Annotated in this window: 47 protein-coding genes (2 of these 47 cut by a window edge); 17 read left to right on the forward strand and 30 right to left on the reverse strand. The window is 36.1% G+C overall.

Annotation, left to right across the window (positions count from 1 at the left end; all coding sequences use genetic code 11):
• From acdA to ACYFX0_RS17290, 5 genes are all read right to left on the reverse strand, one after another.
• Positions 1–473: the start of an acyl-CoA dehydrogenase AcdA gene (gene acdA, locus ACYFX0_RS17270; RefSeq protein WP_000545543.1), read on the reverse strand. It extends 667 nt beyond the left edge of the window; 473 of the gene's 1,140 nt are visible here — the first part of the coding sequence; its start codon is at positions 471–473; its stop codon lies beyond the left edge, outside the window.
• Between the two features lie 21 nt (positions 474–494).
• Positions 495–1,625 carry an acyl-CoA dehydrogenase gene (locus tag ACYFX0_RS17275; protein ID WP_001011191.1) on the reverse strand — a complete coding sequence of 377 codons (1,131 nt, stop codon included), beginning with the start codon at positions 1,623–1,625 and terminating at the stop codon, positions 495–497.
• Positions 1,626–1,698: 73 nt separating this feature from the next.
• Positions 1,699–2,550, reverse strand: a complete 852-nt coding sequence (locus ACYFX0_RS17280) for a 3-hydroxybutyryl-CoA dehydrogenase (protein WP_000538874.1) — start codon at positions 2,548–2,550, stop codon at positions 1,699–1,701.
• A gap of 49 nt (positions 2,551–2,599) precedes the next feature.
• Complete coding sequence (locus ACYFX0_RS17285) at positions 2,600–3,883, reverse strand: acetyl-CoA C-acetyltransferase (protein ID WP_002083553.1); 1,284 nt, start codon at positions 3,881–3,883, stop codon at positions 2,600–2,602.
• 9 nt (positions 3,884–3,892) lie between these two features.
• On the reverse strand, positions 3,893–6,004 hold the full coding sequence (locus ACYFX0_RS17290; protein WP_460271034.1) for a (Fe-S)-binding protein: 2,112 nt from the start codon (positions 6,002–6,004) through the stop codon (positions 3,893–3,895).
• 597 nt (positions 6,005–6,601) lie between these two features.
• Between ACYFX0_RS17290 and cls the strand changes: the two genes are divergently transcribed.
• The 3 genes from cls (at position 6,602) to ACYFX0_RS17305 (ending at position 11,583) form a co-directional block, all read left to right on the forward strand.
• Positions 6,602–7,795, forward strand: coding sequence for a cardiolipin synthase (cls, locus tag ACYFX0_RS17295; protein ID WP_000966425.1), 1,194 nt, complete (start codon positions 6,602–6,604; stop codon positions 7,793–7,795).
• 32 nt (positions 7,796–7,827) lie between these two features.
• The gene (gene uvsE, locus ACYFX0_RS17300; RefSeq protein ID WP_460271037.1) at positions 7,828–8,781 is read left to right on the forward strand and encodes a UV DNA damage repair endonuclease UvsE; all 954 of its coding nucleotides are present in this window, start codon (positions 7,828–7,830) and stop codon (positions 8,779–8,781) included.
• A gap of 123 nt (positions 8,782–8,904) precedes the next feature.
• Positions 8,905–11,583 (forward strand): DUF4084 domain-containing protein, encoded by a 2,679-nt coding sequence (locus tag ACYFX0_RS17305; RefSeq protein WP_460271039.1) that lies wholly within the window; start codon positions 8,905–8,907, stop codon positions 11,581–11,583.
• A 16-nt stretch (positions 11,584–11,599) separates the two neighbouring features.
• Here ACYFX0_RS17305 and ACYFX0_RS17310 read toward each other — a convergent pair whose 3' ends face one another.
• Positions 11,600–11,746 carry a quorum-sensing peptide PapR gene (locus ACYFX0_RS17310; RefSeq protein WP_000734733.1) on the reverse strand — a complete coding sequence of 49 codons (147 nt, stop codon included), beginning with the start codon at positions 11,744–11,746 and terminating at the stop codon, positions 11,600–11,602.
• A gap of 88 nt (positions 11,747–11,834) precedes the next feature.
• Positions 11,835–12,692, reverse strand: coding sequence for a helix-turn-helix domain-containing protein (locus tag ACYFX0_RS17315; RefSeq protein WP_001147494.1), 858 nt, complete (start codon positions 12,690–12,692; stop codon positions 11,835–11,837).
• A 168-nt stretch (positions 12,693–12,860) separates the two neighbouring features.
• Between ACYFX0_RS17315 and ACYFX0_RS17320 the strand changes: the two genes are divergently transcribed.
• Positions 12,861–14,612 (forward strand): M4 family metallopeptidase, encoded by a 1,752-nt coding sequence (locus ACYFX0_RS17320; RefSeq protein WP_016099330.1) that lies wholly within the window; start codon positions 12,861–12,863, stop codon positions 14,610–14,612.
• 37 nt (positions 14,613–14,649) lie between these two features.
• Here the strand turns inward: ACYFX0_RS17320 and ACYFX0_RS17325 are convergent, their stop codons facing one another.
• From ACYFX0_RS17325 to ACYFX0_RS17340, 4 genes are read right to left on the reverse strand one after another with little or no spacing between them, the layout of a single operon-like run.
• On the reverse strand, positions 14,650–15,252 hold the full coding sequence (locus tag ACYFX0_RS17325; RefSeq protein WP_000619243.1) for a response regulator transcription factor: 603 nt from the start codon (positions 15,250–15,252) through the stop codon (positions 14,650–14,652).
• Complete coding sequence (locus ACYFX0_RS17330; RefSeq protein ID WP_098829193.1) at positions 15,249–16,379, reverse strand: sensor histidine kinase; 1,131 nt, start codon at positions 16,377–16,379, stop codon at positions 15,249–15,251. The genes ACYFX0_RS17325 and ACYFX0_RS17330 overlap by 4 nt, the downstream gene beginning before the upstream one ends.
• Positions 16,380–17,114, reverse strand: coding sequence for an ABC transporter permease (locus tag ACYFX0_RS17335; protein ID WP_001202431.1), 735 nt, complete (start codon positions 17,112–17,114; stop codon positions 16,380–16,382).
• The gene (locus tag ACYFX0_RS17340; protein WP_000411122.1) at positions 17,111–18,013 is read right to left on the reverse strand and encodes an ABC transporter ATP-binding protein; all 903 of its coding nucleotides are present in this window, start codon (positions 18,011–18,013) and stop codon (positions 17,111–17,113) included. Before ACYFX0_RS17340 ends, ACYFX0_RS17335 begins: the two co-directional genes overlap by 4 nt.
• A gap of 157 nt (positions 18,014–18,170) precedes the next feature.
• Between ACYFX0_RS17340 and map the strand changes: the two genes are divergently transcribed.
• The 4 genes from map (at position 18,171) to ACYFX0_RS17360 (ending at position 31,767) form a co-directional block, all read left to right on the forward strand.
• The gene (map, locus tag ACYFX0_RS17345; RefSeq protein WP_002083543.1) at positions 18,171–18,965 is read left to right on the forward strand and encodes a type I methionyl aminopeptidase; all 795 of its coding nucleotides are present in this window, start codon (positions 18,171–18,173) and stop codon (positions 18,963–18,965) included.
• A gap of 779 nt (positions 18,966–19,744) precedes the next feature.
• Positions 19,745–29,356, forward strand: a complete 9,612-nt coding sequence (locus tag ACYFX0_RS17350; RefSeq protein WP_460271044.1) for a SpaA isopeptide-forming pilin-related protein — start codon at positions 19,745–19,747, stop codon at positions 29,354–29,356.
• Between the two features lie 489 nt (positions 29,357–29,845).
• Positions 29,846–31,246 carry a M28 family metallopeptidase gene (locus ACYFX0_RS17355; RefSeq protein WP_460271046.1) on the forward strand — a complete coding sequence of 467 codons (1,401 nt, stop codon included), beginning with the start codon at positions 29,846–29,848 and terminating at the stop codon, positions 31,244–31,246.
• A gap of 146 nt (positions 31,247–31,392) precedes the next feature.
• Positions 31,393–31,767: a hypothetical protein gene (locus ACYFX0_RS17360; protein ID WP_000738257.1), complete on the forward strand. Its 375-nt coding sequence runs from the start codon at positions 31,393–31,395 to the stop codon at positions 31,765–31,767.
• A 26-nt stretch (positions 31,768–31,793) separates the two neighbouring features.
• Here ACYFX0_RS17360 and ACYFX0_RS17365 read toward each other — a convergent pair whose 3' ends face one another.
• From ACYFX0_RS17365 to ACYFX0_RS17385, 5 genes are all read right to left on the reverse strand, one after another.
• On the reverse strand, positions 31,794–32,465 hold the full coding sequence (locus ACYFX0_RS17365; protein ID WP_460271048.1) for an ABA4-like family protein: 672 nt from the start codon (positions 32,463–32,465) through the stop codon (positions 31,794–31,796).
• Positions 32,449–32,763, reverse strand: coding sequence for an anti-sigma factor (locus tag ACYFX0_RS17370; protein ID WP_460271050.1), 315 nt, complete (start codon positions 32,761–32,763; stop codon positions 32,449–32,451). Before ACYFX0_RS17370 ends, ACYFX0_RS17365 begins: the two co-directional genes overlap by 17 nt.
• Positions 32,750–33,277, reverse strand: coding sequence for an RNA polymerase sigma factor (locus tag ACYFX0_RS17375; RefSeq protein WP_000391648.1), 528 nt, complete (start codon positions 33,275–33,277; stop codon positions 32,750–32,752). Before ACYFX0_RS17375 ends, ACYFX0_RS17370 begins: the two co-directional genes overlap by 14 nt.
• Positions 33,278–33,497: 220 nt before the next feature.
• Positions 33,498–35,168 (reverse strand): arginine--tRNA ligase, encoded by a 1,671-nt coding sequence (gene argS, locus ACYFX0_RS17380; protein WP_001086463.1) that lies wholly within the window; start codon positions 35,166–35,168, stop codon positions 33,498–33,500.
• Complete coding sequence (locus tag ACYFX0_RS17385; RefSeq protein WP_000744343.1) at positions 35,168–35,605, reverse strand: YwiB family protein; 438 nt, start codon at positions 35,603–35,605, stop codon at positions 35,168–35,170. Before ACYFX0_RS17385 ends, argS begins: the two co-directional genes overlap by 1 nt.
• 202 nt (positions 35,606–35,807) lie before the next feature.
• Between ACYFX0_RS17385 and ACYFX0_RS17390 the strand changes: the two genes are divergently transcribed.
• Positions 35,808–36,794, forward strand: coding sequence for a S66 family peptidase (locus tag ACYFX0_RS17390; protein WP_000613237.1), 987 nt, complete (start codon positions 35,808–35,810; stop codon positions 36,792–36,794).
• Between the two features lie 25 nt (positions 36,795–36,819).
• Here ACYFX0_RS17390 and ACYFX0_RS17395 read toward each other — a convergent pair whose 3' ends face one another.
• Positions 36,820–37,182: a YxeA family protein gene (locus ACYFX0_RS17395; RefSeq protein ID WP_000779933.1), complete on the reverse strand. Its 363-nt coding sequence runs from the start codon at positions 37,180–37,182 to the stop codon at positions 36,820–36,822.
• A gap of 234 nt (positions 37,183–37,416) precedes the next feature.
• Here ACYFX0_RS17395 and ACYFX0_RS17400 point away from each other — a divergent pair, with 234 nt between their 5' ends.
• Entirely contained in the window at positions 37,417–38,454 is a 1,038-nt protein-coding gene (locus tag ACYFX0_RS17400) for a PTS sugar transporter subunit IIC (RefSeq protein ID WP_000996325.1), read from the forward strand.
• A gap of 251 nt (positions 38,455–38,705) precedes the next feature.
• Here the strand turns inward: ACYFX0_RS17400 and speB are convergent, their stop codons facing one another.
• The 4 genes from speB to ACYFX0_RS17420 form a co-directional block, all read right to left on the reverse strand.
• Positions 38,706–39,578: an agmatinase gene (gene speB, locus ACYFX0_RS17405; protein ID WP_001209831.1), complete on the reverse strand. Its 873-nt coding sequence runs from the start codon at positions 39,576–39,578 to the stop codon at positions 38,706–38,708.
• 219 nt (positions 39,579–39,797) lie between these two features.
• Positions 39,798–40,625, reverse strand: coding sequence for a polyamine aminopropyltransferase (speE, locus tag ACYFX0_RS17410; RefSeq protein WP_000424696.1), 828 nt, complete (start codon positions 40,623–40,625; stop codon positions 39,798–39,800).
• Positions 40,626–40,789: 164 nt separating this feature from the next.
• Positions 40,790–41,953 (reverse strand): MFS transporter, encoded by a 1,164-nt coding sequence (locus ACYFX0_RS17415; protein WP_000444236.1) that lies wholly within the window; start codon positions 41,951–41,953, stop codon positions 40,790–40,792.
• A 5-nt stretch (positions 41,954–41,958) separates the two neighbouring features.
• Complete coding sequence (locus ACYFX0_RS17420; RefSeq protein WP_000276560.1) at positions 41,959–42,366, reverse strand: MerR family transcriptional regulator; 408 nt, start codon at positions 42,364–42,366, stop codon at positions 41,959–41,961.
• 152 nt (positions 42,367–42,518) lie between these two features.
• Between ACYFX0_RS17420 and ACYFX0_RS17425 the strand changes: the two genes are divergently transcribed.
• Both ACYFX0_RS17425 and ACYFX0_RS17430 read left to right on the forward strand, forming a co-directional pair.
• A complete protein-coding gene (locus ACYFX0_RS17425) occupies positions 42,519–43,244 on the forward strand; it encodes a glycerophosphodiester phosphodiesterase (protein ID WP_000042780.1) in 726 nt (241 codons plus the stop codon).
• 101 nt (positions 43,245–43,345) lie between these two features.
• A complete protein-coding gene (locus tag ACYFX0_RS17430; protein WP_079246218.1) occupies positions 43,346–45,397 on the forward strand; it encodes a transglycosylase domain-containing protein in 2,052 nt (683 codons plus the stop codon).
• A 34-nt stretch (positions 45,398–45,431) separates the two neighbouring features.
• Here ACYFX0_RS17430 and ACYFX0_RS17435 read toward each other — a convergent pair whose 3' ends face one another.
• A complete protein-coding gene (locus tag ACYFX0_RS17435) occupies positions 45,432–45,941 on the reverse strand; it encodes a YwhD family protein (protein WP_000136681.1) in 510 nt (169 codons plus the stop codon).
• A gap of 25 nt (positions 45,942–45,966) precedes the next feature.
• Positions 45,967–46,641, reverse strand: coding sequence for a site-2 protease family protein (locus ACYFX0_RS17440; protein ID WP_000372445.1), 675 nt, complete (start codon positions 46,639–46,641; stop codon positions 45,967–45,969).
• A gap of 112 nt (positions 46,642–46,753) precedes the next feature.
• Here ACYFX0_RS17440 and ACYFX0_RS17445 point away from each other — a divergent pair, with 112 nt between their 5' ends.
• Entirely contained in the window at positions 46,754–46,939 is a 186-nt protein-coding gene (locus tag ACYFX0_RS17445) for a 2-hydroxymuconate tautomerase (RefSeq protein WP_001147171.1), read from the forward strand.
• A 39-nt stretch (positions 46,940–46,978) separates the two neighbouring features.
• Here ACYFX0_RS17445 and ACYFX0_RS17450 read toward each other — a convergent pair whose 3' ends face one another.
• The 6 genes from ACYFX0_RS17450 to ACYFX0_RS17475 all read right to left on the reverse strand — a co-directional run bounded on the left by ACYFX0_RS17450 (position 46,979) and on the right by ACYFX0_RS17475 (position 52,986).
• Positions 46,979–48,283, reverse strand: coding sequence for an HD domain-containing protein (locus ACYFX0_RS17450; RefSeq protein ID WP_000262742.1), 1,305 nt, complete (start codon positions 48,281–48,283; stop codon positions 46,979–46,981).
• A 145-nt stretch (positions 48,284–48,428) separates the two neighbouring features.
• Positions 48,429–49,364 carry an ABC transporter substrate-binding protein gene (locus ACYFX0_RS17455; protein ID WP_106081701.1) on the reverse strand — a complete coding sequence of 312 codons (936 nt, stop codon included), beginning with the start codon at positions 49,362–49,364 and terminating at the stop codon, positions 48,429–48,431.
• Between the two features lie 189 nt (positions 49,365–49,553).
• Complete coding sequence (locus ACYFX0_RS17460; RefSeq protein WP_000212066.1) at positions 49,554–50,366, reverse strand: ABC transporter ATP-binding protein; 813 nt, start codon at positions 50,364–50,366, stop codon at positions 49,554–49,556.
• 15 nt (positions 50,367–50,381) lie between these two features.
• Positions 50,382–51,398 (reverse strand): FecCD family ABC transporter permease, encoded by a 1,017-nt coding sequence (locus ACYFX0_RS17465; RefSeq protein ID WP_106081702.1) that lies wholly within the window; start codon positions 51,396–51,398, stop codon positions 50,382–50,384.
• Positions 51,395–52,450: a FecCD family ABC transporter permease gene (locus ACYFX0_RS17470; protein ID WP_106081703.1), complete on the reverse strand. Its 1,056-nt coding sequence runs from the start codon at positions 52,448–52,450 to the stop codon at positions 51,395–51,397. The genes ACYFX0_RS17465 and ACYFX0_RS17470 overlap by 4 nt, the downstream gene beginning before the upstream one ends.
• Positions 52,451–52,761: 311 nt before the next feature.
• The gene (locus ACYFX0_RS17475) at positions 52,762–52,986 is read right to left on the reverse strand and encodes a YuzB family protein (RefSeq protein ID WP_000526079.1); all 225 of its coding nucleotides are present in this window, start codon (positions 52,984–52,986) and stop codon (positions 52,762–52,764) included.
• 284 nt (positions 52,987–53,270) lie between these two features.
• On the opposite strand from ACYFX0_RS17475, the gene ACYFX0_RS17480 reads away from it, so the two are divergent.
• Complete coding sequence (locus tag ACYFX0_RS17480) at positions 53,271–53,963, forward strand: RsfA family transcriptional regulator (RefSeq protein WP_000868355.1); 693 nt, start codon at positions 53,271–53,273, stop codon at positions 53,961–53,963.
• Positions 53,964–54,092: 129 nt separating this feature from the next.
• Positions 54,093–54,938, forward strand: coding sequence for a lipoate--protein ligase family protein (locus tag ACYFX0_RS17485; protein ID WP_460271059.1), 846 nt, complete (start codon positions 54,093–54,095; stop codon positions 54,936–54,938).
• 48 nt (positions 54,939–54,986) lie between these two features.
• Here the strand turns inward: ACYFX0_RS17485 and pta are convergent, their stop codons facing one another.
• Positions 54,987–55,958 carry a phosphate acetyltransferase gene (gene pta / locus ACYFX0_RS17490; RefSeq protein WP_000067215.1) on the reverse strand — a complete coding sequence of 324 codons (972 nt, stop codon included), beginning with the start codon at positions 55,956–55,958 and terminating at the stop codon, positions 54,987–54,989.
• 279 nt (positions 55,959–56,237) lie between these two features.
• Here pta and hemQ point away from each other — a divergent pair, with 279 nt between their 5' ends.
• Together hemQ and ACYFX0_RS17500 are read left to right on the forward strand one after the other, a co-directional pair.
• Positions 56,238–56,981 (forward strand): hydrogen peroxide-dependent heme synthase, encoded by a 744-nt coding sequence (hemQ, locus tag ACYFX0_RS17495; RefSeq protein ID WP_001287602.1) that lies wholly within the window; start codon positions 56,238–56,240, stop codon positions 56,979–56,981.
• 203 nt (positions 56,982–57,184) lie between these two features.
• Positions 57,185–57,671, forward strand: partial view of a serine hydrolase gene (locus ACYFX0_RS17500; protein WP_106081704.1) — the beginning only. It continues 785 nt past the right edge of the window; 487 of the gene's 1,272 nt are visible here — the first part of the coding sequence; its start codon is at positions 57,185–57,187; its stop codon lies off the right edge, out of view.

Here is a 57,671-nt window from a genome sequence, read left to right on the forward strand (position 1 = left end):
GTAATGAAAATTTTTGATCCATTTAAAATATAATGGTCGCCATCTCTCTTTGCGATTGTCTTCATTCCACCAGCATCCGATCCAGATCCTGGCTCCGTTAAGCCGTATGCACCAATTTTCTTCCCTTCAGCCATCGGTCGTAAAAACTTTTGCTTTTGTTCTTCTGTCCCAAATTTAAAAATTGGCCATCCCGCAAGTGAAGTATGTGCAGATAGTGTTACACCTGTTGAAGCACAAACTCGAGATAATTCTTCAATAGCAATTACGTACGCTAAGTAATCGCTTCCAATTCCGCCGTATTCTTCAGGCCACGGAATACCGGTTAAACCAAGCTCTGCCATTTGATCAAATAACTCTCGATCAAATCTCTCTTCCTCATCACGCTCAGCTGCTGTTGGTGCTACTTCATTTTTAGCAAAATCTCGAACCATTTTTCTTATCATTTCATGTTCTTCTGATAGTTTAAAATGCATCTCCGTCTCCCCCTCGCCCTTTTATAAAGCACGGCTAATAACAAGTTTCTGTATTTCACTTGTTCCTTCATATATTTGCGTGATTTTCGCATCACGGAAAAATCGTTCTACTGGATAGTCTTTCGTATAACCGTAACCACCAAATACTTGCACCGCTTCAATCGCGACTTCAACCGCTGTCTTAGAAGCAAATAATTTCGCAATAGATGCTTCTTTACCGCATGGTAATCCTTGCGCCCTAAGAGACGCCGCTCTATATACGAGTAACCTTGCTGCTTCGACACTTGTTGCCATATCTGCAAGCTTGAAGCCAATCCCTTGCTGCGCCGCAATTGGTTTCCCAAATTGCTCTCGTTCTTTTGCATAATCAATCGCACATGCAAGCGCCGCTTCAGCAATTCCTAACGCCTGTGCACCGATTCCAATTCGCCCAACATCTAAATTCGCCATTGCCACCTTGAATCCTTGTCCTTCTTCCCCAAGTAAATTCTCAGCTGGCACTTTCATATCTTCAAAAGTAAGTTGTACCGTACGAGAACCGAGAAGCCCCATCTTATGTTCATCTTTTCCGATGATTAAACCAGGTGTATCTTTCTCTACTATAAATGCAGAAATACCACTTTTTCCTGCATCTGGATTTGTAGAAGCGAATACAATGTACGTACTTGCTTCACCACCATTTGTAATAAACACTTTCGATCCATTAATAATATAATGATCGCCTTTTTTTACAGCTCTTGATTTCAAACTCCCTGCATCCGATCCTGCATTTGGCTCTGTTAAAGCAAATGCGCCTAAATATTCCCCGGTTGCAAGTTTAGAAACATATTTTTTCTTCTGTTCTTCTGTTCCGAAATATAAAATCGGATTCATTCCAACTGACGTATGTACAGCTAAAATTACACCAACTGTTGCACTTACCTTTGAGATTTCCTCAATTGCTAGAATGTAAGAAATAAAATCCATTTCTGCCCCGCCGTATTTTGCAGGCGCTGGAATCCCCATTAATCCAAGATTACCCATCTTTTGTAAAACCTCTTTTGGGAACACCCCTTGTTCCATACTAGGAACAAAGGGAGCTATTTCCTTCTGTGCAAAATCCCGAACCATTTTCCTCATCATTTGCTGCTCTTCATTAAAACGAAAGTTCATATACTCCGCCTCCATTTGCTATATATCCTTTTAACAATTTGGTAAGACCACTATTTTGTAACAAAGGGGGAATTTATTCGTAAACGTAGAATCCACGACCTGTTTTACGACCTAACCATCCTGCATTCACATACTTACGTAATAACGGACATGGGCGATATTTACTATCTCCTAATCCTTCATGCAACACTTCCATAATGTATAAACACGTATCTAAACCGATAAAATCAGCGAGCGTCAAAGGCCCCATCGGATGGTTCATACCCAGCTTCATTACTTCATCAATTGCTTCTTTCGTCGCTACACCTTCATATAACGTATAAATTGCTTCGTTAATCATCGGTAACAAAATGCGGTTTGATACAAAACCTGGGAAATCATTTACTTCAACTGGTACTTTCCCAATTTTTTTCGTAATATCTTCAATTGCTTCATATACCGCATCATCTGTAGCCAAACCACGAATAATCTCAACAAGCTTCATAACTGGAACTGGATTCATAAAGTGCATACCGATTACTTTTTCCGGACGCTTCGTTACCGCTGCAATTTCTGTAATTGGCAGAGATGACGTATTCGTCGCTAAAATTGCGTGTTCTGGAGCAATTTCATCTAGATTCGCAAAGATTTTCTTTTTAATATCCATTTTCTCAACAGCTGCTTCAATAATAAGATCCGCTTCTTTCACACAATCTAAATCAAGCGTTACTGTAAGACGATTTAATGTCGCTTCCTTCTCTTCTTCCTTCATGCGTCCTTTTTCTACTTGGCGCGCTAAGTTTTTCGTAATGATAGCCAAACCTCTATCTAATTGCTCTTGTTTTAAATCTTGTACCTTCACGTCATATCCTGCCATTGCACATACTTGTGCAATTCCTGATCCCATTTGCCCTGCACCAATTACAACAATGTTTTGTACACCCATTTTTTCTTCCCCCTTAATTGTTAATAAATTTTATACCCTCGAACTTTAATTAGTGAACTTCAATCATCACTGCGTCCCCTTGACCGCCACCGCTACAAATCGAAGCAATTCCAATTCCGCCGCCGCGCTGCTTAAGCGCATGGATTAGTGTAACGATAATGCGCGCTCCGCTTGCTCCAATTGGATGTCCCATCGCTACTGCGCCGCCATTTACATTCAATTTTTCTGGATCAATTCCTGCGATTTCTGTACTTGCAATTGCTACCGCTGCAAATGCTTCATTAATCTCGAATAAATCGATATCTTCAATTGTCTTGCCTGTTTTTTCAAGCAATGCGTTAATTGCATAACCTGGCGTTCTTGGGAAATCTTTAGATTCCACTGCAATTGCTGTATGCGCCAAAATTGTCGCTAATGGCTTTCTTCCTTCTTGCTTCGCTCTGTCTTCGCTCATTAATACAAGTGCGGCACCACCATCGTTCAAGCCTGGCGCATTACCAGCTGTCACCGCCGCTGTCTTATCAAATACAGGTTTTAACTTTGCTAACTTTTCAATCGTTGTATCTTCACGTGGCGCCTCATCCTTTGCAACGACAATAGAATCGCCTTTTCTTTGCGGGATCGTTACTGGAACGATCTCCTCTTCAAAACGTCCTTCTTTATGCGCTGAAACCGCACGCTGATGGCTACGATATGCCCATTCATCTTGCGCTTCGCGAGAAATTCCATCTTCCTTCGCAACTTCTCCGCCATAAACACCCATGTGTGTACCTGAAAATGCGCATGTTAAACCGTCAGCAACGTTTAAATCAATAACTTCGTTGTTGCCCATTCTGTATCCCCATCTTGCTCCGCGTAAAATGTAAGGACTGTTACTCATCGACTCCATACCACCAGCTACAATCAGTGATTGATCGCCAGTACGAATAATCTGATCCGCTAACGTAACCGCACGAAGGCCTGATGCACAAACTTTATTGACTGTTTCCGTCTGCACTTCCCAAGGGATTCCTGCAGCCCTTGCAGCTTGGCGCGATGGAATTTGTCCCTGTCCACCTTGAATAACCGTTCCAAATATAACTTCTTCAACATCACTAGCTGCAACATTTGCTCTTTCAAGCGCTGCTTTAATTGCAATTCCTCCAAGTTCCGTCGCTTTTACATCTTTTAAAGATCCTCCGAATTTTCCAACTGGTGTTCTTGCAGCACTTAAAATAACTGTTTTACTCATGTTTCTTTCCCCCATTTCATTTTTTAACACTGAGCGCTCGCTCGGTATCCCTACGTTGAGAAGAGGTGCAATCATTGCACCTCTTTCTAAAGTTGTATACATTCTTATAAACTACATCGCTTCTTTTTTCTGTCCGATAACAGATCGTTCTAAAATCTCTGTCACATCAAGAGTTTGAACTTTTTCTTCTACCTCTTTCGCTTTCGTGCCATCACTGATCATCGTTAAGCAATATGGACAACCTGTACCGATAATGGATGGCTGTACAGCTAATGCTTGTTCTGTACGAGCAACGTTAATACGAGAGCCTGTTGTTTCTTCCATCCACATTAAGCCACCACCTGCGCCACAACACATTCCAGTCTCACGGTTACGTGCCATTTCTACAAGATTCATTCCAGGAATCGCTTTCAAAATGTCACGTGGCGCTTCGTACACTTCGTTGTATCTTCCTAAATAACAGGAATCATGGTACGTAACTGTTTCTTCAATAGCATGAACAGGCTTTAAGCGCCCTTCTTTCACCCACTGGGCTAACAATTCTGTATGATGATAGACTTCTGCTTGCAAGCCAAAGTCCGGATACTCATTTTTAAATGTGTTATAAGCATGAGGATCAATCGTAACGATTTTCTTCACTCCTGCCTTTTCAAATTCTTCGATATTCTTTGTCGCCATCTCTTGGAATACAAATTCATTTCCGAGGCGACGTGGTGTATCTCCAGAATTCTTTTCTTTATTACCGAGAATTGCGAATGAAATGCCTGCTTCGTTCATTAACTTCGCAAATGATATTGCAATCTTCTGACTACGGTTGTCGTATGATCCCATTGAACCAACCCAGAATAAATACTCGAATTCCTCACCAGCTTTTGATTTTTCTTTTACAGTTGGAACTGTTACTTCGTCATCACCTTGGCGCCATGTTTCACGCTCTTTACGGTTCAGACCCCACGGATTTCCTTGACGCTCGATGTTTGTCATCGCGCGTTGTGCTTCCGCGTCCATTTTTCCTTCTGTTAAAACGAGATATCGACGTAAATCAATAATTTTGTCAACATGCTCATTCATAACTGGACATTGATCTTCACAGTTACGACACGTTGTACATGCCCAAATCTCTTCTTCTGTAATAACATCTCCGATTAAACTCGGATCGTAAGCGAGCGTTGTAGCCGCTGATTCTTGTTGTCCTTTTCCAGCTGCCATCATCGCTAACTGATTTCCTTGTGTATTATTGAAGGCAACTACTGGAACCCACGGTGCTTTTGATGTTACCGCAGCCCCTTTATCAGTTAAATGATCGCGAAGTTTTAATATTAAGTCCATCGGCGATAACATTTTTCCTGTGCCTGTTGCTGGACACATATTTGTACAACGGCCACACTCTACACAAGCGTATAAGTCAATAAGTTGATTTTGTCTAAAGTCTTCAATTTTACCAACACCAAATGTTTCTTGTGTTTCATCTTCAAAATCAATCTTTTCAAGCTTCCCTGGATTTGAAATACGACCGAAAAATACATTAGCTGGTCCCGCAATTAAATGCGCATGTTTTGATTGTGGAACATACACTAAAAACGTTAACAAAATTAGTAAATGCACCCACCAAGAGAAATAGAACACTGAAATGGCTACGGTTTCATTTATCCCGCTAAAAACGTAAGCGATTGCAGAAGCAATTGGTTCACTCCATGAAAGCTCCTCGCCATGCCATATAAGTCCCATACCGTTACCAAGTAGCACAGAGATCATTAAACCACCGATAAAGATAAGAACAAGACCTGATTTGAAGTTACGTTTTAAACGAACAAGCTTTTCTACATAACGTCTATGAAAAGCCCAAAATACTGCAATTAAAATAACAAGTGTGACAATTTCCTGGAAGAATGTAAATGCAGGGTATAGTGGTCCAAGTGGAAGATGTGATCCTGGTGCGAGTCCTTTCCAAACGAAGTCAATTGCTCCAAATTGGACAAGAATAAATCCGTAAAAGAACATAACGTGAATGATGCCGCTTTTCTTATCTTTCAGCAGCTTTTTCTGACCGAAAACATTGACCTTAAGGAGATCCCAACGCTCTTTAAAACGACGGTCAAATTCAATTTTTTTTCCTAATTGTATGTAGGCTATTCTCGTCCGTATAAGATATACAAACAAATATCCTGCATAAGCAATAACAGCAATGGCAGCCAGCCAATTAATGATCAGTAAGCTATTCATTTTTATGCTACCCCTCTCTTTGTAAGCCCTCTTTCTTTTTAGAATCTTCAAAAATATATAATTTTCTGAATTATATCCCCTACCCCCATTATATAATGAGTGAGCATTCAGTCAACAGTTTTTTGTTATAGAACAACACATTTTTTCATAAAGCTGTTTATTTCGGTGAAACTATAAAGTGAAACTTTAATCAATAGGGGTGGTTCATCCCCCAATGATTATTAGTTGAACCAATCGGGCTTTTACGGGCAGTTGATTTCCAAACTAATTTCTACTTATTCATCAATTTTTGAAGTAGGAAGCTTACTGCCCGTTAAAGCGGGATAAAGTGAAACTTTAATCTGTAGGGGTGGTTCATCCCCCAATGATTATTAGTTGAACCAATCGGGCTTTTACGGGCAGTTGATTTCCAAACTAACTTCTACTTATTCATCAATTTTTGAAGTAGGAAGCTTACTGCCAGTTAAAGCGGGATAAAGTGAAACTTTAATCAGTGCAACATACTATCCTCTGATGAAATTTATAATAACAACCGTGCTACCCGTATCATTTGTAACACACTGAAGGTGAAAAGAATGCGAAGGAGGGAATTCACTGATGCTCTACTTATCTCTTTTGTTAATATCCGTTGCTCTTTGGATTACAATTGACCTTTCATACGGGAGACTTCTTCATTTAAAGCGGGTAAGCTCTCGCACTTTCCCTTTACGTCAAAGTGATTTTCACCTTTATACATACGGGAAAGATTTGTATGACGCCTTATTTACTGATATAAAACAAGCACAGCACCACATTCATATTTTATTCTTCATTGTAAAAAACGATAAAATCAGTCGTGAATTTTTAAAGTTGCTGATTGATAAGGCTCAGGAAGGAATTGAAGTACGACTTTTACTTGATCGATTTGGCAGCCATTATTTATCAAACGAAGCTATTCGCTCCCTGCGAAAACATGGTGTATCTTTTTCATTTTGTCATAAGATAAAATTTCCTCTGCTTTTCTTTTCTGCCAATCAAAGAAATCATAGAAAAATTACAGTGATTGATGGGAAAACTGGCTATATCGGGGGCTTTAATATCGGCGAAGAGTATCTAGGGCATAATGAATATTTAGGATTATGGCGAGACTATCATTTACGTCTTACAGGAGAAGGGGTTCAAGATTTACAAAAGCAATTTTTGCATGACTGGTTTGATGATACGAAACAGAATTTATTGGATGTTTCTCTTTATTTTCCAAAACAAAACCCAGGTACCATAATGCATCAATTTATTCCGACTGATGGTGCTTATTTACAGCATACTTTTTTACATTTAATTAACGGAGCAAAAAAAGAAATCTGTATTGGTACACCATATTTCATTCCTGGAAAAAAAATTATGAATGCCTTATTAAAAGCAAGAGAGAGAGGGGTTCAAATCACAATTCTCGTTCCAGAAAAAGCTGATCACCCTCTCGTTCGAGAAGCAAAATTCCCGTACTGCCGAAAATTAATACAGGCTGGTTGCAATATTTACGCATTTCAACAAGGTTTTTTTCATGCCAAAATTATTATAGTGGATGATGATATTTGTGATATTGGAACAGCAAACTTTGATATGAGAAGTTTATATATTAACCATGAAATAAACTGCCTGTTATATAATAAACATTTCATTCGAACAGTAAAAAATAAATTCCATGAAGATTTAGAGAATGCATCCGTACTTTCCTATAGCGATGTAAACCCACCTTCTCTTATCGATAGAGGAAAAGAATGGATTGGAACAATGCTTGCTTTCTTTTTATAGGAAAGACAATGAATAAAAGAGGTGTATCTCATATGATTATGCGGTTTGGATATGTCTCACATGCAATGGCACTCTGGGACTGTTCTCCTGCCAAAACAATGACGTTTACAAGCTTTAAGAAACTCAGCAAACAAGAGCGAGAAGACAAATTGTACCATGTTATAAGGCAAAATTTAGAGCACACAATACGTATCCTTCATTACAATATAGCGCATGAAATCCCGCTATATCGCCTATCGTCTTCCATCGCCCCACTTGCAACACATCCCGAAGTCGAGTTTGACTATATTGGGGTATTCACACCACTTTGGCGTAAAATAGGGGCTTTAATTAAAGAACACAATTTACGAATAAGTTTTCATCCAAATCAATTTACTTTATTTACAAGTGACAAGCCACATATTACTACTAACGCTATTACGGATATGACTTATCATTATAAAATATTGGATGCTATAGGCATTGCAGATTCTTCTTACATTAATATTCATGTAGGTGGAGCCTATGGAAATAAAGAAAAGGCAATTGAGCGCTTCCATGAAAACATAAAAAAACTTCCTGCACATATAAAAAAACAAATGACCCTTGAAAACGATGATAAAACGTATACAACTTCTGAAACTTTATCAATTTGCCAAAAAGAAAATATCCCATTTGTATTTGATTATCATCATCATATGGCCAATCTTTGCGAGGAACCATTAGAAGAGTTGCTTCCTGCAATTTTTGAAACTTGGTCACATACAAATATCTCTCCTAAAGTTCACATTTCCTCCCCAAGATCAGAAAAAGAATTTAGGGCTCATGCTGAATATATCGATTTAGAGTTTATTAAGCCCTTCTTACACGTTGCAAAAAAAAACAATCATAATTTCGATATTATGATTGAAAGTAAACAAAAAGACTTAGCACTATTCCGATTAATAGATGAACTTTCTGCTATAAGAGGCATTAAAAGAATAAGTGGTGCAATGTTACAGTGGTAAATTGTAACTTTGCACCATTTTTTCAAAAAAGTAATTTTTATAGTAAAAAACATCCTATTTTATATGCTATTATTTAAATTAGCATTCCCCCGAGATTCAACTTTATTGAAACGGAGTCATAATATGATTAATCAAAAAAAGTATGTACAATTTGTCATAATATACATATCTATATTTGCTCTTTGGATACTCTTTATTCCAAATGAGTCGCATATAAAGGAAATTGGGATTCTTTTCTTATTCTGTTTTGCTGCACTTTTTTCTTGCCACTGTTTATATAAAGCTATTAAAAAAATGAAACGCAGTGATAAACTATTTTGGATTTTATTACTATGCACTTGCCTATGTGGATTAGTTATGGAGATAACCCTATTTCTTAGTTCGATTTCCATGCATAATCAATCTATATTTTCATATAAAGCATTACCTTTTTTTATCATACAATATATTTTGCTCTTTGTTGGATTTGCTATAAAGTTTATAAAAAATTACTCTATTAAGGGACTTTCTCAATTCTCATTCGATAGCATCTTTATTATTATTATGAACATTTATTTCACCTTAACTTTTATCTTAGATATTTCAAGCTTCCGCATGTTAACAAAGGACACTTGGATTTTAATTGGGTATTTTATTGCACAATCATTAGTAATTTACGCCGTTATTAGCCTATATAGAAGAGAACAATATTCTTCTAGTAGAATCGCATTAATTATCGGTTTCACTATTATACTCGTATACGGTTATATTCATCTGTTTCAATTGAATTTTGGGATGAAAACTTCCGCTGAAATTAATTATTTAATACACACTGCTTCTATTTTATTAATTGGACTTTCTTCCATACTATATATTTTGGATAAACCAATGCAGCATGAAACGAAAGCAAAATATTATCGATTCGATTATATACGTTTTATACTACCTTATTTTAGTATAATTATTACTTTTTCTTTTATTATCATTCAACCTTGGGATGATAAATTCATGTTAATCGGCCTCGTGTTATCACTTATTTTGTTATTCTTGCGGCAACTTTACATGTGGAAAGATAATCAAGCACTAATCCATACATATGAACAGTTGACTACACAACTAGAGGGCGAAGTTGAAGAAGGTGCATTTGCATTATCAAAAAGTGAACAACGCTATAAATCTTTATTCGAAGATCATCCCGATGCCGTTTTCTCTTTAAATATGAATGGCATTTTTCAACAATCTAATAAGGCATGCGAAAGCTTATTTACTGCCTATTATTGCGAAGTGGCAAGCTATTCTCTGGTACACTTCATTGATTCAAAAGACCACGAACTACTTAAGAAGGCTTTACAAATTACAAAGGAAGGTAAGCCACAAACGTTAGAAGTTCGTACAAAAGAACAAGAAGGCTATTATTATTATCTCCATATTACACTTATCCCTACTTTTATAAACAAAGAAGTGGTCGGAATGTTTGGGATAGCGCGTGATATTACCACTTTATATGAAAAACAAAAACAAGTAGAACATTTAGCCTTTCACGATGCACTTACTGGATTACCAAATCGCCGAAAGTTCGAAAAAGATTTAAAAGCCATTTTGAATACAGCCCAAACTAACGCAAATGATGTCGCCGTCATGTTCCTTGATTTAGATCGATTTAAAAAAATTAACGATAGACTTGGTCATGACATCGGAGATTTATTATTAATTGAAGTAGCAAACAGACTACGCGGTTGCTTGCGTTCAAAAGATGTCGTCGCTCGCCAAGGTGGAGATGAGTTTACCATTCTATTACCAGAAATGTACTCAGAAAAAAGTGCAATTTTTATAGCTGAACAGATTTTAACTATTTTAAACAAACCATTCTTCATTCAAGGCGAAGAACTCTCTATTACACCGAGTATCGGAATTGCGATGTATCCTGATTATGGAACTGATGTAAATGAGTTAATGAAAAATGCTGATATGGCTATGTACCGTGCGAAGGCAAATGGAAAAAACAGATTTGTTTTCTTCTCAAAAGAAATGAGTATCGCTCAAAATGAAATTCAATTCTTAGAAGGTGAACTTTCAAAAGCATTACAACAAAATGAATTTTTCCTTGAATACCAACCACAAGTAAGCACAAAAACAAAAGAAATTATCGGTTTTGAAGCATTAATACGTTGGAAGCATCCAAAACTCGGTATCGTATCTCCTGCCCAATTTATTCCTCTAGCAGAGGAAACTGGTTTTATTATTGAACTTGGTAATTGGATTTTACATACTGCCTGTTTAGAGGCAAAAAGATGGCATAATCAAGGTTTTTCTCACTTAAAAGTTGGTGTGAATTTATCTGTTGTTCAATTTAACCATGCTGATTTAATCCCAACTATTTCAAAGGTGTTAGAAGAAACAGAACTGAAACCAGAAGCACTAGATATTGAAATTACGGAAAGCATCGCAATTAATCAAAATCAATCTGTAGTTGCAAAACTAGAACAGCTTCAAAATCTCGGCATTCAAATTTCAATCGATGACTTTGGAACTGGTTATAGTTCTTTAGCTTATTTAACAAAATATCCAATCAACACATTAAAAATTGCTCGAGAGTTTATTTGTGGAATTACAAATAGTCCTTTAGAAGAAGCAATTGTCTCTTCCATTATTACACTATCAAAAGAACTAAATTTAGAAGTGATTGCAGAAGGTGTAGAAACGGAAGAAGAATGGGAATTTTTACATAGACAAAATTGTGATCACATTCAAGGATTCTTTATTAGCAAACCTGTTTCTAGTAAAGACGTTTGGATGTTACTCCATAAAAAAACAACCGTCTAAATAAGGCGGTTGTTTTTTAAAACTCAAAAGGTAAATCTGCAGCTACTTGTACCTCTTGATCATTATGAGAAATTATTTGACTTTTCTCTAATGTTGTATCACCTAATGAAATACCCCATGCCATTGCTAACGTTAATAAACTACCAATAAGTAATTTTTTCATATTCCATCACCCACATTTTTTACTTTTAATATATCATGAAAATTTATTCACATTGTATGCAATTATGCATATCCACTTTTTAGGTTGTTTATCTGCTGATTTTATTTACGAGCGCTTCTTTATATGCATGCATTTCTAATATATCAAAAAAGAAACTTGCCTTCTTATATGCATCTTCAATCTCTGCCTCTTCATACTCCAACTTCCTTAGGCATTCACCTCTTTGATAATATAGCTGTCCAATTAATGCCATACTATTAATTCGGCATGATATTTCAATCGCTTTATTTACTTGATAAAGTGATTCTTCATATCGACTATCTAAGTATAATGCTTTTGCATGATTATACCTTACCTTCACGTCAAATTCTTCATTATCATGCAATGCCTCTAATTGTTTTAATATTTGTTCAAATAAATCAATACCCTTCTTCAAATAGCCATTTTCAGCATAAATGTTTGCAATTGCGTTTTCAATATAAAGATTCTGATATACATCAATTCCTGTCAATTGTTGATTGAGCAATTTCTTTAATTCTAAAATACAATATTCGTAATCGACTTTTTTCAACACGTAAGCAGCTACATAATATTGCCATTGAAGAAATTGCTGGAATTCAGGATGATATTCTTCCTTTTTCAGCTCATTCCATACTTTATTATAAATTTCTTTATATCTTTTTTGCTTACAAAGCATAATGACTTGATCTTTAAACTGTTTTTTTCTTTCAATATCCGAATAAATGAGTACCTCATAAAAATGAATAATGGGAATTTGTAATTTCGCTGCAATACCTTGCAATATATCCATACTTGGGTATACTGCACCCGATTCAATTCTGCTTACTTCCGATTGATGACATATGTTCTCGGATAACTGTTTTTGTGTTAGTCCTCTTAACACTCTAATTTTCTTAATTTCACTTCCTAATTTCTCTGCTTGCATACTTACTCACCATCCCATTATAACAATCTAATTTTTTAAGTTGTCATACCACTACAATAATGTGCATTCGACAATTTTTGATATGAAATAATGCATAATATATATAAAATTCGGCAAATTTTTCATACAATTCATCTCACATACAATAATAGATTAGGAGTGTTATAGATGAATTATAGAAAACTTGCCAGTGCTTTCGTTACATTCGGTCTTCTTTACCCTTTATCAACAGAAGCTATTCATGCTCAAGAATTAGACAAAAGTGCAGTCAAAGTTGAAATTGCTCAGCCTGGTTTAACAATCGGGAAATTAACACAACCTCAAAATGATACGAAAGAAAATATTGCTAAAAAGTATTTAAAAGGTGAGGTAGATGGGGCTAAAGCTCAACAAGAACAAGTCACTACTGAAAAAAATGTAGATTTCCAACCTACAAATAAAGAAACCAAAGAAAATCAAACCGAAGTTCGCCTTGCACAAACATATAAAAACTATAAAGTATATGGCCAAGATCTCATTGTAAAAGTAGATAAAAATGGAGTGATCACAACTGTTAGTGGTAAAGTTGTTCAAAATTTAAATCAACAACCTAATCTTACTATAACAAATTTTTTGTCGAAAAATGAAGTGAAATCTAAATTACGCGATATAGTTCAAATTCCAAGTGATGCGGTTGAGACAGAATTCTCTAGCGAAACCGTTGTTTATAAGAAAAAAGATGGCTATTATACATTCGCAACTGTTATTACATTTACTTATGAAAACAATGAACAAATTATAAATGGCAATGCTATCGTTGATCTAAAAACTGGCGAAGTACTTTTCCAAGAAAAATTCATTAAAAACAAAGAGAATAAGACTATAAATCAAGTAACATCACCTAGATTATCCACTGCAAGTGAGCAAGGAACTGGGAAAAATGCACTTCAAGAAAACATCTCTTTCAATATTGCCAAAGGAACTGATGGGAAATTTTATTTAGCGGATTTATCACGCGGAAATGGTATTTATATTTATAATGCAAACTACGCCGATTCCCTCGGGGGATATAGTCAAGCTGGTTATCCAGGGACACTAATTTCAAGTAGCACTCCTAATTTTGCAGATAAAGAAGCCGCGGGCGCTATGAAGAACATGAGTGATATTTATGATTACTTTAAGAAAGAACATAATCTAAAAAGTTACGATAATAAAGATTCAAAAGTTGTTGCTAGTGTACACGGTTTTGATTCTACTGAAGTTAGTGATGGTATAAAAGAAGACTATGTAAATGCATTTTGGCATCCCGCTTGGAACCAAATGGTATTTGGTGATGGTTTAGACGGCAAACTAACATCAGCTCTTGATGTAACAGCTCATGAATTTGGACATGCTGTATTCAGTGGCACGACGAAAAATAAAGTCGTGAGATATCCAAGCGCTGAAACATCTGCACTAAACGAGGGATTAGCGGATTTCTGGGGTACACAAATCGAATATTACGTAAAGAAAGATAAAGGAAACTGGATTATGGGCGATACATTAGGTGGCCTAACAATTCGTGATATCCCAAGGGAAATTGGTGACGGCGGTCATAAATTATATACAAATTTACAAGATTTCTATAATGATGGTAATAATCAAGAATCTCACGTGAATTCTGGTATTATCAGTCACGTATTATATCAATTAGCTGAAGGTAAAACATATAACGGTGTTGCTGTTCAAAAACAAGGCAATGAAAAAGTAAGCAAAGTTGTTATGCGTGCATTGCAAAATTATGCAACTTCCGCTGAAGACTTTGAATCACTTCAATCTCACATCGTACAAGCTGCAAAAGATTTATATGGCACTGCCGTATCAAATGAATTTGCAAAGGCATTTGAAGCACATGGTTACAAGTCGTTACAAAAAGTAAATAAGGTAATAGAAGTACAATAACAAAGAAGAAGTTTACTCCTCTTAGGTAAACTTCTTCTTATATCCAACCCTTTTCTTCCGCAATTGTAATTGCCTCAATTCTATTTTTCGCATCGAGCTTCGTTAATACTTCAGAAATATAATTACGTACTGTACCCGGTGAAAGATAAAGTGCCTTCGCAATTTCGTTTGCCGTCTTTCCTTCTTTCGCAAGCAACAATACTTCCTTTTCGCGATCTGACAACGGATTTTGCTCCTGCCATAGACCGAACATTAACTCTTGGGAGACCTCTCGTTTCCCCTTCATTACATTACGAATTGCTGCTGCTAAATCTTCACTTGGGCTATCTTTTAATAAATAGCCGTGCACGCCAGCTTTCATTGCTCTTTCAAAATATCCTGGCCGTGCAAATGTTGTTAAAATCATAACTTTACATGGTGATTTTTCTTTCTTTAACGCTTCAGCAACATCTAATCCACTTTGAATTGGCATTTCAATATCCATAATACTGATATCCGGTTTTAACGATTCAATTAATTTTAGCGCCTCTTCCCCGTTTGCCGCTTGCCCAATTACTTCGATATCATCTTCTAGATCAAGTAAGGCACCTAATGCACCACGAAGCATCCGTTGATCTTCTGCAATAATAATTCGAATCATGCCCTCACCTCATCTTTTCCTGTTCTAATAACAACTGGAACTTTTACTGTTAACAACGTCCCTGGATTGATTGTACCTAGTTCAACAAATCCATCAATAAGAGCAATTCGTTCTTTCATGCCGCGGATACCATTTCCATCATGATTTTGATCTGTTAAACCAATTCCGTTATCTTCTACTTTCAAAATCATCTCACCTTGCGATTCTAATACAGAAACTGCGCACCGCGTTGCCTTACTATGTTTTACAACATTTGTAACGGCCTCACGTAAACACATCCCGACAATATTTTGTTCAATTGGTGATAACGAGCTCGAGCTTGCTTCTTGCCTCACTTCTAATTCAATATTAGCTGCTTGTAAGATTGCCTTTATTTGCTCTAGCTCTTCTTCTACCGTAATCATACGCATATCAGAAATTAATTCTCTCAGCTGCTTTAAGGCTGTACGAGACGTTTGTGTAATTTCCTTCGCTTCCACACTTGCACGCTCTGGATTTTTCACAATTAACTTCTCTACAAGCTGGCTTTTCAAAGTAATAAGAGATAACGTATGCCCTAATGTGTCATGAAGATCTCTCGCAATCCGCTGCCGTTCTTCACGTTTTACTAAGTCTTTAATTTGCTCGTTTGCTTCATTCAGTTGGTTCTTTAACATCTTTTTCTGATTAAAATTGCGCATACCAAATGGCGTAAGAAGCATTAAAATAAACATCGGAACGATATTTACTAAACTTGTAGTTGTTAGTTGATTCATATTTACAAATAAAAATGCTCCAAGCATTATGACTAACGAACATAACAGCACTCGAAATACTTTCTTATTTGGCGCAAATCCCATCGCACTTGCTGTGAAAAAGCCAAAAAATATCATAAAAGGATTATAAAATAAAGCAAATAAAAAGATGAGTACCATTTGAATACAAGCCCAAAAAACAAACGTTCTCTGAACAAAATAAAGCTGACGGTATGTGACGATAAAAATTATCAACATACCGCTTCCTATTACAAGCTTCCATCCTGATGCCTGCGCTAAGTGATAAATTGGAAATAATAGATAAACAAACCACATATACGGAAAGAACCCCATATGTTTCGGAAAAACCTCAATCCTCTTTTTCTCTATCATTTATACTGCTTCCTGTCTTTTTCTTATATATATTGATACTACAACAAATATAAGGAAATAACCTCCTAATACCGCGATATTTTCCCATCCAATTGATTTTCCAGCTACAATATCCCACGCACCACTTCCGAAATGGTATGTCGGTGTCCACTCACCAATCGTTCTTAATATTTTGGGGAATACTTCAATCGGCATCCATAACCCGCCAACTATAGCTAAACTCATATTTAAAATATTTGCTAAGCCAGCAGCTGCGTCCGCCTTCTTAATGGAACCTATTACTGTTCCTAATGCTAAAAATGGTGTTACCCCTAACAATAACCATAGCCCCGCACCAATCCATTGCCCTACCGTTAACTCAACATGATTAATTAGTATCCCTGCAATAAAGATAACTAATATTGAAAAAGCATTTACTACTGTTTGAGCGATAATTTTTGCTGTTAAATATGCTCCCTCTGGAAGCGGTGTAATTTTTAGAAGATGTGTCCACCCTTGCCCTCTTTCCTGAGAAAGTCTCACACCGAAACTAAAGAGTGCAGTCCCTACAATGCTGAAAGTTGCCATCGAAATTAAATAGTGTGCCTTCCACGCATCTCCGTTTTGTGGTACTTGAACAACATTTGTAAAAATGTAGTAAAACATAACAGGCATTAATAATGAGAAAAAAATAAATAATTTATTGCGGAATGTACGTAAAATTTCTATTTTGCATTGCATCCATAACGCTCTCATGCGATTTCCCCCTTCTGATTTGCGACAAACTGTTCAAATGCCTCATCAAGGCTTCCACGTTCAACTGAAACATCTGTTACAGGTAAACTCCTTTGATAAATGGCTTTTAAAGTTGCATCCGTATCCTCCGTTGTTAAAATGAAGCGTCCTTCGTTTGACTTTACTTCTGTTACATTTGGTAATTCCTTTAGTAATTTTGTAGGAATGCTTTCCTTCGAATAAAACGTGATTGTTTTTCTCGAAATCGTTGCTTTCATTTCGTCTGGTGTACCATCTGCGATAATCTTTCCGTTCGCAAATAATAAGATACGATTTGCTAAAGCATCTGCTTCTTCTAAATAATGCGTCGTTAAAATAATCGTTTTCCCTTCACTTGCTAACTTTCGAATCGTTTCCCAAAACGTTCTTCGAGACGTAATATCCATTCCGACTGTCGGCTCATCTAAAAATAACAAATCCGGATTTCCCGCAAGTGCAAGCGCAAAGTTTAACCTTCTTTTTTGCCCACCTGATAATTTCTCACATCTTTGCTTTCGCTCTGATTCTAAATTTGATAACTGCAGTAACGTTTCTTTCGCTACAGGATTCTTATAATAACTGCGGAATAGCTCTATTGCCTCTTCCACTGTAATGCTATCAATCACACTTACTTCTTGTAACATTGCCCCAAGATTATTACGAACGCCTCTCTGCTTTGGACTCTTTCCAAATATAGAAACCGTACCTTCTGTAGGATCTTTTAATCCAAGCATCATCGAAATTATCGTCGTCTTCCCCGCACCATTTGGTCCAAGTAATGCTACTATTTCTCCTTTATCCACGTGAAATGAAACATTATTTACTGCGTTTTTATGTTTAAATGTTTTAGAAACACCATTTACTTCAATAATCTTTTCCATCTCTCCACCCCCACTGTTTCTTATATTTACATTGTATTACCTGGAAAACTTAGGAAACAGTATGATACGTCATGACATCGATATGACAATTGTCATATATTCCTTGTGAGAGGAATCAGCCCGCATACCGCAAGCAAGTAGCAGGACGAAAATAAACATGATACAATCGGATAAGATATATATTCGAGGAAGGACAGTGGTTTTCATGATTATTCGTAATGAACAAGATTTAGAAGGCTTACGAAAAATCGGCCGCATCGTTGCGCTTGCACGTGAAGAAATGAAAAAACAAGCGAAGCCAGGTATGACAACGAAAGAGCTTGATTTGATCGGTAAAAAAGTATTAGATGAGCATGGTGCTATTTCTGCACCTGAAAAAGAATATGATTTTCCAGGTGTAACTTGCATTAGTGTAAATGAAGAAGTTGCTCATGGTATTCCAGGAGATCGTGTATTAAAAGAAGGCGATTTAGTAAACGTCGATGTATCTGCTGCACTTGATGGCTATTATGCTGATACAGGTATTTCATTTGTACTTGGAGAAGACGAGGCAAAAGAAAAGCTTTGCCAAGCAGCGGTTGATGCATTTTGGGCAGCAATGAAAAAGGTTAAAGCTGGCTCAAAACAAAATCAAATTGGTCGTGCTGTTTCAAACTTCGCACATAAAAGTGGATACAATGTTATTCAAAACTTAACTGGTCACGGCATTGGTCTTAGCTTACATGAAGCACCAAATCACATTTTAAGCTACTATGATCCAATGGATAACACGCTTCTAAAAGACGGTCTTGTTATCGCTGTAGAACCGTTCATATCTATGAAAGCTGATCATATTATTGAGCGTGGTGACGACGGTTGGACATTCATTACACCTGATAAAAGTCTTGTTGCACAATGTGAACATACCGTTGTCGTAACACGCGGCGAACCAATAATCTTAACAGAAATCTAATATAAAAAAACGGCTGTTTTGTAGATTTATTCCACATAAAACAGCCGTTTTTTAATTTTGGGAAAATATGTGAACTATTGTTGAACTCTTTATCATTTAAGTATATAATCTTTAGCGGAGGTTACTTAAGCTTATCTTTACTAAAAAGATATTGTAGCTAAGGAGGAAAACACCTTCTTTTTTATTGTTTAAACAGTCTCAAAAATGACCGTAGTAACGGGTTAGTCGAATATTCTGTAATCCTTATATCCCTCTAACAATGTAAGAAACTATCGTCTTTCAACTTCGGTCCACTAATCGTACAACTCTCTTTAGACAAAATAGATGGCTATTTTCAAAGTACATATTGTCTTCATTCTGACCAAAAACAACCCTATCTAGATTTTTATTTCCACATAACTTTAAGGCAAAAATAAGCCTTCACAAGGGGATACACTACCTTGGTTAGTATGTATCGTAAAACTTACCTTTATAACCATTCTTTTTTACTAGATATACATGAAAACTATCTCACATATAAAGGTCTGATATCATTCTTTATATCAGTATTTTTTTCGACATTTTTTGTCGAATTGTGTATATTTCCAAATAACTGTGTAAATATACATTTTGTTTTACGTTAAATAATATTACTTTGAACATAATCCAGTTTGTCTGAGAACGCGTATAGAAACGGAGGGATAGCAAAAACAAATAGCTTATAACAAATACTTTTAATATTCCATTTGTTCATGTGGAATAAGTCCCCAATGGACAAATGAATGTTCAGAGGAGGAAAAATGAAAAAACTTTTCAATGTATGTTTAATTGTATTCGTACTATTTTCGCAGCTTGCTAGTTTTCCATACAATCAAGTAAAAGCGGAAACGTTAACAGGAGATTCCTTATTTGACACTGTTGAAATGAAAGATGCAACGAATCATATTATTGACGAAGCAAAAAATCCTAACAACTTAATAAAGATAGGATCAACCATTCAAGTAGAATACGCTTGGTCAATAAAGGATCAACAAGTTGCACATGCAAATGATACAGCAGTAGTTCAAATACCACTTGCATTAAAAGTATCTAAAGATTTGCAAGGGGATTTAGTAACAGATCAAAAAAATATTGGTCAATATTTTATAACAGCTAAAGATAATAAATTAAAATTAATATTTAATGATCAAGTAGAAAATTTGAAAGACGCTAAAGGAAAAATTAAAGTTGATACCGTGTTTAACTCAACTTTAAAAACTGGAGAAAAATCAGTTCAAATCGCTTTTCCTTTAGGAACAATCGTTCAACCTATATCAGTTCCTGTTCAGGTAGAAGACTCTAAAGAAGATGGCACCAAACAGGATACTAATAAACAAGTGCAAGATCCAGCAACTAAACCTGTTACTGACAATCCGGAGCAAGATCCAGCAACTAAACCTGTTACTGATAATCCGGAACAAAACCCAGCAACTAAACCTGTTACCGATAATCCGGAACAGAACCCAGCAACTAAACCTGTTACCGATAATCTGGAACAAAACCCAGCAACTAAACCTGTTACCGATAATCCGGAACAAAACCCAGCAGCTAAAATTGCTACTGGCAATCCAGAACATAAGCTAGCAAGCAGCCCTGTTGAGAATACAAATTCAGGTCCAAAGCAAATAACAACAAACATTTTAACCGGTGTAAAGTTGACGGATAAAGACGGAAAACCATTTACAGAGGATAACCGTCCAAGCACAGATTCCCCTGCCAATATTGAGTTTACATGGGAGCTTTTAAAATCAATGAATGTGAAAAGCGGAGATTACTATATTTTTGATCTTCCTAAACATTTTAAGATTTACAATACAATTAACAGTCCTTTATATGATAGTGAAAACAATCAAATTGGTAATTTTACTGTTACAAAAGACGGAAAAGTCACGATGACATTCAACGATTATGTTGAAGAGCATCCAGATGTTGCTGGTAACCTACAATTAAAGACAGAATTTAATAAAGCTGAAATTAAAGGTACAACAACACAAGAAATTCCTTTCCCAATTAAAGATAAGGATGTTTCTATTACAGTTGACTTTAAGCCTAATGTACAAACAGCTACGAATAAAAAAGGGGTACCTGATAGACCAATTAATACAAATGAAATTAATTGGAAAGTAGAGATGAACAAAACGAAAGAAACCCTTAAAAATGCTGTTTTTAAAGATAACATCCCACAGGGTACAAGCTTAAATAAAGATTCTATTAAAGTTTATTATTTAGAAGTTGATGTTAATGGAAATGTAATGCGTGGTGCAGAAGCTGAGCCAACAGATTACAATATTATTTCATCAGATGGCTCAAAATTGGAGATTGCTTTTAAAGATTCTATCAATAAAGCATATCAAATCGAATATGCCACAAAAATTACTGATGAAAATATTAAAAGTTTTCGAAATAACGTTACGATAACGAGTGATAATCAAAAGCAACAAAACGCAAGCTCTACTGTAACGGTTTCTCGTGGTACACACTTAAATAAAACAAGTAAATATGATCCAAAGACGCAAACAATTGAGTGGACAATTACTTACAATGGTGATCAAAGAGAGATCAAAAAAGCAGACGCGATTTTAAAAGATATTTTTGACGATACACACGAACTAGATGCAAATTCTATTGTTGTGAAAAACGCTTCATATAATGAAAAGGGAACGCTTGTAACAGGTGACACTGTGAATAATTACACTGTAAATAACAAGAAGAATGGATTCGATTTACAGTTTAACGATGATATTAATAGTGCTTATGTGATTACCTATAAAACCAAGCCAACTAATAAAGTTATAGAAGATGGAAAAGTAAAAAATAAAGTTACAGCTGATAATGATTCAAGTAAAGAAAATGAAGCTAGCTTCAAGCAGCAAAATATTATTAAATCTAATAATAAAGCTGAAACAAATTATAAAGACAAAACAACAACTTGGACAATTATAGTAAATAATAACAACTACCCATTAAACAACGCGATCATTACGGACACCTTTGATCATGGTGGATTACAATTAAAAGATAAAAAACTAGAAATTAAAGATGGAAATTATACCCTTCAAGCTGGGACTGACTATGTTTTAGATGCAACAGATAAAGGCTTCAAAATTACTCTTATAGGTACATATCAGTCTAATATGACAAAGACATTAGTTGTAAAATATACGACAGACTTTGATTATACAAAGCTAGAAAGTGGTAAAACTTCATTTAAAAATACAGGTAACCTATCTTGGATAGATACGGATTCTAAGCCACAATCAAATAAAGTTGAAGCTAATTTCGATCCTGATACTTTCACAAAGGCAAATGGTTATAAGTACGGTTCTTATAACGCCCAAACGAAGGAAATTACTTGGATAATAGGCTTTAACTATAATAATGTTGAGATTAAAGATCCTTCTGTTATAGACGTAATACAAGATAAACAAAAATTAGTTCCTGGATCCATTGAAGTACGCGATATGATTTTAAATGGAAATCCTGATAATGCACAACCTGGTAATGCTGTACCAACTGAGAAATATGAACTTGAAGAACCTACAGAGAAAAATAAAAACACCCTAAAGGTTCATTTCAAACAATCAATTAATTCACCTTACTATATTATCTTTAAAACAAGCCTTGATGGTGAACTTATCCAAGGCACTTACAAAAACGAGGCAGATTTAAAAGATGGCTCTAAAATTGTTAACACCCTTACAGGTGACACTCAAGTAAATAAAGGTGGCAGCTTCGTTACTAAAAAAGCTGTGCAAGACGACAACTATATTAATTGGAGTATCGCAATTAACGAAAGCCAATCAACCATTGCAGATGCGGTTGTAACAGATGACCCAACCGAAAATCAGGTAATTGTGGAAGATTCATTCCACTTATATCCTACAACTGTTGATCCATATGGAAATTTAACAAAAGATACAGTAAACGAATTAAAAGAAGGAACAGACTATAAACTCAAAATAACAACAGACAATAATACCGGAAAGCAACATTTCGAAATTGCCTTCTTGAAAAAAATTGATCGAGCTTATATTTTAGAATATCGCTCACTTATTAATGCAGACGATAAAGAAAAAGTAAGTAATAAAGCGAAAATCACAGGCAACAAGTTGACAGTTAAAAACACAGAAACTACTGAAACAATTGAAGTGAGAATGTCTTCTGGTTCAGGCGGAGGATCTGCTACCAAAGGTCGTGGAAACCTTGAAATTATAAAGGTAGATAACGACAATAAGAACATACTATTAGCTGGGGCAGAATTTACTTTATACGATCGTACAGGTAAAACTGTTATCCGTAAAATTACAACAGACAAAGACGGTATCGCTAAATTTAATAATTTAAAACGCGATAAATATTTATTAAAAGAAACAAAGGCTCCTGAAGGCTATGTAATTAGCTGGGATTTAAAACAAGGGAAAATTGTTGAACTTGGTACACAAGAGACTACAACATATAAACTTGCAAATAAGAAATTTGTCGGGAAAGTAGTTTTAACAAAATCTGATGACCTGAACAAAAATGCAACACTACAAGGCGCTATTTTCACACTACTGGATAAAGATAAAAAAGTAATTCCAGAACACAAAGAATTAACAACAAATAATAACGGACAAATTATTATAGATAAACTAAAACCAGGAACTTACTACTTACAAGAAACGAAGGCTCCTGAGCATTATCAATTAGATAGCAAACTTATTCCGTTTACTATCTCTATAGATCAAACAACAGTAGTAAATCTAACTGCGACAAATAGTTTAACTAAAGGATCTGCTCTTTTAACAAAAGTGGATAATTATAATAAAACTTTAGCAGGGGCAGAGTTTACTGTTCAAGATCGCAACGGAAAAAATATTCCTGGATATGAGAAATTAACAACAAATGAACATGGACAAATAGAAGCAAAAGATTTACGTCCGGGTAAATACCAATTTGTCGAAACAAAAGCTCCTGAGCATTATGAATTAGACAAAACGCCTATTCTATTTGAAATAGAAAAAAGCCAAACTACAGTCGCTTCTGTTACAGCAAAAAACGCTTTAATTAAAGGTGGCATTACGTTAACAAAAGTGGATGATACTGATGGCACTACCCTTGAAGGTGCGGTATTCAAAATTGTTAACGACAAAAATGAAGATGTCTGTACAAACTTAAAAACAGAAAAAGATGGAACTTTGACCGTTAAAGATTTAGATCCTGGTGATTATCAATTTATTGAGACAACACCACCTAAATACTATGACTTAAATAAAGAACCAATTCCGTTTACAATCGAGAAAAGTCAAACAAGCATTATCTCAATTACTGCAAAAAACAGTTTAACTACAGGTGCTGTTGAGCTATTAAAAGTCGACGAATTTGATAAAAAGACTCCTCTTGCTGGAGCTATGTTCAAAATCGTGAATGATAAGAACGAAGACGTTCGTACAGAATTAACTACCGATACAAACGGAACTGTTAAAGCTTCTGACTTACGTCCAGGCAAATACAAATTTATTGAAACAAAAGCTCCTGAACATTATGAACTGCGATCAACACCAATTGAATTTACAATTGAGAAAGGTCAAAAAACACCGATTGTTATTACAGCTGAAAATGGTCTACTACCAGGCGATGTTGAACTAACAAAACTCGATGATACTGATGGCACTGCACTTATAGGTGCCGTATTCAAAATCGTTAATAATAAAAATGAAGATGTCCGTACAGAATTAGTTACGAATCAGGAAGGTAAAATTATTGCTACTGGTTTACGTCCAGGTAACTATAAATTTATCGAAATGAAAGCTCCTGAGCATTATGCCTTAAATAAAACACCGATTGAATTTACAATTAAGGAGAGCCAAGCGACTGCTATTAACGTTACAGCTACTAACAGCTTAACAAAAGGTGGTATTGAATTAACAAAAGTTGATTCTGTAAATGCTAAGGAAACCCTTGAAGGTGCAGTATTTAAAATTGTTAATGACAAAGGTGAGGATGTTCGTACGGAACTTACTACTGATAAAGACGGTAAATTAGTAGTACAAGACTTACGTCCGGGTAATTATAAGCTAATCGAGACGAAGGCTCCTACTTATTACGATGTAAATGAAGAACCAATTGAATTTATAATTGAAAAGAGTCAACAAAAACTCATCCCTATTACTTTCAAAAATAGTTTGACGAAAGGAAAGGTCAAATTAATTAAAGAAGATGACGTGGAGAGCGCGAAAGCTCTTGCTGGCGCTGTATTCACATTACAAGACGCAACTGGCAAAGAAATTATGAAAGATTTAATAACAGATGCACACGGAGTATTAGTCATCCCTGATTTAGCACCAGGCGATTATCAATTTATTGAAGTGAAAGCTCCTGAACATTATAAATTAGATCAAACACCTATTAAGTTCACAATTAAAAAAGGTAGTAAGGAAGATCTTCCTATCCCTGTTACTGTAAAAAACAGTTTACTTACAGGTGGCGTCACTTTAACAAAAGTTGATGATGTTGATGGCACTACTCTTGAAGGTGCAGAATTTATAATCGTTGACGCTCATGATACTAAAAAGGTAATTCGCAAAGGTTTAACGACTGATAAAAACGGTAAAATTACTGCTTCTGATTTACGTCCTGGAGACTATCAATTTGTTGAAGTAAAAGCTCCAAAAGACTATACCTTAAGCAAAGAGCCTATTCCGTTCACTATCGAAAAAAGTCAAAAAGAGAATATTACTGTTACTGCTACTAACAGTTTAAAGAAAGGTGCAGTAACATTAACAAAAATCGATGACATCGATCGCACGATGCTCGAAGGTGCAATCTTTAAGATTGTTGATATGAACGGTAAGGAAGTTCATACGAATCTTGTTACAGATAAAAACGGAAAAATTTCTGTTTCTGATTTACGCCCTGGAGACTATCAGTTCATTGAAACAAAAGCTCCTGAGCACTATGTATTAGAAGAAACACAAATTCCGTTTACAATTGAAAGAAGTCAAACGAAAGAGATCAATGTTACAGGTAAAAATGCTTTGAAAAAAGGTAGCGTTGAACTAACAAAGATTGACGATATTGATATAAATACAAAACTTGCTAACGCCGTATTTAATTTATTAGATGCAGACGGAGAGCTAGTTGAAGAAGGCTTAAAAACAAATGATGAAGGTAAAATTGTTGTTGAAAATCTACGTCCTGGTACGTATCAATTCGTTGAAACAATTGCTCCTGAACATTACGATTTAGATAAAAAACCTATCGTATTTACAATTAAAAAGAGCCAAACTGAAGCTCTTCATGTCACTGCTACAAATGCTTTAACAAAGGGTGCTGTTAAACTTTCTAAAGTAGATGATGTTGATGCCACTGTTCTTAAAGATGCAGTATTTAAAATTGTTAATATGAACGGTGATGTAGTTCATAAAGACCTTGTTACAAATGAACAAGGACTAATCGAAATTAACGACCTACGTCCTGGTGATTACCAATTCATCGAAACGAAAGCTCCTAAGGATTATGTTTTAGATGAAACACCAATCAAATTCACTATTGAAAAAGGACAGAAGAAATCTATTTCTTTAACTGCTACAAATAGCTTAAAACAAGGTAGTATCGAATTACTTAAAGTTGATGATTTAAACGATCAAACAAAACTTGCCGATGCGGTATTTAATTTACTAGATCAAAATGGCAAGGTACTTAAAACAGATTTAAAAACAAACAGTGAAGGTAAAATCGTTGTCGAAAACTTACGTCCTGGTACGTATCAATTCGTTGAAACAACGGCTCCTGAACACTATGATTTAGACAAAAAACCAATTATATTTACAATTGAAAAAAGCCAAAAAGATATCGCTACCGTTACTATGAAAAATAGTTTAACAAAAGGCGGCGTGGAACTTTCTAAAGTAGATGACGTTGATGGCACTACTCTTGAAGGCGCAGTATTTAAAATTGCAGATATGAATGGTACTGTAATTCGCAAAGGTCTTGTTACGAATCAACAAGGTAAAATTAGCGTTTCTGACCTACGTCCTGGTGATTATCAATTCATCGAGACAACGGCTCCGAAACACTACAATTTAAACAAAGAGCCAATTCCATTCACAATCACACAGAGCCAAGCTGAGCCTGTCTCTGTTACAGCTACAAATAGCTTAACGAAAGGCACTGTGGAGCTTTCTAAAGTGGATGATGTTGATGGTACCGCTCTTAAAGATGCGATATTTAAAATTACTGATATGAATGGTAATGACATTCGCACTGAGCTTACAACAGATGTACATGGAAAAATTTCTGTTTCTGATTTACGTCCTGGGGACTATCAATTTATTGAAACGAAGGCTCCTGAACACTATAAATTAGATAGTACACCTATTAAGTTTACAATTAAGAAAAGCCAAAAAGAAAAGCTCCAAGTTACTGCTACAAATAGCTTAACTGAGGGTGCTGTAGAATTAATAAAAGTGGATGATATAAATCCAGATACAAAACTTTCTGATGCAGTGTTTAACATCATCGATGCGAAAGGTAAAATTGTTCGCACTGATTTAACTACTAATAAAGATGGTAAAATTACTGCTACGAACTTACGCCCAGGAGACTATCAATTCATTGAAACGAAAGCTCCGAAGCATTACGATTTAAATAAAACACCTATCGATTTCACTATCGAGAAAAGTCAACTAACTCACGTTTCTGTTACTGCCAAGAATGGCCTAACAAAAGGTGGCGTGGAATTAACGAAAGTTGACTCTATAGATAAGAAAGAAATGCTAGAAGGTGCTGTATTTAAAATTACTGATCTGAATGGTAACGACATTCGCACGAATTTAGTTACGAATAAAGATGGTAAAATCATCGCTAAAAACTTACAACCAGGAGACTATGAGTTTATCGAAACGAAAGCTCCTAAACATTACGACCTAAATGAAGAACCAATTAAGTTCACAATCGAAAGAAGTCAAACAAAGCATGTCTTCGTTACAGCTATTAATAGCTTAACGAAAGGTAGTGTGGAGTTAATTAAAGTGGATGATGCCAAGAAAAACACAACACTTGAAGGGGCAGTATTTAAAATTGTTAACAAGGATGGACACGACGTCCGTACCGATTTATCTACTGATAAAAACGGCCGTTTAGTTGTGGATGAATTACCACCAGGAGACTATGAGTTTATCGAAACAAAAGCTCCTGAACACTATGACTTAAACGAAACACCTATTAAGTTCACAGTTAAAAAAGGCCAAGAAAAAATCACCTCTGTTACTGCTACGAATAGCTTAACGAAAGGCGCAGTTGAATTAACTAAAGTTGATGACATCGATGGTACTACTCTTGAAGGAGCAATCTTTAAAATTGTGGATATGGACGGCAAGGATGTTCGTTCTGATTTAACTACTGATAAAGATGGGAAGATTTCTGTTTCTGATTTACGTCCGGGAGATTATCAGTTCATTGAAACGAAAGCTCCTAAGCATTACGACTTAAATCAAAATCCTATCAAGTTTACTGTTGAAAAGAGTCAAACTGCTAAAACTTCTGTTACTGCTACTAACAGCTTAACGAAAGGCGCTGTTGAATTAACTAAAGTTGATGACATCGACGGCACTATTCTTGAAGGGGCTATCTTTAAAATTGTGGATATGGACGGCAAGGGTGTTCGTTCTGATTTAACTACTGATAAAGATGGGAAGATTTCTGTTTCTGATTTGCGTCCGGGAGACTATCAGTTCATTGAAATGAAAGCTCCAACTGGCTATGATTTAAACGTTAAACCAATTCCTTTCACAATTACGAAAGGACAAACTCAAGTTACCTCTGTTACAGCTTTAAATAGTTTAACAACAGGTTCAATTGAGTTAACTAAAGTTGATATTGATCACCATGGAACACTTGAAGGTGCCATTTTCAATATTTTAGACCAAGATGGAAACGTCATCCGAGAAGGTTTAAAAACAGATCAACAAGGAAAAGTAATCATAAATGATTTGAAACCTGGTAATTATCAATTAGTAGAAACAAAGGCTCCTAAAGGCTATCAATTAGATGCATCACCAATAAAATTTACAATTGATAAAGCCCAAGCTACGCCACTACAAATTACAGTTTCAAATAAAAAGATTGAATCTTCTTCAGGTGGAGATGACAAGCCCGTTACTCCGCCAAATAAAGAAGAAAACAAAGGCACTGAAACATCTGAGAAACACGAAAACGGAACTTCCGAAGAAACATCGAATGAAACAGATAACAAACAGCAAGATGATCGAAATACGGATAAGCACCTTCCAAATACAGGTCATAAAGAAGATCCTACACAAACAGTAGGTATCGTTCTTCTACTAGCTGGATTATTAAGTATTTTAGCTAAAAAACGCAAAAAAAATTATTAATAATTTTTTCACACCCAATCAATCTCTCAATTGATTGGGTGTTTTTTTATACAAAAAGGACGATACATAAAGTATCGTCCTTTTAACGGGGTGAGGCTGCCCAAAAGTACGGAAAACCTTTGAACAGCCTCGTATTTTCATATGGATGCCTTACATATATCACTGATAATAATTATGAAATGCGGAAACATAATTACCATCAACTGATTCAAACATGAGGAATGAAACCCTACAGTGGTTCCATTCCTCTACATAATCTAAAGTTTGGGTACACTAGATTCATGCAATGTAGGGGCTTTCAGAGTAGAAAGCGAACCTTCGTTTAAAATGATAGCATACATATCTCCCTCAAAAATATGCAAATATGCATATATTGTTTTTATTTCTCAATGTCAGAATATTGAAAAATAAAAGACGCAAAGGTAAAATAAAGTCATTATCCGTCTTCTTTTGTCAGTCAGAGAGAATAGAAGAATAGGAGAGGAAAAAATGAGCAAATCATTGAAACAAAAAATAGTAAGCTCTTTGCTTGCTATATCACTTGCTGTTAGCTTAGCTCCAATTGGGCAAGCAAAAGCGGATTCCACTTCAGAAGTTCCACCAACTCCATCTATTACAAAACAAATTGATCCAAACCGCGCCATTGAACATGTTCGTTTCTTATCTGAAACAATTGGGCCTCGACCCGGTGGAACAAAATCCGAAGAATGGGCTTCTCGTTACATTGGTATGCAGCTTAAATCAATGGGTTATGACGTAGAATATCAGCCATTTCAGGTGCCCGATCAATACGTTGGATTCATTGAATCACCACTATCAACAAAACGTAATTGGCAAGCTGGTGCTGCTCCTAATGCACTAATATCTACAGAAGCTATTACAGCTCCCCTTATCTTTGTTCAAGGTGGGACAAAATTAGAAGATATTCCAAATGAAGTAAACGGTAAAATTGTTTTATTTGAAAGAGGAACGACAGTTACAGATTATAATAAACAAGTTGAAAATGCTGTTAGCAAAGGTGCAAAAGGTGTTCTTTTATACAGTTTAATTGGCGGACGCGGAAATTATGGACAAACCTTCAATCCCCGCCTAACGAAAAAGCAATCTATCCCTGTCTTTGGTCTTGCTTATGCGCAAGGAAATGCATTTAAAGAAGAAATCGCTAAAAAAGAGACAACAATTCTTTCCCTAAAAGCGAGACATGAATCTAAATTAACATCTCTAAATGTTATCGCAAAAAAGAAACCAAAAAAGAGTACGGGTAATGAAAAAGCAGTCGTTGTAAGCTCGCACTATGATAGTGTTGTTGGAGCACCTGGCGCAAATGATAATGCTTCTGGAACTGGATTAGTATTAGAACTAGCTCGTGCTTTTCAAAATGTAGAAACTGATAAAGAAATTCGCTTTATTACCTTTGGTTCTGAAGAAACTGGATTACTTGGTTCGGATTATTACGTTAATAGTCTATCCCAAAAAGAACGTGACCGTATTTTAGGCGTCTTTAATGCTGATATGGTTGCAACAAATTATGATAAAGCAAAGAATTTATACGCTATGACACCTGATGGCTCTACAAACTTTGTAACAGATGCTGCCTTGCAAGCAGGTAAACAATTAAATAATGACCTCGTTCTTCAAGGGAAATTTGGCTCCAGTGATCACGTACCGTTTGCTGAAGCTGGTATTCCTGCTGCTCTATTTATTTGGATGGGTGTCGATAGTTGGAATCCATTAATCTATCATATCGAGAAGGTATACCATACACCCCAAGATAACGTATTAGAAAACATTTCACCTGAACGAATGAAAATGGCATTAGACGTTATCGGAACAGGAGTTTATAACTCGCTTCAAAAACCTATTACTCAAACTGAGCAGAAAGCTGCTTAATCAATAAAAGACCACTGATTTTTATCAGTGGTCTTTTATTGAGAAAAAATATATATGCATAAAAGCATATTTTATCCTACTCATTATCGTATACAATATTAACTGTAACAACACCGATTACAACTAATAAGGAGGCTTTTTCTATTATGAAAAAAATGATTTTAGTAGGTGCGTTAACTTTAGCAGGAATTACCGGAGCTACCGCGTTTATTCCTGAAACAAAAGTCGCTGCTGCCGCTCAAGAACAAAGCTTTACAAAATTTTATTCTTTGCAAACTGGAGGTAGTTCTGAACAAGAACCTATTTTCCTTCAAAAAGGACAAGAACTAACAATTCATCCTAACAGCAAAACTCCTAGTTACAGTGTTTATGACTCAAATCATAACCTTATTGGGCGTTATTCTGATGGTTACGGCCGAATTTTCACTGCAAAAACAGATGGAAATATGTATGTTCAATTTCATGCACCTTACGTTTACTATAGTCCTGTTAGTTTTTCTGTTACTTATACAATCCAATAAAATAAGGGGCCTTTCTCAGAGGCCCTTTATTTTGCTTCCCAATTCACTTTTACAAAACCATCTTTCACCATTAAACCACTTATATTGAATACATACTTTTCATTTGCTTTTAATGTAGCTTTAAAAGTACCTTTTTTCGATTCACAAATCTCCTTTAATTCCTTTATCCCTTCTCCTTGTCTTTCATACAAGCTAAAGCATAAGTTACTACGCTTTGCATCTGTTTCATAAGAAAATGTTACTTCTGTATCTTTTGCATACTCAAATTCAATATCTTTCCCAGCAATATCCCATGATGAGAATTTTGCCTCGTAACTTGTCTCCCCTTTCTTCTCATTTTCTAAATATATATCACCAGCTCTCCACATATCATCTAACGTTTGAACGAAAGCAAAGCCGCTAAGTAATACAAACATCGCACTTGCAAATATAACAACTAATGTTACCCTTTGCTTTTTCATACCCTTCATCGTATATTCTCCTTCTACTTTCCGGCTATTTCTGCGTGTCATATATAACAAAACTCCAATAAAAAATGGCAATATAATCGCTATAACACTCCACCACTTACTTATTCCACGCGTTTTCGCATCTGTATATACCCATGATGCTACACATACTAAAAGTGCTATAAAAGCCAAAAACATTGTAATCCCAGCTATCTCAAATACTACAAATGGATTAGCGAACCCTATCATGTAATTTATACTCCTTCTTTAAAAATGCCTGTATGACAACATATATAGGAATGTATATGTGCATCATAATAACTATCGTTATAATGACAGATATTTTATGATCCAAATGACTAACAAACTGCTCTAGGGTGACTGTTAATACAATCATCCAAATAGCATGAATGAAAACAACCCATCTCTTTTCTAATTTTCGAGCATTTCGCACGCTCTGTTTCGTATGGTTTATTAGCTCTTCGTTAGGAACCATCTCTCCCGCTAAGCTACTTTTTATCTTCTGATCAAAATTATCTTCCGTCATAAACGAACCCCTCCAAATGTTCTCGAATTTGCTTCTTCGCATAATTAAGGCGGTATTTCACTGTACCAATCGGTATATTTAATATTTCACTCATTTCTTTATAAGAATATTGTTCATAATAGTAGAGTACGAGCACAGTTTTATACTTTTCATTTAATAACTGTATAACTTCCCGTATCATTTCCGCTTCCACTTTTTGAATACATTCTTCTGATATATTTACTTCATCTGCGAAATCTATTTCTCCACCATCTTCTTTATGAAACAAATCCAATATTCGATCTTTCCACCTTTTTTTCTTACGATAAAAATCATAAAACGTACGAACACAAATTGTAGCAATCCATTTTTTATAATTATCCACATAGGAAAGTTGATGCCTTGATGAAAAAACCTTTATCCACGTCTCTTGAAAAATATCTTCCGCATCTTCTTTCGTTTTCGCTAACTTATAGCATAAGGAATATATTTGCTGCTTATATATATCAATTAATTCTTCTACCTTTTCTTCCATCATAAGCCTCCTGTCATTTATATAAGACGACGCAAATTATCCTTTTGTTTGATAAAATTTTATTTTTTTATTATCTCCATACAAAAAGGCAATCACAACATCATGTGATTGCCTTTTATTTAAAAACGAAAGTCCGCTTCCGCTTTTCTTTATTGTCTAGCTCCAGCGGCTAGAATACTCGGTGGCTTCGGGACTAAACAGTCGGCTCCGCTTTTCTTCATTACATTTTTTCTGGTGCAGATACTCCTACGATTGCTAATGCATTTTGAAGCGTAGTGCGTACTGCTTTCATTAACTCGTAACGAGCTTTACTTAATTCTAAGTTATCTTGGTTTAATACTTTTTCTGCATTGTAGAAGCTGTGTAATGCTGCTGCTAATTCAAATGCATAGCTTGTAATGCGGTGTGGCAGACGTTTTTGTGCTGCATCCGCAACTACAGCTGGGAATTCACCAAGCTTTTTCAGTAACTCTACTTCTTTCTCAGAAGTAACAAGTTTGTAATTCACGTCTCCATCTGCAGCTAATCCTAACTCTTCACCTTGACGAAGGATACTGCATACACGAGCATGAGCATATTGTGCATAGTATACTGGGTTTTCATTAGATTTTGATACAGCTAAGTCCATATCGAAGTCCAAATGAGAATCACCACTACGCATTGCGAAGAAGTATCGCATTGCGTCCACGCCTACTTCTTCCATAAGCTCACGAAGTGTAACTGCTTTACCTGTACGCTTACTCATTTTCATTTTTTCACCATTTTGGTATAGTTGTACCATTTGGATGATTTCTACTTCAAGTGTTTCTTTATCGTAACCTAGCGCTTGAATAGCAGCTTTCATACGAGGAATGTAACCGTGGTGGTCAGCACCCCAAATGTTGATTAGCTTATCGAAACCACGCTCTAATTTATCGCGATGGTAAGCAATATCTGGCGTTAAGTATGTGTAAGAACCGTCATTTTTAATTAATACACGGTTTTTGTCATCACCGTAAGTCATTGAACGGAACCAAGTTGCTCCGCCTTCTTCAAAGATTTCGTCACGCTCTTTTAATACAGTAAGTGCAGCATCGATTTTTCCGTTTTTGTATAATGATGTTTCTGAGAACCATACATCAAATTTAACACGGAAGCTCTCTAAGTCTTTTTGAAGTTTTGCTAACTCATATTTCAAACCGTATGAACGGTAGAATTCATAGCTTTCTTCAGCATCAGCTTTTGCGTAACGATCGCCAAACTCTTCAGCTAAACGTTTACCGATTCCAATGATATCCGCACCATGGTAACCGTCTTCTGGCATTTCTTTATCTAAACCTAAAGCTTGCATGTAACGAGCTTCAACAGAAAGAGCTAAATTATGAATTTGGTTACCGGCATCATTAATGTAGTACTCACGAGATACATCGTATCCTGCTTTTGCTAATACGTTACATAAAGTGTCACCCACTGCCGCACCACGTGCATGTCCTAAGTGAAGGTCACCTGTTGGATTCGCAGATACGAACTCAACTTGTACTTTTTCACCTTTACCAGTGTTCGTTTCACCGTAAGCTTCACCAGCGTTTACGATTGTTGGAATTAAATCTGTTAAGTAGCTATTATCCATATAGAAGTTAATAAAACCAGGACCAGCGATTTCGATTTTTTCAATAGAAGCTTTTGCTTTATCGAAGTTTGCAACTAGTTCTTCTGCAATCATACGAGGTGCTTTTTTCGCAACGCGTGCAAGTTGCATTGCCATGTTTGTAGAGAAGTCACCATTTGTTTTATCTTTTGGAGATTCTAATACAACGTTTGGAATCTGTTCTTCTGTCGCTAATTCTGCCTTTAATACAGCAGCTTGAATTTCTTCTTTAATCAATCCTTTTACCTGTTCTAAGGAATTCATTATTTTGCCTCCTTCAAATTAATTGTAATTGTATATCTGCCAGCTTCTTGTTCACTTAGAAGCAATGCGTACGTTAAGAAGAGTTGTCCTTTTTTCTTTTCATCCGACCATTTAAAAAGAACGTTATCAGTTTTCGTTTGCAGTGCAAACGTACCAAGTTCACTCGTATACGTACCCGTTGTCCATTCACCTTTCACATGCGTCTGACGCATAGAAATAGCACCTGAACGCATAATGAGAACTTGTTCATCTTGAATTTTAATAATTGTTTTCACTTCGCCTTGTTCGTTCGGCTCCTGGAATGTTACATATGTACCTTGACCTTTTACATAGTATTGACCATTTGCTTCAAAAGCAACGGTTTCCTTCCTCGCCCCTTCACGGATTTCTGTTACGAAATGAACGTGTACCGGCAAGCCTGCAAGTTGTTTCTTCACGTCTTGCACACCTTTCAAATGTTATAGATATTAAATACTACTTATAATAAATCACTTTTCCTATCATATCAAAAAAAGACGCTGTCTGTCTGCTGAAAAATCAGGAAAACTCCATTTCAAAAAATAATTCCCTTCTACTTTATTTCATATGATAAAATATTTTTTAAATCTAAATATTCTTTTAATTATAGAGGTGAATTCAATGATACCAACAAAGTTAAAAAAGGGTGATGAAATACGCGTGATTTCACCATCCTGTAGTTTAAGTATTGTTTCAAATGAAAATAGAAAACTTGCTATAAAAAGATTAACTGACATGGGCTTTCAAGTGACATTCTCAAAATATGCCGATGAGATAGATCGATTTGCTTCCTCTTCTATTTCTTCCCGCGTCCAAGACCTCCATGAAGCATTTAGAGACCCTAATGTAAAAGCTATTTTAACTACACTTGGCGGATACAACTCGAATGGTTTATTGAAATATCTCGATTTTGATTTAATTCGTGAAAACCCAAAATTTTTCTGTGGTTATTCTGATATTACTGCCTTAAATAATGCAATTTACGCAAAAACGGGTCTCGTTACATATTCAGGTCCCCACTTCTCTTCATTTGGAATGGAAAAAGGACTCCATTACACGGCTGATTACTTTTTACAATGCTTAACCGCTAATGAGCCTATTGAAATCATTCCGGCGGAAACGTGGAGCGATGATTCTTGGTATATGGATCAGGAAAATCGAGAATTTATTAAAAATGAAGGGTATGTTCCAATTCAAAAGGGAGAAGCGACAGGAGAAATTATCGGTGGCAATATGAGCACACTTAATTTACTACAAGGCACACCATATATGCCAAACTTAAAGGGCAAAATTTTATTCCTTGAAGAAGACAGTTTAACAGGAAAATCGACACTTAAAACTTTTGATCGCTATCTACATTCCCTTATGCAGCAACCTAATTTTGAACATATAACAGGTATTGTAATAGGAAGAATGCAAAAAGAAGCAGAATGTACGATAGCGGACATTCAAGAAATGATTGCTTCAAAACCTGAACTTGCACATATTCCTATTATTGCAAACGCAAGTTTCGGGCATACAACCCCGATTTTCACTTTCCCAATTGGTGGACGTGCAAAAATTATTTCTAACAAAGAAAAGACATCTATCACTATTTTAGCGTACTAAAAAAGGAGCGAATGAGTCGCTCCTTTTATGGTTTTTCTATTTTTTGCAACGCTTTTTGCGGGATTGACTCTTTCGTTATTTCAGCCCATCCTTTTCCTTGCATACCTTTTGCATAAATTTTTATAAAAGCACCTGCATGCAATTCACGATTTACCATTCTTTTAATAATTTGTTGATTTCCGTCCTCTGTATACCCTTTAAATGTATACAAATACTCACCGTCTTTTTTCTCACCTTTATCTACAACCGCATAATAATCTTGTATTTCTTTATTTGAAAAGAAGTTGTCTACAAAAGCATGTACACCTTCTGTTTTTGTATTCAAATAATACGCTGTTCCCCCTAAAATAATGGCGAATACAGCTAAAACTTTAATGACCAATTTCATACATGCGCCTCCTGTTTTACACTTCTTTCTCACTAATGTTATGTCTATACCTGTATTATACGGAAAAGGGTATACTATACTCTATCGAAAAGTCTTACACAATCCTTACATTATTGTAAGGGATTTTTTCTTACAGCAAGTTCCCAAGAAAAAATTTTTCCGTTTCATACACTTTTATATTATTATTGAATGATACGAATTTTTATTACAAAAATCAAAGGAGACAGTTTTCAAATGGCTATCTTGCAAGGTTTAGCACTATTACTTGTTGTACTTTGTCTATTTACACTTTTCAGTTACCGTGCGCCTTACGGAATGAAGGCGATGGGTGCTTTAGCTAATGCAGCAATCGCAAGTTTTCTTATTGAAGCATTTCACCGTTATATAGGTGGAGAAATGTTTCACAATGACTTTTTACAATCAGTAGGAGAAGCTTCTGGTAGTATGAGCGGTGTTGCAGCAGCGATTTTAGTCGCATTAGCAATCGGTGTTTCCCCCGTATACGCTGTTTTAATTGGTATCGCTACTAGTGGATTCGGTATTTTACCAGGATTTTTCGCTGGATACGTTTGTGCCTTCGTCGTGAAATTTCTCGAAAAGAAATTACCAGCTGGTGTGGAATTTTTAGCAATCCTATTTATCGCTGCACCAATCTCACGTGGAATGGCAATGCTTATGGATCCGCTCGTTAACGCAACACTTGGTAAAATCGGTTCTATGATTTCAGTTGCAACTACAGAGAGTCCTATCATTATGGGTATTATGCTTGGTGGATTAATAACAGTTATTTCTACCTCTCCACTGAGTTCTATGGCACTAACTGCAATGCTTGGATTAACAGGTTTACCAATGGCAATTGGTAGTCTTGCCGTAGCAGCTTCAGCCCCGATGAACTTTATTTTCTTTAAACGATTAAAAATTTGTTCAAAGAAAGATACAATTGCTGTAGCAATCGAGCCTTTAACACAAGCCGATGTTGTCTCAGCAAATCCAATTCCAATTTATATGACAAATTTCGTTGGCGGTGCACTTGCCGGTATTATTACATCGCTATTCCAACTTGTTAATAATGCACCAGGAACAGCATCACCAATTCCAGGTCTTCTCGTCCTATTCGGATTTAATGACGTTATAAAAGTAACGATTGCTGCTGTACTATGTGGAATCGTTACCACTATTATCGGATACATCGGATCTATTGTGTTCCGCAAATATCCGATCCGCTCTGCTGATGAAATTCGCGGCGTTAATTCGGAAGAGAAAGTTGCATAAGAAAAAGAGTTATTCTCACCTTTTGAGAATAACTCTTTTTTTCATGTCTTGCCATGGTAAATAAGATTATATCGACGATTTTTATATATATCGACTTACCGACACATTCTGAGCGAGCCGCTTCCGCTTTTATTTCTATCCAGTTACGCCTCCTAGACCCTTGCGTCTAAGAACCTTCCCTGCTAAAAGGTAAAAAGCACCTTTTGCAGGGAAGAACCTTATTCACCGGGTCTAAACAGTCGGCTTCACTTTTACTTCACCCAACCGAGCAGCATTTCCCGCACGAATTTGCTTGCTGCGACTGGTGTTTGATCACTATGGTCGTAGACCGGAGCTACTTCTACTAAGTCTGCTCCAACTACATTTATATTTGAATTTGCAATTGCTACGATGGAATCTAATAATTCTTTAGATGTAATACCGCCAGCTTCTAACGTTCCTGTTCCTGGAGCGTGAGCTGGGTCTAATACATCAATGTCGATTGTGACATAGACTGGGCGTCCAGCAAGTTTCGGTAATACTTCTTTTAACGGTTCTAATACGTCAAATTTATATAAGTTCATACCTACTTCTTTCGCCCATTCAAATTCTTCCTTCATTCCAGAACGAATTCCGAAAGAATATACGTTTTCCGGACCAATTAAATCACACACTTTACGAATTGGTGTAGAGTGGGATAAAGGCTCCCCTTCATACGATTCACGTAAATCAGTATGAGCATCCATGTGGATGATTGCTAAATCCGGATATTTTTTTGCCATTGCCTTAAAAATTGGCCAAGACACTAGGTGCTCACCGCCGAGACCTAGTGGAAACTTATCGGCATCTAAAAGTTTTGATACATACTCTTCAATCATGTCTAAACTGCGTTGTGCGTTTCCGAATGGTAATGGGATATCACCCGCATCAAAATATTTTACCTCTTCTAATTCACGATCTAAATAAGGGCTATATTCTTCAAGACCGATTGATACTTCACGAATACGTGCAGGACCAAAGCGAGAACCTGGACGGTAACTTACTGTCCAATCCATAGGCATCCCGTAAATAACTACCTTTGACTCTTCAAAACTTGGATGACTTTTAATAAATACTTTACCTGAATAAGCTTCATCAAAACGCATATTCTTTTCCTCCTTATGTGGAACTTAAGGTATCCCAACCTTTCATTATTTCTCAAATTTGGAGCGAACTGCTCCTCTTTCTCGATTTACCGGTGTCTTCTTTTTTAACAATAAGAAGACGATTTTCTTTACAGGAGTGTAAGTAGCTAGCATGTTCAAGTCTTCTGGACAAACACCTTAAATGAGCTACCTACACTTTATTTGTTCAAACTCGATTTCTTACTTAATTAAATCGCCAACAAATTTCGGTAATGCGAATGCTGCATTGTGTAATTCTTTTGTGTAGTATTTCGTTTCGATTTCGTGGAAACGTTCTTCACTTACTTCTAATGGATCATGTTTTTTAGATCCAATTGTGAACGTCCAAAGACCACTTGGGTAAGTTGGGATGTTCGCTGTGTATAAACGAGTAATTGGGAAAATCTCTTTTACGTCTTTAAACACAGTTGTAATTAGTTCTGGTGTGAACCAAGGGTTGTCCGTTTGTGCAACGAAAATACCATCTTCTTTTAACGCTTTAGAGATTCCAGCGTAGAAACCTTTCGTAAATAAGTTTACTGCTGGGCCTACCGGCTCAGTAGAATCTACCATAATTACGTCGTATTCATTTTCGCTTTCTGCGATGTGTAGGAAACCGTCTCCTACTTTTACTTCTACACGCTCATTATCTAATGCGCCTGCAATTGATGGTAAGTATTGTTTAGAGTACTCAATTACTTTTCCATCGATTTCAACAAGAGTTGCTTTCTTTACACTTGGGTGTTTTAACACTTCGCGAATAACACCGCCATCGCCGCCGCCAACAACTAATACGTTCTCAGGGTTTGGATGTGTAAATAAAGGTACGTGCGCTACCATTTCGTGATAAACGAACTCGTCCTTTTCTGTTGTCATAACCATGCCGTCTAAAATAAGCATGTTTCCGAACTCTTCCGTTTCAACCATATCAAGTTTCTGGAATTCTGTTTGCTCCGTATGTAATGTGCGGTTAATACGCGCCGTAATCCCAAAATGTTTTGTTTGTTTTTCAGTGAACCATAGTTCCATCGTACAATCACGCCTTTCAATGCAAATTTATAATAGGGACATCATTAATGTCCCCTAACAAAAATAAAACAAAACATCCAAAATGTATAGTTAAAAGTACAAAAATACCGAAAATATATTTTAGTCAGAGGGTTCTAACATATGTGTATAAAGAAAACCCTTTCTTAAGAAAGGGTTTTCGTCTCTAGTTCTACTGGTTTACGAATTGGAATTAAGATCATAATACAACCAACTAACACAACAATTCCCCCAACTAAAAATGGGCTTTGTGGTGAAACTGTGTGCCCGATAACTCCTGATAAAATTGGAGCAATCGCACCACCTAACCAACGAACAAAGTTATAAACACCTGACGTAACAGATCTTTCATAAGGTGAAATATCCATTACATAACTTGTATATAATGCATTGTTTAAGCCAGATGCCAATCCTGATAAAACGATAAGAGTAATTTGTAACCACATAATTTTCACAAAGAATAGTGCAATTAAGAAAATCGCAAATACGAGTAAACTCCCCTTCAATAATGTTTTTGGTTCATATTTCCCTTCTAGCTTATGTGCTAAAATTGCAGAACCGTAAGCTAACGCCAGTCCCCATCCGCAAAATACAAAGCCTAATTGAATAGCTGATAAATGCATAATAAGTGGTGAATATGCTAACACAACAAAAAATCCGTAGTAGTATAGCATCCCTGAAATAGCACCTTGCATAAATGGTTTATACTTCACCAAGTTAAGTAATTCCCCTACGCCAGCAGCCTTACGCTTCACCTTTCGCTCTGGTTCTTTTACAAAAAAGAATACTAAAATAAATGCTAAGAAAATTAAAATACTCGTCGCGAAAAACGGATAACGCCAAGAATGTCCACCTAGTATTCCACCCAATAACGGCCCCCCAGCCATACCTAAGCCGATAGCTGCTTCGTATAATCCTACTGCTTCATGAACTTCTTTACTTAATGCTATTAACAGTGTCATTGCTGTCGCAAAAAACATCGCATTTCCTAATCCCCATCCAGCACGGAAAAGAGATAATTGAGCAATCGTTTGCGATATACCGCATATAAACGCAAATACAGTCACAATCGCAAGACCGATTGTCATCATTCGTTTATCACCAAATCTCGATGCAAATATACCAGCTGGTAACATCATGATTGCCATCGTTAAAATATAAGCGGTAAATAACATTTCAACTTGCCAATGCGTTGCACCAATTTTCTCAGCAATAATCGGCAAGATTGGGTCAACTACCCCTATACCCGAAAAGGCAAGAAAGGTAGCTACCACTGTAATCAATCTCCCTAGTTTTTGTTTGCTCTCCATTTTGATTACTCTCCTTTTGTGCTCTCTAAAAATGTTACTGCACGATGTAAACTATCTTCGAGTTCTGCCTTTACACGTTGCATTTGCTCCATTTTTTCGTCTAACGTTTGCACTTGTTTTTCAAGCATATCTTTAATTTCTTGAATCACTTCACGATCACGAGGGTTCTCGCTATTTCTTCTTTGCTCCATTCTTTCTTTTAGTGATAAGAAATGTTGCATTTCTTGAAGTGTGATTCCTAGCACTTCTTTCGCTTCTACAATTCTTTTAATTCTGGCAATATCCTCATCCGTATACAGACGAATATTCCCCTCACTACGTTCTGGGGGATGAATTAAACCAATTTCCTCATAATAACGAAGTGTACGTTTTGTTAAACCGACTTGCTTTGTTACTTCATCAATTTTATACATGTTTATTCCTCCCTTCACTCAATTATTACATTTTACGTTAACGTTAACTTTTCTGCAACTGTTAGACTTTTGTAAATGTTTGTCATATTCAATTGTATTTTCCCTAAAGCAGTTTCATAATGAAAGAAAAGAGATAATAAGGAGATTTTCATATGAGTAAACCACTTATTTTTGCTCACCGCGGAGTAAAAGGAACACATCCCGAAAATACGATGATTGCCTTCCAAGAAGCTGAACGCATTGGCGCTCACGGAATTGAACTCGATGTCCACCTATCAAAAGATGGTGAACTTGTCGTAATTCACGATGAAACCGTCGATCGTACAACAAATGGCGTTGGACTTGTTTCTGAAAAAACGGTAGAGGAATTACAATCATTGGACGCTGGTAGCCATAAAGCCCCTTCTTTCCAAGAAGCAAAAATTCCAACGTTGCGCGAGGTTTTCATTTGGCTTTCCACAACGAACTTACAACTAAATATCGAATTAAAAACAGATGTTATTCATTACCCAAATATTGAGGAAAAAGTTGTTGCACTTGTGCGTGAATATCATCTTTCAAATCAAATTGTATTTTCATCATTTAACCATGACTCTGTTTCATTATTAGCAGAAATTGCTCCTGAAATTCCAAGAGCAATTTTATATGATACACCGATTGCTGATCCAATTGCCGAAGCAAAACATAGAGAAGCAAGTGGATTACATCCAAACTTCCAGCTATTAACGAAAGAATTTGTGCAGTTAGCACAAGAGCAAGGATATGTTTTCCGTCCATATACAATTAACGAATACAAAGATTTACAAACTATGATTGATTATGGTGTAGATGTCATCATTACCGATTGGCCAGCACGTGCCTTTGAGCTCCTTTCTTAATGGAAGGGGCTTTTTTATTTTCGAAATTTCATTGTTTAAAATAAACGAAAACCCTCAATACTAATACAATAACGCTTGTATTAATGAGGGGCTGAAAAAAGATGGATCAAACTATGAATCCAAAACTTAAAAAATATAAACGTCTTTTCTTCACCGCAATGTTTTCTTGCGTCCTTTTCTTCGTTTTTTCTTTTTTTGTTATTATTATAGTTGCAAAAATTATGGGACCTCCTCCTGTTGCGGTCCCGCAAACAAGCGTCTTTTACGCAAACGATGATACCGTTATTGGACAAAGTAACGAAATTCAAAAACGTTACAATGTCTCTCTTAATGAAATTTCACCTTATGTAAAAGAAGCGACCCTTTCTATTGAAGATCAAAGATTTTATAAACATCACGGCTTCGATGTAAAACGGATTGCAGGTGCAATTGTTGCTGATTTAAAAGCAATGGCAAAGGTACAAGGAGCTAGTACAATTACACAACAATACGCGCGTAATCTGTATTTAGATCATGATAAAACGTGGAAACGGAAATTATTAGAGGCAATGTACACTGTCCGCCTTGAAGTAAACTATAATAAAAATCATATTTTAGAAGGATATTTAAATACAATTTATTACGGACATGGCGCTTATGGCATCGAAGCTGCGTCCCGTCTATATTTCGATAAAACAGCAAAAGAGTTAACATTAGCAGAAGCTAGTATGCTCGCAGGTATCCCAAAAGGGCCAAGTGTCTATTCTCCCTTTTTGAAAGAGGATCGTGCTAAAGGACGACAAGCCCTCATATTAGATGAAATGGTAGAACAAGGATATATTACGAAGCAACAAGCAGCCTTAGCGAAGAAAGAGCCACTAACTTTTGCCTCATTAGATACGAAAAAAGTAGCAGAGGTCGCACCATATTTCCAAGATGCTGTACAAGCTTCACTTCTTCGTGATGTTGGATTAGACGAACAAGCTTTACAACGAGGTGGCTTGCGAATTTATACAACGCTAGACCCTAAACTACAAGCTGTAGCAGAACAAGCTGTAAAAGATCATATACCTGACACAACAAACATACAAACTGCTCTCGTCTCTATGAATCCAACGACAGGTGAAGTGGCTGCTCTTGTTGGCGGAACTGATTATACTACGAGTCAATTTAACAGAGCTACACAAGCCATCCGTCAGCCTGGTTCTACATTTAAGCCATTTCTATATTATGCGGCATTAGAACGAGGATTCACACCTGCTACGCGCTTAAAAAGCGAATATACTGTATTCACCTTAGGTGACGGTGTTTCAAAGTATAAACCGAAGAACTATAAAGATTATTATGCCGATGATTTCGTAACGATGGCACAAGCTCTCGCAGTCTCTGATAACATATATGCTGTGAAAACGAATTTATTTTTAGGAGATGACGCGCTTGCAAAAACAGCGAAACAATTTGGAATTACAAGTGCATTAAAAGATGTGCCTTCTCTAGCTCTCGGTACATCACCAGTAAAACCAATTGAAATGGTCAACGCTTATAGCATGTTCGCAAACGGTGGAAAAGAAGTAAAACCTACTTTCATTCGCCGCATTATGGATCATGAAGGAAATATATTATACGATGCTCATTTAGAGAGTAAACAAGTTCTCGACAAGAGCAAAGCGTTTGTAATGGAAGAAATGATGACTGGTATGTTTAATAAGAAACTAAGCAGTTATGCTGCTGTAACTGGCCAATCGATGTTATCAAAATTATCAAGAACATATGCCGGAAAATCTGGTTCTACTGAAACGGATAGTTGGATGATCGGATTTACTCCGCAAATCGTAACTGGTGTATGGGTCGGATACGATCAACCTAAATCTATTTCAAACGTAGCAGAACAAGGATATGCGAAGAAAATATGGACTGATACGATGGAGAAAGGCTTAGATGGACAGCCAAAAAAAGAATTTAAACAACCAGGTGACGTCGTAGCGGTTAATATCAACCCAGAGAACGGTAAAATTGCTACAAAAAATTGTCCTATTTCTGTGAAAATGTACTTCGCTAAAGGTACCGAACCGACTGAATATTGTATGGATCACGTCGATGATAAAGAAGAATTTGAAAAAACGACTGAAGAAAAGAAAAAAACAAGTTGGTGGAAAAAATATCTTCCTTGGTAAAAAAAATAGCTGACGGGCATCCGTCAGCTATTTTTTATTCACTTAATAATGCACGGCGCAATTCTTCACCAGATTCGTTCCAAATCGCTTCATTATGTTCTTTCAAGAACGTACCAAGTACTTTTTTAGATGATTCATCCATATGGTCAACCATAATGTGACGCTTCATTGATTTATCCATTTTGTTTACGTGTTCTGGAAGTGATTTATATCCGCGGCGAATCTCACGGTCAACTGTCATTTCACAAGCTGTTACACCTGCGTAATACGCACCTGTCGCAGTTCTTTCAATCGTTACCCAAACAAGCCAAAATGGTTTTCCGTTTGGAACTTCATCTTTATTTGTTAAAAACTTAATACCTTTTTCTACTGTACTACGCGCATGCATCGCACCGATATCAACGAATGCAGTCTTCTCTAGTACATCAACAAATACAGGTGAAATGTTTTCTAAGCTTAATGCCCCAACACCAAATCCACCATGTCCATCTGTTGAATCATTTTTCACGATATTAAAACCGATTTTTTTCTTTTTCTCTGTCATATGTAAAATCCTCCTCACTTAAAAATTATAAAAGGCCAAAAATAGGCGCAATGATGCTATCTAAAAATACAAATACATGCGGAATAACTACCTGAAAAATAGGTTGAATTGTGTAATTACTAAGCGGTGTAATAACGAGAATTAATAACGCAATTGCCCCGTATTTTTCATACTGTGTCATTTTCGCGCGAATATTTGCTGGTGCTAAATCTTCCACTACGCGATACCCATCAAGTGGTGGGATCGGTAATAAGTTAAATACAAGTAAAACGATATTCAGCATAATAAAAATCTGGAAAAATTGAGCTAACGTATCTGCTACTGCAGATGGAATTGAGTATAATACACCAAATTTTAATAAGCTATACCAAATAATTAAACCAATTGCACTTAAAATTAAGTTACTAATCGGCCCTGCAATTGAAACTAATATGCCTGCAAGACGCGGTCTTTTAAAGTTATATGGGTTAACAGGAACCGGTCTTGCCCAACCGAATCCAAGAATTAATACTGCAATCAAACCGATAGGGTCTAAATGAGCCATCGGTGATAACGTTAAACGCCCTTGTCTCTTTGCTGTATCGTCCCCAAATTTATATGCAACATATGCATGTGCAAATTCATGAACGGATAATGCAATAATAATCGCCATTGCTACCAACGGAATTTCGTGCAATGGATATCTAAATAACTGATCCATACTTCATCTCCTCTTCCATATGTCAAAAAAAGAAATTATTTGTTTTTTCGATTGTTCTTCCCCATAATCCGCTATAATAAGAGTGTAACTTACATAAAAGGAGCGATTGTACATGCCATACGTAACAGTGAAAATGCTAGAAGGACGCACAGAAGAACAAAAGAAAGCTCTTGCTGAGAAAGTAACAGCAGCAGTAAGCGAAACAACTGGTGCTCCTGAAGAAAACATCGTTGTTTTCATCGAAGAAATGTCTAAAAACCATTATGCAGTTGGCGGAAAACGCTTAAGCGACAAATAATTTCAAGTTTTTTCATAAGAAGTAGCCATTAGCTGCTTCTTATTTCTTTCCTTCTAACAACTCAATAATTCTCTCTTTATATTTTCCTTTTCTTCCATCTTCATAGATTAAATCATGTGGATAGAATAACTTTTGATCCGTTCTTTTCTTACCTGTAATCGCCTCAACAATATCCGATTCACGTGAAAGCTCTCTAAGCTCTCCGTTTGGCATAAGAAGCAGGATTGGCAGACGCTCTTCTTCTTCTCCTGCACGATAAAAGTCATACGGTAAGTCCGATGTTGAATCAACTACTAAATAATACTCCGGATCAAGTCCAATCTTTTTAAATAAACTACTTAACTCCATCCAATTATCTAAACCGTGTTTATCTGTAAACTCTACATATTTAAATAGATTTCGATTCATAAAACGGCGACATAAATCGCTTAAAATTGGATCTTCTTCTTCCTGCCATACTTGGAAGTAGTAATACATAACGTTCTCGTCTAACTTTAAATAATCCTCTACTGTTACTTCTTCTTCAAATAAAGAATAGAAATGAACAGGATGATTTTTAAATGTGTAATACTTCTCGTGCAGTGATTTCGCACGGTGTAAAATCTTCGTTAAAATAACTTCTGCACTTCGCGTTACCGGATGGAAATATACTTGCCAATACATTTGATAACGACTCATAATGTAATGCTCAACAGCATGCATACCACTATTTTTAATGACTACTTGATTCCCATACGGACGCATTACACGCAGTATACGTTCCATATCGAAGTTTCCGTACTTTACGCCTGTAAAATAAGCATCTCTTAATAAATAATCCATACGATCCGCATCAATTTGACTCGAAATCATACTAATCGCTAATTTATTAGTAGACGTTTTTGCAATTACATCTGCTACCTTTTGTGGAAACTCCTTATCAACACGACTTAATACATCATTAATCTCCGTATTGCCAACGATAATCTTTTGCGTAAATTTCTCATGATCTAATGAAAATACTTTTTCAAACGAGTGAGAAAATGGGCCGTGGCCGACATCATGAAGTAATGCCGCACATAAACATAACAATCTATCTTCAGCATTCCAATTTGGTCTGCCATCAAACACATCATCAATCATACGACGAATAATTTCGTATACACCTAACGAATGAGTAAAGCGACTATGCTCTGCACCGTGAAATGTAAAAAATGTCGTTCCAAGCTGCTTAATACGGCGCAAGCGTTGAAATTCTTTCGTTCCGATTAAATCCCAAATAACACGATCACGCACGTGCACATATTTATGTACTGGGTCTTTAAACACTTTTGTTTCGCTGAGTTTGTCGTTTAAATATACCACTTTCCGACATCCCCCTTTCTTTACTACATTCTTACTTTATATTATAAACGAAATGAGAAACAGAAAGAAATGAAAGACTGTATTAATTCCCTTTATAAAAAGAAAAAATCACCTTTACCGAAGTAAAAGTGATTTCCTTTATACATTATTTACCTAAAACGAATTCAGCAACTTCGTCTAAGATCATATCTTTCCCTAATGGGAAGTAACCTTTGTTTAAGTCTTCATTTTTAATTGTAAATACGTGGTTGTTTTTAACAGCGTTCATGTTTTTCCAAATTGATTCTTCTTGGAATTCTTTTAAGCGCTGAGAACCGTCACCAGTTGTAAATACGAATAAGTAATCTGGGTTGTAATCGATTAAAGCTTCTTTTTGTACTTGTACTAACGGTTTATCAGTTGGTGTACCTTTAACTGCTGGTAGTTTTAAATCATTAAAGATTACGCTACCGTAACCGTAGTCACCGTATACGCGGAAAGCATTTGGATATGCAGCCATTTTCATAAATGTTGCTTCACCAGTTTTAGCGACGATTTTGTCATGTAATTTGCTTGCTTTTTCATCATACTTTTTGAACCATTCTTTTGTTTCTTTTTCTTTACCAAAGATTTGACCTACTTCTTGGAATTTTGGACGCCATTGATCTAATGGAGTGTTTAACATAACTGTTGGTGCAATTTTAGATAATTGATCATAAATCTTTTCTTGACGATTATTTACAAGAATTAAATCTGGTTTTGCAGCAGCTACTGCTTCGATGTTAATTTTATCGCCCCAAGCAGAACCAACTGGTTTAACGTCTTTTAGTTTCTTTTCAATATGTGCATCAATTTTTTCTTGAGATGTATTAGCAGTAATAACCGGTTTCATACCGAAAATTAATAATTCTTCTGTTGAACCACTAAGGTCAGCAATTTTCTTTGGATTTGCAGGAATTTTAATTTCCCCTTTTGCATGTTTTACAGTGCGCTCTTCAGTCTTTGCATCTGCTTTCTTTTCTTCTTTGTTAGAACAAGCTGCAAATAGTACAGAAGTCACAACTAGTACCATTGCTAATAGTGCCATTTTAAAATTCTTCATGTTCCCACTCCTTCTAGCTGTATTTATCTTATAAGTTACAATGAACTATAAGAAACAAATATAACAATTAATTTATATATATTTATTAATTGTTGTTAATAACCCATTCTAACGGGCGTTCAACTTCCCATTCTTATATAAGAAGCTCAACGTCCATTAGAAGTCCCCCTCTTCACGAGGGGGTTCTACTTATGCTTTTTTACGCAATTGATTACTAATCATCGCTAAATCATATGTTAAACAAATTGGCTTACAGTTTACTGGACAAGGAACGATTTGAGCTTCAATCTCAAATACACTGCGAAGTGTTTCACTTGTCATAACTTCATCTGGCGTTCCTTGTTTCATTAACTTACCTGCTTTTAATGCAATCATATGATCTGAGAAACGAGAAGCGTGGTTTAAGTCATGGATAACCATAACAATCGTTCTACCTTCTTCTTCATTTAATTTTTTCAATAAGTTTAATACTTCTAATTGATGAGCCATATCTAAGTACGTTGTTGGTTCATCCAATACAAGTAATTCTGTTCCTTGTGCAAGGGCCATCGCAATCCATACACGTTGACGTTGCCCGCCTGATAACGCCTCTGCTGAACGATTTGCGAATTCTGTCATTCCCGTCACTTCAAGTGCCCAATGAATGTAACGATAATCCTCTTCTTTCAACGTTCCAAATCCTTTTTGATGAGGAAAACGTCCATATGAAACAAGTTCAAACACAGTAAGGCCAGTTGGCACTTCTGCAGTCTGTGGTAAAATCGCCATTTTCTTTGCGATTTCTTTTGTTGGTTGTTTCTCGATTGCTTTTCCGTCAAGATAAACAGTACCTTTTTTCGCCTTCAAAATACGAGAAGCCGTTTTTAATAATGTGGACTTCCCACAACCATTTGGTCCAATAATTGTTGTAATTTTCCCTTCCGGAATTTCAACTGTTAATCCATCAATAATTAACCCTTCATTATAGCCAACAGATACCGCATCAACTGCTAAAGTTGCCATACAAAAAGCCTCCCTTTATTTTGTCCTCATAAGTAAGTATATGAAATATGGTGCACCAATTACAGAAATAACAAGACCGACCGGTATTTCTGAAGTTGTTAACACGCTTCTTGAAATTACGTCTGCGAATAAGAGTAAAAACGTCCCTATTAGTGCAGCAGTAGGCAGCATAATTTGATGTTTACCACCAACAAGGCGCCTCGCTAAATGCGGAGCCATTAAACCGATAAAACCAATTCCTCCGGCAACAGCGACAGATGCACCAGCTAAGCAAACTGCAATAAATAATAATTTACGTCTTTCCTTTTCTACATTTAAACCAAGACCAACTGCTGTAGAATCGCCTAGGTTCATTACATTTAATATGTGCGCCTTACTAATAGCAAGTGGCAAGAAAATAACCATCCATGGAAGTACACTTAGCACGAACTTCCAATCTGTGCCCCATAGACTTCCTGCTAACCAAATCGTAGCAAAGCGAAAATCGTTAGATGTCATCTTCATAGAAAAAATTAAACTAACAGCACCAAACCCGGCTGCAACAGCGATACCAACTAGTATTAATCTCGTTGATGAAACGCCGTCTTTCCATGCTAGTAAATAAATAATAACCGCCGCTAATATTGCACCAACCAACGCGAAGAATGGAAGGATAAATACAGATAAAAATGTACCAGTCCCAACTTTTCCAAAGAAAAAGTAGACGAATATAACAACTGTTAATCCCGCTCCAGCGTTAATACCGATAATACCTGGATCAGCAAGTGGATTTCGTGATAATCCTTGCAAAATCGCACCTGACATCGCTAAAGCAGATCCGACTAATATAGCAATCACCATACGCGGCATGCGGAATTCAAATAAAATAACAGACTGATCTTCAGCCCCTATTCCAACCAATGACTTTAATACGTCCATTGGCGGTATTTTAAAAGTTCCTGTATTTAAACTAATAAGAAATATAGAAACGATTAGTCCTACTAAAATCGTTAATATAGAAATGTTCTTTTTTGTTAAGATACTCGTCCTCACATCTTTCCTCTCCCTTCATTACGTGCTAAGTAGAGGAAGAATGGAACCCCAATTAGCGCTGTAATTGCTCCAATTGGCGTTTCAAATGGCGGGTTAATAACGCGAGATAACATATCTGCACATTCAATTAACAGCCCGCCTAAGACCGCAGAACATGGAATAACCCATCTATAGTCCGAGCCTACAAGGAAACGAGTCATATGCGGGATTACAAGACCAACAAATCCAACTGATCCTGCCATGGAAACTGCGGAACCCGTTAAAACAAGAACAAGTACTGTTCCGATAAATTTAATTAATGTCGTATTTTGACCAAGTCCAATCGCAATTTCTTCACCGAAGCTCAAAATTGTAATATATCTCGACATCATAATTGCGATAAAAAGACAAACAAGGCCAATTGGCACTAACATATTAATACTTTGCCATTTCACTCCAGCAACTCCGCCTGCATTCCACATGCTCACCTCTTGAGCAAGATTAAAATACAATGCAATTCCAGATGAAATTGCCCCTAATAAAGCACTAATAGCTGCACCTGCTAAAGCTAATTTCACAGGTGTTAATCCACCTGGTGAAGAAGACCCAATTCCATATACAATGCTTGCACCAAACGCAGCTCCAATAAAAGATGCAATAACAAATATTAAATAAGGTGAATTAGGGAAAAATGCATACATAATTGCAATTCCAAATACTGCACCATCTGTAATCCCCATTAACGATGGTGAAGCAAGTGGATTTCGCGTCATGCCTTGCATAATTGCTCCTGATACCGCTAAAAAGGCACCTGCAACTACGCCCCCTATTGCTCTAGGCATGCGAAGCTCTTGAATTACGTTATGATGTGTAATAGATCCATCAAACTGAAATACAGCTTGCCATACAGTCTTTAAACTAATATCTGCAGCCCCAAAAGAAATAGAAACTGCCATGCTTAAAGCTAACAAAACTGTACCCGCTACTAAAATAATAGAAGCAATGAGCGGTCTGCTCTTAATCTCTTTAACATTCTCTTCTTGCTGTTCTATACTGCTTGCGCTCGCTTCCATCCCTCAACCATCCTAACCAACAACATATATTTATTAAAATGAAATTTATTCTCAAATAGTAATAAAAAAATTAGGTGAATTGTTATTTTCCTGATAATGATTCTCAGAATCAGACACTTCTATTCTACCTATCGCTTTAAAAGACTGTCAACCATTATTTTGAAATACAAATTTATATAAATTAGAACTTTAATACAAAAGTTATATCCATCCTTTAGAAAACGTTCGTCCACACAAGAGCACTTGCGCAGAATAAATCGTTCCTCTTATGGGCATAAAAAAGAAGAGTAATCTTTTCACTCTTCTTTTTCTTACTTATTTAACTTTGCTTCAATTTTTACGATTAACTCATCTTCTGTTGGAGCCGCAACTGGACGGTTATTTACAAATGCGAATGATTTTTTACGACCAGGACCACAGTAAGACTGACATCCAACTTCAATCGTTGCACATGAATCTACTTTTTTTAACTTCGGAACTAACGTTTTAACGTTCGTTGCCTGACAGTCATCGCACACGCGAAATTCGTTTCCCATTATATAACACTTCCTCTATTTTAAACTTTTCTCAAGTACATTTAAAAATAAACACTAAATGGTATTTTACCGTTCTTTGAAGCTCGTTGCAAGTTTCCCTACAGGGCCTATTCTCTACATAATGCTACATATTTATATGCTCTCCTATAGAAGCGCTCACCATTCATGGGAAAATTTTTACCTTTCATCGAAATCTACCATATTTTTAAAAGCTTTGTATAAAAGTTTATTTTTTTGCCCATTATAAAAATAGGAAGTTCATAAAAAGAAAGGGAGTTGAATCTATGAAAGTAAGACAAGATGCTTGGACAGATGAGGATGATTTATTACTTGCTGAAACGGTACTTCGTCATGTTCGAGAAGGAAGTACGCAATTAAATGCATTTGAGGAAGTAGGGGATCAGTTAAATCGTACATCCGCTGCTTGTGGTTTCCGCTGGAATGCTGTCGTTCGCTATAGCTATGAACAAGCTCTTCAACTAGCAAAAAAACATCGTAAAGATAAAATGCGCGCTGCAAGCGGTGAGCAAGCGAAAAAACGTTTACTTTATACACCACCAGCTTCAGATTCGATAACTGATTATGAAGAATTCGTACAAGAGGAATCAATTGTACAATATAAAGAAGCTATTCCATATCAAGAATCTACCGTTCCTGTTGCAAAAAGCTCTATGACAATGCAAGATGTTATTTATTTCTTACAAACAGTTGGATCCTCAAATATAAAAGTAACAGCTCTTGAAAACGAGAATACGAGATTGAAACAAGAAATTAAAGCACAAATCCTTCGAAATGAAGAACTAGAAAAGAAACTAGAAAAATTAGAAAAGCAATCTCATACTGTACAAGAAGATTACGAAACACTTATGAACATTATGAACCGAGCTCGTAAGTTGGCAGTCATGGATGACGAAGAACGTTCTCAAACATCTTTCCGAATGGATCGAAACGGTAATTTAGAAAAAATTGCAGAATAAAAAGGATGCATATAATGCATCCTTTTTGTTCTTTCACATCTAAACTTCCCCTTTATATATGAGAAAACTCTATTCTTCATTTTTTTGCTATAATAGAGATTGTCATTTTAAAGATAAGGGGTTAGTTATATGAGCAATTCCCGTTCCATTTTATCTCAGCCAGAGTGGCGTATTGTAGATCAATCTAGTTTGGGACCAACATTCCATGCATTGCAGTCATTCGCAATGGATGACACACTGTGCACAAGCATTGGAAATGGTCAATCAGCTGCAACAATGCGTTCTTGGGTTCATCACAATACAATTGTTCTTGGCATTCAAGATTCACGCCTACCACACTTAGAAGAAGGCATTTCCTTGTTAAAAAAGAACAACTTCAATGTTATCGTACGTAATTCTGGCGGACTTGCAGTCGTACTTGATGAAGGTGTTTTAAACGTATCACTTTTATCCCAAGAGACGGAAAAAGGTATCGATATTGATCTTGGATACGATACGATGTGGCATTTAATTAAGGAGATGTTAAAGGATTACGACGTTACTATCGAGGCAAAAGAAATTGTAGGTTCTTACTGTCCTGGTAGCTATGACTTAAGTATTCGCGATCAAAAATTCGCTGGCATTTCACAGCGCCGTATTCGCGGCGGTGTCGCTGTCCAAATTTATCTTTGTGCTACAGGAAGTGGCTCTGAGCGTGCCGCACTCGTTCGTGATTTCTACAACCTAGCTATTCAAGGAGAAGAAACACGCTTTACGTATCCTGAAATTGTACCGAGTACGATGGCTTCACTTTCAGAATTACTTGGCGAAACCATTACCGTACAAGATTTAATGATGCGCCTTTTAAAAACATTGCAGCAATTCGCTCCGAAGTTAACACCATCTCAATTAACAATAGATGAAATACCTTTATATGAGACGAATTTACAGCGTATTATTGATCGTAACAATAAAGCACTGGGCTTAGAAAAATAAAGACCGTCGCTATAATAGCGACGGTCTTTATTTCAATTCATTATAGAATTAAAGTGCTTGAGCAGCTGTAATTAAAGCTAACTTGTACACTTCTTCTTCGTTACATCCACGAGATAGGTCATTTACAGGCATGTTTAAACCTTGTAAGATTGGTCCTACTGCTTCGAAGTTACCTAAACGTTGAGCGATTTTGTAGCCAATATTACCAGCTTCTAAGCTTGGGAATACGAATACGTTAGCATCACCTTTAATTGTAGAACCTGGAGCTTTTTTCTCAGCTACAGATGGTACGAATGCAGCATCGAATTGGAATTCTCCATCTAAAGTTAATTCAGGAGCCATTTCTTTTGCAATGCGAGTTGCTTCTACAACTTTTTCTGTTTCTGGAGATTTCGCAGAACCTTTTGTAGAGAAGCTTAACATAGCAACGCGTGGGTCAATACCAAATAATTCAGCAGTTTTCGCACTCTCGATACCAATTTCAGCTAAATCTTGGCTGTTTGGCGCAATGTTAATTGCGCAATCAGCGAATACATATTTCTCTTCTTCACGTACCATGATGAATACGCCAGAAGTTTTTGTAACGCCTGGTTTTGTTTTAATGATTTGAAGTGCTGGACGAACTGTATCAGCTGTAGAGTGAGCTGCACCACTTACTAAACCGTGTGCTTTGCCCATGTATACAAGCATTGTACCGAAGTAGTTTTCGTCTTTAAGGATTTTGCGAGCGTCTTCTTCAGTTGCTTTACCTTTACGGCGTTCAACGAAAGATGCTACCATTGCATCCATTTCTTCATATGTAGCTGGGTCATAAATATCAACGCCTGCTAATGTTAAATTCATGCTAGCAGCTTTTGCGCTAATTTCTTCCTTATTACCAACTAAGATTGGTTTTACTAACTCTTCTTTTGCTAAACGCTCTGCAGCGCCTAAAATTCTTTCATCAGTTCCTTCAGGAAGTACGATAGAAATGCCTTTTCCTTGAACTTTTTCTTTTACTGTTGTAAATAAGTTGCTCACGAATAAACCCTCCTACATATGTTAAAAAACTCTATCTTTAAGAATACTGCTTTTCTTCTATATTTTAAACTTATAGCTCCCAAAAAATAGATAAAATGAAAATGATTATATTTTCATAAAATTCAGCCTAAAAATAAATCCCCTTTAATCCTTATCTCCTCCTATTTTCAAGTAAATTTAAATGTGACAATTTTATGCGCCAAAGCTTTATATAGATGATTTTAAAACTATATATGCTATAGTTAACGTGTAAAACTATCATTAACTGAGGTGAATAGAATGAGTGAAGCAACAACAACGTTAGATGGCTGGTATTGTTTACATGATTTACGTTCTATTGATTGGGCTGCATGGAAAACATTATCTAGCGACGAACGCGGACAAGCTGTGTCTGAATTTTTAAATGTCGTTGAAAAATGGAACGAAGTATCTACTGCGAAAAAAGGTAGTCATGCAATGTATACAGTTGTTGGCCAAAAAGCTGATATTATGCTTATGATTTTACGTCCAACAATGGAAGAGTTAAATGAAATTGAGACAGAATTGAATAAAACAACATTAGCTGAATATATGGTTCCTGCATACTCTTACGTATCTGTTGTTGAACTAAGCAACTACCTTCCAGCTGATGAAGATCCATATCAAAACCCACAAATCTTAGCTCGCTTATATCCAGAACTACCAAAAGCAAATCACATTTGCTTCTACCCAATGGACAAGCGTCGCCAAGGTGATGACAACTGGTACATGCTTCCTATGGAAGAACGTAAGAAAATGATGTACAGTCATAGTAAAATTGGTCGCCAGTACGCAGGTAAGGTACGCCAAGTTATTTCAGGGTCAGTTGGATTCGACGATTTTGAGTGGGGCGTAACATTATTCGCTGACGATGTTCTTCAATTTAAAAAACTTATATATGAAATGCGCTTCGATGAAGTAAGTGCTCGTTATGGTGAATTCGGAACATTTTTCGTTGGAAACATTTTACCAGACGAAAAGGTAGAGAAATTTTTACACATATAAATCGTGAAAAAGGAACGAAATTCGTTCCTTTTTTTATTACCCTCCATATTTCTCCTCAAAAAACTGCTTTTCTCCGCAAATTTGAACAAAAATCGACAAATCTCTTTCAAATACCTTACAAAATTGTAACCTTTCTATATCCAAATTTATGCTAAAATGATACGAGCTATATGCTAAATAACGATGCGAAGGTGATAATCTATATGAAAAAAATCTTGTCTATTTTACTATTGCTTGTATTGTCAATTTCTTCCTTAGTAGTAACAACATCCCATGCGGAAGAAAAAATACATATTGAGGCTGCTGCTGCACTTTTATTTGATGCAGATACAGGAAAAATACTTCACGAGCAAAATTCAGATGAATTGCTAGCTATTGCTAGTATGTCAAAATTAATTGTTGTTTACGCTGTTTTAGAAGCAATTAAAGAAGGAAAAATCACTTGGGATACGAAAGTAAATATTTCTGATTACGCTTATGAAGTCTCTCGTAATAATGAATTCTCTAATGTACCGTTCGAAAAAGGACGTCAATATACTGTAAGAGAATTATATCATTCTATTGTTATATTCTCTGCAAATGGATCTAGTATTGCTTTAGCAGAACTTCTTGCAGGAAGTGAGAAAAACTTCTTAAATCTTGCAAATGAACATGCAAAAAAGCTAGGGTTAAAGAAATATAAATTTGTAA

Source organism: Bacillus sp. NEAU-Y102 (genome assembly GCF_054788175.1).

What these genes read in the sequence shown, in the direction of transcription:
- cls (WP_000966425.1), top strand. Translation starts at nt 6,602, where the DNA reads ATGCTCTACTTATCTCTTTTGTTAATATCCGTTGCTCTTTGGATTACA.
- ACYFX0_RS17355 (WP_460271046.1), top strand. Translation starts at nt 29,846, where the DNA reads ATGAGCAAATCATTGAAACAAAAAATAGTAAGCTCTTTGCTTGCTATA.
- ACYFX0_RS17415 (WP_000444236.1), bottom strand. Translation starts at nt 41,953, where the DNA reads ATGGAGAGCAAACAAAAACTAGGGAGATTGATTACAGTGGTAGCTACC.
- ACYFX0_RS17360 (WP_000738257.1), top strand. Translation starts at nt 31,393, where the DNA reads ATGAAAAAAATGATTTTAGTAGGTGCGTTAACTTTAGCAGGAATTACC.
- ACYFX0_RS17375 (WP_000391648.1), bottom strand. Translation starts at nt 33,277, where the DNA reads ATGGAAGAAAAGGTAGAAGAATTAATTGATATATATAAGCAGCAAATA.
- ACYFX0_RS17325 (WP_000619243.1), bottom strand. Translation starts at nt 15,252, where the DNA reads ATGATTCGAATTATTATTGCAGAAGATCAACGGATGCTTCGTGGTGCA.
- ACYFX0_RS17400 (WP_000996325.1), top strand. Translation starts at nt 37,417, where the DNA reads ATGGCTATCTTGCAAGGTTTAGCACTATTACTTGTTGTACTTTGTCTA.
- ACYFX0_RS17485 (WP_460271059.1), top strand. Translation starts at nt 54,093, where the DNA reads ATGAGCAATTCCCGTTCCATTTTATCTCAGCCAGAGTGGCGTATTGTA.
- ACYFX0_RS17310 (WP_000734733.1), bottom strand. Translation starts at nt 11,746, where the DNA reads ATGAAAAAATTACTTATTGGTAGTTTATTAACGTTAGCAATGGCATGG.
- ACYFX0_RS17395 (WP_000779933.1), bottom strand. Translation starts at nt 37,182, where the DNA reads ATGAAATTGGTCATTAAAGTTTTAGCTGTATTCGCCATTATTTTAGGG.
- ACYFX0_RS17480 (WP_000868355.1), top strand. Translation starts at nt 53,271, where the DNA reads ATGAAAGTAAGACAAGATGCTTGGACAGATGAGGATGATTTATTACTT.
- ACYFX0_RS17275 (WP_001011191.1), bottom strand. Translation starts at nt 1,625, where the DNA reads ATGAACTTTCGTTTTAATGAAGAGCAGCAAATGATGAGGAAAATGGTT.
- ACYFX0_RS17305 (WP_460271039.1), top strand. Translation starts at nt 8,905, where the DNA reads ATGATTAATCAAAAAAAGTATGTACAATTTGTCATAATATACATATCT.
- ACYFX0_RS17430 (WP_079246218.1), top strand. Translation starts at nt 43,346, where the DNA reads ATGGATCAAACTATGAATCCAAAACTTAAAAAATATAAACGTCTTTTC.
- speE (WP_000424696.1), bottom strand. Translation starts at nt 40,625, where the DNA reads ATGGAACTATGGTTCACTGAAAAACAAACAAAACATTTTGGGATTACG.
- uvsE (WP_460271037.1), top strand. Translation starts at nt 7,828, where the DNA reads ATGATTATGCGGTTTGGATATGTCTCACATGCAATGGCACTCTGGGAC.
- ACYFX0_RS17460 (WP_000212066.1), bottom strand. Translation starts at nt 50,366, where the DNA reads ATGGCAACTTTAGCAGTTGATGCGGTATCTGTTGGCTATAATGAAGGG.
- ACYFX0_RS17320 (WP_016099330.1), top strand. Translation starts at nt 12,861, where the DNA reads ATGAATTATAGAAAACTTGCCAGTGCTTTCGTTACATTCGGTCTTCTT.
- ACYFX0_RS17340 (WP_000411122.1), bottom strand. Translation starts at nt 18,013, where the DNA reads ATGGAAAAGATTATTGAAGTAAATGGTGTTTCTAAAACATTTAAACAT.
- ACYFX0_RS17350 (WP_460271044.1), top strand. Translation starts at nt 19,745, where the DNA reads ATGAAAAAACTTTTCAATGTATGTTTAATTGTATTCGTACTATTTTCG.
- ACYFX0_RS17475 (WP_000526079.1), bottom strand. Translation starts at nt 52,986, where the DNA reads ATGGGAAACGAATTTCGCGTGTGCGATGACTGTCAGGCAACGAACGTT.
- ACYFX0_RS17370 (WP_460271050.1), bottom strand. Translation starts at nt 32,763, where the DNA reads ATGACGGAAGATAATTTTGATCAGAAGATAAAAAGTAGCTTAGCGGGA.
- ACYFX0_RS17335 (WP_001202431.1), bottom strand. Translation starts at nt 17,114, where the DNA reads ATGAGAGCGTTATGGATGCAATGCAAAATAGAAATTTTACGTACATTC.
- ACYFX0_RS17365 (WP_460271048.1), bottom strand. Translation starts at nt 32,465, where the DNA reads ATGATAGGGTTCGCTAATCCATTTGTAGTATTTGAGATAGCTGGGATT.
- argS (WP_001086463.1), bottom strand. Translation starts at nt 35,168, where the DNA reads ATGAATTCCTTAGAACAGGTAAAAGGATTGATTAAAGAAGAAATTCAA.
- ACYFX0_RS17290 (WP_460271034.1), bottom strand. Translation starts at nt 6,004, where the DNA reads ATGAATAGCTTACTGATCATTAATTGGCTGGCTGCCATTGCTGTTATT.
- ACYFX0_RS17440 (WP_000372445.1), bottom strand. Translation starts at nt 46,641, where the DNA reads ATGGATCAGTTATTTAGATATCCATTGCACGAAATTCCGTTGGTAGCA.
- ACYFX0_RS17315 (WP_001147494.1), bottom strand. Translation starts at nt 12,692, where the DNA reads ATGCAAGCAGAGAAATTAGGAAGTGAAATTAAGAAAATTAGAGTGTTA.
- ACYFX0_RS17280 (WP_000538874.1), bottom strand. Translation starts at nt 2,550, where the DNA reads ATGGGTGTACAAAACATTGTTGTAATTGGTGCAGGGCAAATGGGATCA.
- hemQ (WP_001287602.1), top strand. Translation starts at nt 56,238, where the DNA reads ATGAGTGAAGCAACAACAACGTTAGATGGCTGGTATTGTTTACATGAT.
- map (WP_002083543.1), top strand. Translation starts at nt 18,171, where the DNA reads ATGATACAATCGGATAAGATATATATTCGAGGAAGGACAGTGGTTTTC.
- ACYFX0_RS17435 (WP_000136681.1), bottom strand. Translation starts at nt 45,941, where the DNA reads ATGACAGAGAAAAAGAAAAAAATCGGTTTTAATATCGTGAAAAATGAT.
- ACYFX0_RS17445 (WP_001147171.1), top strand. Translation starts at nt 46,754, where the DNA reads ATGCCATACGTAACAGTGAAAATGCTAGAAGGACGCACAGAAGAACAA.
- ACYFX0_RS17455 (WP_106081701.1), bottom strand. Translation starts at nt 49,364, where the DNA reads ATGAAGAATTTTAAAATGGCACTATTAGCAATGGTACTAGTTGTGACT.
- ACYFX0_RS17470 (WP_106081703.1), bottom strand. Translation starts at nt 52,450, where the DNA reads ATGGAAGCGAGCGCAAGCAGTATAGAACAGCAAGAAGAGAATGTTAAA.
- ACYFX0_RS17425 (WP_000042780.1), top strand. Translation starts at nt 42,519, where the DNA reads ATGAGTAAACCACTTATTTTTGCTCACCGCGGAGTAAAAGGAACACAT.
- ACYFX0_RS17390 (WP_000613237.1), top strand. Translation starts at nt 35,808, where the DNA reads ATGATACCAACAAAGTTAAAAAAGGGTGATGAAATACGCGTGATTTCA.
- ACYFX0_RS17420 (WP_000276560.1), bottom strand. Translation starts at nt 42,366, where the DNA reads ATGTATAAAATTGATGAAGTAACAAAGCAAGTCGGTTTAACAAAACGT.
- ACYFX0_RS17285 (WP_002083553.1), bottom strand. Translation starts at nt 3,883, where the DNA reads ATGTATACAACTTTAGAAAGAGGTGCAATGATTGCACCTCTTCTCAAC.
- ACYFX0_RS17330 (WP_098829193.1), bottom strand. Translation starts at nt 16,379, where the DNA reads ATGATAGAGAAAAAGAGGATTGAGGTTTTTCCGAAACATATGGGGTTC.
- speB (WP_001209831.1), bottom strand. Translation starts at nt 39,578, where the DNA reads ATGCGTTTTGATGAAGCTTATTCAGGTAAAGTATTTATTAAAAGTCAT.